This is a genomic window from Bacillus sp. FJAT-29814, from assembly GCF_001510715.1.
Lineage (GTDB): Bacteria > Bacillota > Bacilli > Bacillales > Cytobacillaceae > Neobacillus.
In genome coordinates, this window is sequence record NZ_LMTJ01000008.1 from 255,566 (window position 1) to 313,236 (window position 57,671).

Genomic DNA, 57,671 nt, shown 5'->3' on the forward strand with positions numbered 1-57,671 from the left:
GTCATTAATTATCAAGGGGCAAAGAACGTCCTAACCGGCGCATCAAGCCATAATGCCGCAGTTGAGAAGCAATTCCGATATCCCACGGAGTACGGCAGCCAAAAACCCCCGACGGCACAATGGACGGTAACCGGGGCCGGCGTCGCCCTCGTCCAGCCTAACGAACCTGGAGCGAATCATCCAGTAACCACGTCCGCGACAATCGGCAAGGTCATCGATATGGGGTTAAGTGACCCTTTTAATATGGGAGGGGCGATGGCACCAGCGGCGGCAGATACGATTATTGCCCATTTTCGCGATTTACAGCTCGACCCTTCACATTACGATCTGATTGTCACTGGCGATTTGGGAAGAGTAGGTCATGATACAGCGTTTGAACTAATAAATAAAAGCGGACTAGAACTAAAGCGCAAGCAATTCCAGGACTGCGGAATCTTAATTTATAAGGATGATCAGCCAGTTCAATCCGGGGCGAGCGGTGCAGCCTGTTCCGCCACGGTTCTTTATGGACATTTGCTTAATGAGATGAAAAAGGGCACCTACAAAAGGATTTTGCTGGTTGCCACTGGTGCTTTGCTTTCACCGCTTAGCTTTCAGCAAAATGAAACGATTCCGTGTATTGCCCATGCGGTTGCGATTGAAATGAATGTTTAAAATAGGAGTGAGTGCTTATGTTGGCTATGTTTTTTTGGGCATTTGTAATTGGCGGCATAATTTGTGTGATTGGTCAGCTGTTGTTTGATGTTGCCAAGCTTACACCAGGACATACTTTAAGCTTGCTGGTTGTAGCAGGAGCGATTTTGGCGGGGTTTGGGTTATATGAGCCGCTTATCAATTTTGCCGGAGCAGGGGCAACGATTCCGATTACCAGTTTTGGCAATTCCCTCGTCCATGGGGCACTTGACGATGCCAAGAACCATGGATTGATCGGCGTTTTGACGGGGATGTTTCAGGTAACAAGCTCAGGAGTTTCGGCAGCCATCATTTTTGGATTTTTGGGTGCGTTAATTTTTAAACCAAAAGGGTAAATGCTCATTTTTTCTTCAAAAGGACGAATAGCTTATTCATGCCTATACACATTTTTTAGTGATTTCATATGTTATTAGTGAGATTACTAAAGAGAGGTGAACAGTTTATGTGCTTCGGAGGATTCGGAGGGTACGGCTACGGTGGCGGCTTCGGCTACGGCGGCAGCTTTGTGTTAATCGTAGTACTATTCATTCTATTAATCATTGTCGGTGCTAGCTTCTATTAGTCCTTAATGGGAGCTATGGAAGGGGTTGGCCTAAATTTGGCCGGCCCTTTCCTTTTTGCTCACCTTTTTTAGCTTCCTTCATACAATAAAGTAGTTTATGAAGGAGTGTGATTCTTGAACATGGATAATGGGTTCTTTAAAAATATAGAGAAAAAAACGGGCGTAAATATGCAGGATATCTTTGATTTGGCCAATTCTTTGCAGCACGCGAATTTTAAAGATGAAAAAACAGTGCGCGGTGTAATCCGCAAGGTTTCTCAACTGGCAAATAAGCCGGTAAGTAAGGATTTGGAAGATCAAATTGTCAGCACCATTATAAAAGATGGGAAAAGCCTTGACTTCAATACTATTTCCAACATGATGAACAAAAAATAAGCAAAAAGGCCGTTTCCCTAGTGGAAATTGGCCTTTTTGTTTTTGGTCAGCGGTGCTAAAAATCGTGAGCGATGTGCTTTTTTGCCCCGCCTATTTTCCGGAGCGGAGATAAATAACTGCTCCTGTGCCCTGGTCATGGCAACATAAAACAGTCTTCTCTCTTCCTCAAGGAATGAAAAGTCACCACTCCTTGCTGATTCCAGCGCATAGTCATGAGGCAGGCTGCCATCAACAGCACCTAGCAAATAAACGCATTTATATTCCAGCCCTTTGGAACCGTGAATCGTACTCAAGGTGATGGCCTCACGAAAACGCTTGCTTAGTTTTTTCATTTCTTTGGTCATGGCAGACATATGATCCGCATGTTGTAGTAGTTCATTAATTGTATTAAAACGTTTTGCGGCAACTTTTAAGTCCTTTAAATCGTCGGAACCTCTTTCCAATTGGTTCGATTCACTGCCCCGTTTTTTGAGGAAATCAAGGAATCCAATGTCTGTCTCAATTGTTTCAATTGCTTTGACAGGGGACAGGCCCTTTAAGCCGCGGATAAGCGGAACTGCCTTCTTAAGTTTTTTTATTTGAAATGAATGGGTGGTTTTTAGCTGGGTTATCGCTTCTAGCAGGCTGCAATCCTGCAGAATGCTGATTGCCTTGATATCCTTTAAAACGGACTGTTTTAAAAATAGTAAGGGCAGGATGTCCGCAATGCCCTGTGGGTCTTCTTCGTTCATGCTCACTTTTAAAAACGCAAGGGTACTCTTGACAATGTAACGGTCATAAAAGGATTCGGTTGCCATATCGATTTTAAACGGGAGATTTGAGGTGGCTAACCGTTCAAACACGGCACGGGAAGCAGCATTGGTTCGATATAGGATTGCGAAATCAGCGGGATTGGCCCCAGTGGCAATTTGTTCCGCAATATCGGTGATAATGATTGTCGCTTCTTCCTCTTCATCATAAGGGAAAAATAAATAAGGCGGTTGGCCTGTGGAATACTGAGCCATCATCTTCTTAGGTTTACGAATTTTATTTGCAGCAATCATTTGATTGGCTACGGTTACGATTTCGTGGGTAGAACGGTAATTCTGTGCCAATGTGACATGCTTGGAGTTTGGAAAGTCCGTTTCAAATTCAAGCAAAAAGGTCGGGTCACTGCCCCGGAAGGAATAGATAGCCTGATCGTCATCACCTACAGCACAAACATTTTTGTTTTTTGCTGACAGCAGTTTAATGAGCTCGTATTGTACCTTATTAATATCCTGGTATTCATCGATTAAAAAGTAGTGAAAGCGGTCCTGGTAAAAGCTGAGAACTTCCGGACACGATTTAAATAGCCGATAGCAGCCAATCAGCATATCGTCAAAATCAAACAGCGCCGCATTTGTTTTATATTCTTCATATATTTTATATAAACTCGCTGTAGTCTCTTCCCATGGAGATACAGGCTTTACTTCATCCGGCATGATTAAATTGTTTTTCCAAAATCCGATTTGCTGCAACGCCAAATCAAAGGCAAATTCTTTCTCTGGCAAATCTAGCTCTTTACCGGCATCCTTAAGGATTTTATCACGCTGCCAATCCTTTTTTATCAATTTATCTGCTGACCATTTTGTTGATTCGTGGAATAGTAAAATGCGATAAAAAATGCTGTGAAATGTGCCAGTTACAAGTTGATTGATTTGATTCCGCCTGATTTTTGGGTAGGATAGCAGCCGGCTTTTCATTTCAGCTGCCGCTTTTGTCGTAAAAGTGACAAGCATAATGGAACGCGGGTCAATCAGTTTGACCTCAAGCATATAGGCCGTTCTCGCAGTCAGTACCCGAGTTTTTCCGCTTCCTGCCCCGGCCAATACCAATAATGCGCCGTCCGTCTCTACTACTGCTGCGGCTTGACTTTTGTCCAATATGATTCCCTGGTCGGCAAGTTCTTGTAAATATGGCGGCAATTCAGTTGTTCTTAAATTTTTGTTTGATGCGAATGGAACAGTGGTCCTAATCGACTTTACCTGTTTATTCTGAAAAGCAGTTCTCATGATTAATTTAAACCCCTATTAAAAAATCCAACATGTTCTATCATAACAAAACGATTCAAAAGGGGAAAGAGGCAATAAAAAACACTTGCCGGTAATAATCAGCAAGTGCTAACTATGGTTAGAGTGTCTTCATCATCGTTTTATGAGGGATTCCGGCATCCATGAATTCCTCCGAAACAACTTCATAGCCAAGGCCGGCATAGAATGGGATTGCATGGGTTTGGGCGTTGAGTTTGAGCCTTTGAAACCCTTCAATTCGGGCAAAAGACTCGATTTCCTCCATAATTGCTTTTCCAGCACCAAGTTTTCTCGCTTCCTTAAGGACACAAATCCGTTCAACCTTTCCGTAGCCATCTGTTTCACGAAAGCGGCCGGCGCCAATTGCCGTTCCATCATGATACAGGACAAAATGGGTTGATTCATCCTCAAATTGATCAATTTCTTCCTCAATCGGGACGTTTTGCTCCTCGACAAAAACAATTTTTCTAACTGAAAAAGCATTTTCTAGTTCTATAGGGTTTTCCACAATTTTAACATTCACAAGAATTATTCCTTTCCAAGACGAAATGTTTCGTAAACAGTCCAAGATCCATTCTCCAATTGATAGAGAAGGTGAAAACGATCAACCACTTCTTCAAAATCAATTTTTGTCATTCGCAGTGACCCGAATACATCGGAGTGCTCATCATTGGATAGATTTTGACCAATCGTGATATGCGGAACAAATGCATATTCCTGATTTTGTTCACTGTATTCTTTATTAATTTCGGCATGAAGGGCAGTTAGCTCTTCAGAAGGCTCCACTTTAAAATAGATAACATTGTTAACAGGGTAAAAGGAACTAATTTTTGAAGTTTTTAATGTGAATGGTTTTGATTTGCCGGCAATCTGCCGTATTTTATCGGCAAATTCCTTTGCATCCTCCTCAGTTGCTTCGAAAGCATTTTTCAAAGTGAGATGCGGAGTGATTAAAGCATAATGCGGGTCATAGCGTTTCCGGTAGGAATTTGCAGCATCTTGCAGATTTTTGGATGGAAAAATAACGACACCAAATTTCATAGATTAACCTCCAGTAAAGATATTTTTTCTATCAAATGTCAGGAGCACCGACAAGGGGAAATAGAGCTGATAAAAGCTTTCTAAATATTATAGCAAAATTTTGAAATATAAGAAATAATATTCAAGGATTCAGTTAAAACATCATACGAATGGCCCGTCTTAAATCAGGCTGCCAGTATGTCCAGGTATGGCCGCCGACAAATTCTTCATAAAAATAGGTGAAAGGCTTTTCAGTCAGCAATTTTGAGAGCGAACGATTTGGCGTGAGGAAATCACTTAATCTCCCATCCGTTGTCTTCACCTCGGTTTCCTGTTGGCCAATTACGTGATAAACTTCCAGTGGCAGCGGTTCGGTAAAACCGCTGACTTTTTGCAAAACTTGATGATTTACATACGGTGATTGCAGAAGCACTTTACCGAAAGTGTGCGGGTATTCCAGTGCCGCCATTAAAGAAACAGTGCCACCAAGCGAATCGCCAATCAATGCTCTTGTTGCCCCCATATGGTAGGTAGGAAACTCCAGGTCTAAAAACGGAACCAGTTCATGTGCGAGAAAACGTATGTATTGCTTGTTTTGTTCACCGCCAGGATGGTATTTCCTGCGGCGGTCCTCAACATTCTTATAGGGTACCCCAATGATGATTAAATTTTCGATTTCTCTGTTATAAAGATACTCGTCTGCCAGCCGCCCGATTCTGCCCAGTTGAAAATAGTCACGGCCATCTTGGGCGATCAGCAGGGAGTATTTGTAAAGGTGCGAGAAATTCGCAGGCAGGTAGACGAGTAACTCGATATCTTCGTCAAGTTCGTTGCTGTGAATGGATAATTCTTTTATCGTGCCCCTTGGATAGTCCATGTTGAATAGATCCCCCGTGTTCTGTTTTTTAAATGAATTTTACCATATTTAGTGTGGAATTGCCTGCTGGAAATGGTGTGGGGAGAGTGGGGGGAGCAGATTAGTGAAGGTAGCGATGTTTGGTACGGGTTTCAGGCATGATGGAGAGTATATTTTCCCGTTTAAAGGTGCGGATTTGATTCCGCAGCAGGCAGTAGGCCGTAATATACTCTTCAGTCACTTCTTTAATGATCAGGGTCCGCTGTGTTATTTCTTGATTTTCGGCGAGATAAATCATCTCTAAAGGGATATGCTGTTCAATTGATCGGATAAATAAGCCTTCCATAATGAAGCCCTCCTTTCTAATCATATTATAACCGAACATTAGTTCTCTATTCAATGTTTTTTAGGAACGTACGTTTGCCTTTTTGTTAATATGAGTTTTTTTAAAAAAACTATTGACTATTTTAGCTTTTTCACTATAATTATATTTGTAGCTTAAATAAACGATCTGTTAGCTCAGTTGGGAGAGCATCACCTTGACAGGGTGGGGGTCGGGGGTTCAAGTCCCTCACAGGTCATCATTTAACAGGCTCAAATCCTTTTTTTGTAAAGGGTTTGAGCCTGTTTTTGTATATTATTAGAAATTGAGAGTACTCCATTTGTAGTTTTCCACAAATTGCCCTCGTTCGTTTTTATGTTTTGCATAATTACAACAGTGAATATCCAGTCTATAATTTCCTTAAACAATATTGCTTCCTAATATCAGAATTATCAGGAAAATAGAGAGTGTGTTTTAGGTATATCTTTATTTCCAATTATGGAAGAATCATTCTAAAAGAAAAAAATCTTTAGTTCCAGATAAAGTTAAATGGAGGATAGAAAGTGATGGATAAGGTGATCATTTGTAGATGTGAAGAAGTAGACTTGGAAGAAATAAAGGAAACGATTAGTAAATATGAATGTTCAGCGCGGGAAATTAAATTACGAACGAGAGCGGGGATGGGATATTGCGGCGGAAGAACATGCCGGCCTGCTTTGAATGCCATTATGGCAGAAATATCGGGAGAGAAGTTGCCACACGAAATTCCATTGAAAATCCAGCCGCCTATTAGGCCGGTATCACTAGGAAGAATAGGGGGATAGACAAATTATGAATAAACATCGAATTTTGGAACATCCTGTCCTTGGTAAATTAACTAATCAGAAAGAGATGACTTTTACATTTGATGGTAAAAAATATATTGGATACGAAGGAGACACGATTGCATCGGCACTATTGGCCCATGGAATACGGAAACTTCGTGTTCATGAAGAAACCGGTACACCGCGGGGGATTTATTGCAATATCGGTCATTGCTTTGAATGCCGGGTAACTGTCAACGGAAAACCCGGTATTCGGGCATGTTTAACAGAAATAAATTCAAACATGGTCATTGAAAGTGGAAAACAACAATCGACCCCGTTTAAACCAACGGATAATGCGTTTGATTTACCTCGGACCTATTCAGAATTTGAAAATATATATAAAGAGGAAAAAGAGGGGTGAGCCGTATGTATGATGTACTGATCATTGGTGCGGGTCCAGCGGGTTTATCCGCTGCTATTGCCTGTCGTGAATGGAATTTGAGTGTTCTTGTTATCGATGAATTTCCCAAGCCGGGCGGGAGATTGCTCGGTCAACTGCATGAAGAACCAGATGGGAAATGGTGGAATGGAATCGAAGAAGCAAAAATTCTTTTAGAAAAAGCAAAGAAACTGAATACAGACATAAGATGCAGCATTTCAGCTCACCACATTGAAAAAAACGATCATGGTTTTAGTGTATATACAAACGAAGGGCTATTTGAAGCTGATAATCTATTAATTGCAACTGGAGCGGCAGAAACACCAGCTCCTATACCAGGATGGACACTGCCTGGGGTCATGTCCATTGGTGCTGCACAGGTGATGACGAACGTGCATCGCGTTCGTGTCGGGAATAAGGGCATCGTTGTCGGTGTAAACGTCCTGTCTGTCGCCATTGCACGGGAAATGCAGTTGGCAGGAATTGATCTACAATGCATGGCACTCCCAGCCCTTAATCCAGCAACAGCTGATTATGGAAATCCTGTAAATGTAATGGAAGGGTTATTACGAATTGCTCATTTAGCACCATCTGCGGCGATCCGTTTTGGCAGCAGGTTTTTAAAAGGGGATGGGGCGAAGGATCTGGCCGTGAAGTTTTTTCCTAAAAGCGGTGTAAAAATGTGGGGCATGCCTATTCACCTTCGCAAAGCTGTTACACGAATAAATGGGAAGAATCAAGTAGAATCTGTAACTATCTGTGATACTACGGCAAAGGGTGAGATTATTCCAGGAAGTGAGAAAACAGTCGAGGTTGATTTTGTATGTATAGCCGGCGGGCTTTACCCACTGGCTGAGCTTGCAGCTGTTATTGGTTGTCCATTTCAGTATATTGAGGAACTAGGCGGTCATATTCCGGTCCATAATGAACAGATGGAGACACCAGTGGAGGGACTTTTTGTAGCGGGAAATATTACAGGAATTGAAAGCGGAAAAGTTGCTCGGGCTCAAGGTACATTAGCCGGTTTATCTATAGCAAAGAGAGAAGTAGAAACAAAAGGCCAGCTGGAAAATCAAATTCAAAAAGCAAAGATGAATGTTAAATCGAATCGTGAAAACGCAACTATTCAATTTCACCCAGGGATTGAAAAAGGTCGCAATCAAATGGAAGAAACTTTTTATAACATTTTGCACGGATAAAGGAGGGAGCGGAATATGGCCAACAAAAATCATGCAGAAGTTGCCATTATCGGTGGCGGTATCGTAGGTTGTGCTATTGCATATTATGTTTCAAAAGCCGGTATCGATTGCATGTTAATAGAAAAAGGCGATCTAGCAAGCGGTACCTCTTCTCGTTGTGATGGAAATATTTCCATCGTTGATAAAGATCCAGGATTTGATAGTCTGATGTCTTTAGCCAGCCAGGAGTTAACTGCAGAATTGGAGAAAGACCTAGATCTTCCATTTGAGTACCGTAGTCTTGGAAGTATATTGGTCTGCGATAATGAAGCCGAGATGGAAGTAGCCAAACAATGGGTGAACAAACAGAATCAAGCTGGATTGAAATTCAAGCTGCTTGATAGGACAGATATACGTCAGGAGTCGCCTTATTTTGCTGATGACATCCCAGGCGGCTTAGAATGTGAAACGGATTCACTTATTAATCCTTATTTATTTTGCTATTCTTTGATAGATAAAGCAAAACAATATGGGTTGAAACTGCATACACGTGCAGAAGTAAAGCTAGTTTCAAAAAAGGAAGATTTCATCATCGAAACAACAAAGGGCAGCTTTACCGCAAAAAAGATCGTGAATGCAGCTGGAGTTTGGTCACCTTTTATTGGTAAAATGCTAGATATTCAGATTCCAATTAAGCCAAGAAAAGGACATATTATGGTCGGGGGAAGACAAAAGCCCATTATCATGAGAAATGTGATGGAATTCGGATATTTAATGAACAAATTTCAACGAGAACGTATTGCGGATTCCAAAACTCTAAAACATGGGGTGGCTTTGGTTCTTGAACCAACAGAAAGTCAAAATTTCCTAATAGGCAGCAGTCGTCAATTTGTGGGCTTTGATGCAAGTATCGATTATGATGTTGTACAAACCATGGCCAGAAGAGCTTTGCGATTCTTCCCGAAACTAGAGGATTTCAATATGATTCGGACTTATACTGGTTTTAGGCCATGGACAGAAGATCATTTGCCAATCATTTCAGAGGTCGAAGAAGTACCAGGATTTTATATTGCTGCCGGTCATGAAGGTGATGGTATCAGCTTGGCTACGATTACAGGTAAGTTAATTGAGGAAATGATTACAGAGAAAGAGACAACTATATCAATCGAGCCTTTACGATATGATCGTTTTAACAAAAATGCTGTGACTATATGAAGAGATTTCAATTCTTAATTTTGCTAATGAAAATTAAGAATTCAAAAAAGTGAACCACCCTGCTTTCAAACAGCGACGGGTGGTTTTCTTATGTTCACGAAAGTTTTTCCGAAAGATATGGGCACTGCTTTCGCACCCACCGCGAAAAGAGTCCGGTACACGGGAAAACGGGTAGTTGTGCTAGGACAAGTGACCAAGCTTTTTTATTCATAAAGAATATCATAATTTTGTAAGAACAAATTTAAGGAGGAATTTTTAATGGCAAGAAGGCGAAATAATAATACAAATGTTGATGTGGATACAGATATCGACAATAGATTAAGAAATCAATCCGAATCAGAGGCCGAAGCAGATGTACGTAACGTTGACAGAAATACCAATGTAGCTCGTGCAACAATAACTAACTCAGGTAATTCCAGAGTAGATGTTCGTTTAAACAGCAGAAGTAATGCAAGGGTTAGATCAGATCAAGAACAAGAAAACGACCAGGATCAAGATACAAATATTGATATTGATGTTGAAGAGAGACGTAGACGTAGAGAATTTGATGAAAGTTTTTAACTTTTTGGTATAGGATGGAGTTTTTTAACTCCGTCCTTTTATTTATTTCTTGCCTGTCGTCCAATCCTTCTTCAGCTCTCATACGATATCCTAAATCCTCCTCTTTCCTTTCCGGCCCTAATGGGGATTGAATATTGGTAAAAGTGTTCATAAAAAGGGGTAAATGTCCTCGGTTAAATGACCAAGCCATTAATATTTGGAAGAATAATATGGATAGCAAGTATACAATAAGGAGGGGAAGTTTTAGTGAGTTCAAGAGAATTTGATGATTTCGGGAACCAAAATGTCTTCAGTAGTAATAATCGGAGTCGGGAAAACATCAATGTAGATACAGATATTGACAATGAAATCAGAAACAGAAGTGAATCAGAGGCTGAAGCGGATGTTAGAAATACCGATAAAAATTCAAATATCGCACGTGCATCTATCAATAATTCAGGGAATTCACGGGTTAACGTAAGGTCAAATAGTCGAAGTAACTCCCGGGTTAGATCGGATCAAGAGCAAGAGAACGATCAAGATTTAAATGCTGATTTTGATTTGGAGTTTTAGGAGAATAATGAAGGCTTGTAGGTACAAATTCAATGATGATTGAACAAGGAGGAATTTTTAATGAAAAGAAGAAGAAGGAATATTCAACGTACTGGGATGAACCGTCGAAATAATACAAATGTGAATGTTGACGTTAATACTGATCTTGAAAATGAGCTGCGGAACAGATCAAATTCAGAGGCTGAGGCAGATGTAAGGAACGTTGATCGAAATACTAACGTTGCCCGTGCGACAATCGCAAATTCTGGAAATTCAAGAGTAGATGTTACATTAAATAGCCGAAGCAATGCACGTGTCAGAACTGATCAAGAACAAGAGAACGACCAAGACCAAAATACAGATATTGATGTTGAATTCTAATTAATAATGTTAGGGATGGGGTTTTACCAATTCCATCCCTTTAAAGGAATGAGACTATGGAAAAAAATAGACAACGAAGAGAGAATCATGTATCACAGCAAAGGATAAATTTTGAAGAGCGTAATTCCCAAAGACAATTAAGTGAAAACAATAATAGGGCTTTATCTCGTTTGTTTGATCAAGACAAAATTAGCAATGAAATCTTAAATTCAGTTAATAAAAGTGGGAACTCTGATGTAGACGTACAGGTTGATGTACATGTTGATACTACCCCAATAGCTTTTGCTATTTTATGCTCCTTGCTGGCTACAAAACAGATGAACAATGCTGAATTTGAAGAGGCAGTAGAAAGGCTTCAAAACCTAAACTTAACAGAAGACTATACCCTGAATAATGTATATAATCCTATAAAAATGAATAAAAGGACTAGAAAGAAAGTGGATTAAATTGTACCACTTTCTTTTAATTTGTTACGAAGTGTTTCGGATTATTAAAAAAGACAATCCACAAGAGAATTGTCTTTTTTAATGCCTTTTAAATTATTCCCAATTGAGCGCATCGGACCCTCCGACGATAGGCAGGATTACCTTGCTTCGCTCTGGGTCAATCGTTATTTTTGTTCCTGCCTTTGGTCTGATTGTATATTCATAGTCACTGGCAATCAGGACAATTCCTAGGCGGTCTCCCGGATTAAATACGTAATCATCTGGCTGCATATCCCATTTAAAGGTATATTCACGATTTGGCGTTAATGAAGTCGATCTGGTTTGATCATGCAGGTTCTGCGGGTCCATCCAGCCGCGTGTTACGATTTCTGTTCCAGTAGGTTTGTAGTTTACCAATAAAGCGGTCAAGTTTGCTACAGGCCGATCGATGCTGCCCCTAATTTCCAGCTCCGGTGTCCCACTTAAACGTACTGATTTTGTTAAAGGAGGTGTCACGTATGCAAGCCGATTTTCATTTGCGGCATCAGGACTTGATACCAGTTGAGCAGCTCTGATGAGCGGGTTATCAATCAAGAACTGATTTTTCTTATTTTTGTTTGGAAGCGGCAGTTTGCTGAATGCCCCCAAGCCATTTTCAGAATCTGGCTTGAGATATAAGGATGTCGGTGTCGCACCTGGAGCAGGCCAGTTAGCTTCGGTTGACCACGTTCTGTCCTCCCGTTGAATCTCTACCATCGGGGTCTCCATGATGTCGTTTTTAATATCATACAGCCAGTAATCAAACCATTTGTTCATGATTGTATTCCAGCCAGCGGTGCCTTTGATGGAACCACTGCTTGGGCTGCTGTGCCCGAGTTGGTGCAGCAATAATTTTCTTGGCACATTATTTTTTTCAAGGGCCTTCCACCAATCGGAGAAATGCTGTGTTTTCACGTTCCAGTCATTAAGTCCGTGAACGACAAATACGCTTGCTTTAATGTTTTTGGCATCCTTCGTATAGTCGCGCTTGCTCCAGAAGTCATTGTAATCGCCGGATTGACGGTCCATGCCTTCTTTTATTTCCTCTATGATATTTTTGCAAGCCTCAGGCATCTTTCTTGTTAAAATCGCTTCGGCCATGTTGTCGGCATCTTCCCCTTGGTAACCACCAGGAGCTGTTACAAGCCCGTTTGAACGATAATACTCATACCAGCTGCTGATGGCCGCAATCGGAACAATCGTTTTTAAGCCTTCAACACCTGTTGTTGCCACCGCATTCGGCAATGTTCCATTATAAGAAACACCTGTCATGCCTACGTCTCCAGTGCTCCAATCCGCTTCCACCAGTTCGCCGTCAGCGGTATAGGCTTTCGCACGGCCGTTTAACCAATCGATGATCGCCTTGGTGGCAAGGACTTCATTCTCGTCACCCGTAGTCGGACAGCCATCCGACAAGCCTGTCCCGATGCTTTCACCTAAAACGACTGCATAGCCTCTCGGAACAAAATAATTATCATAAGTGGTCGGAAAATTACCTGGTGTATAGGAAGCATATGGCTTTCCGCTATTGTTTCCCTTATTCCCTTTCTTGGGAATAGCTTGAAATTCTACATCCACATCATAGACAGGGACATCCAGAATACCCGAACGATAAGGGGTCATTTCATAGATAACCGGCACCTTTAAGCCTTGTTCCGTTTCTTTCGGACGGATGATGTCAGTCCGGACCCTGTCGAATTTTCCATCCCGGTCACTATCTACCGTTGTTTCCACATAAATTCTTTCTGTTATTGCATCCGGATGAGAAAAGACCGGCTGCGTCATTCCGTCCACTACCTTAATTTGAGGAATGGACGTGGCTGCTGGTTCATCAGTAGCATATGTACTTGTCCCGCTAAGAAGTAAAGGAATAGTGAAGGCTGTGCTCATTATACCTTTAAAAAATCTTTTTCTCTTTTTCATATTAACCTCCTTATAATACTGCTAATAGATTTTAAACCAACTATAATTATATTTTAATAATTTGGAATTTTTTGTGAAAAGGTGGAGGGAAAATAAAAATAATTTTATACAAAAACTAACAGGATAATAGTTAAAACGAGGATAAATAACAAGTTAATCATGCAGCAGTAATATGTAATATGAAATTATTGATAATATTGTAAAAAAGGAGAAATTCGTGTAAATAGGCGGAGGGTATATATTTCAACATCAAGCGATAACAATAAAAAACTCACAAAGCGGAGACTAAAAACATTTCCCAGCTTTGTGAGTCACCATTCTCATAATTTTGATCTGCCGCAAACGGAATGGTACGTTCGGTCGTGCGAGAGGTCAGGAATAAAATTCCCCTCCTACTCGTTCTTTAACATTATTGCCCGAATAATGAACCCTGCTGCCAAGCCCGGCAGCATAAAAATCATAGGTAGCCAAACGGGGCCAAACATGACGCCAAAGAGACTGAATTTGGAAGAATAAATACAGCCTACGGTGACAAAATAAGCGGCAAATACAAACGGAAGAAAGGAATATTTGTTTCCTCCGCCAGCATCCTTAAACGCATCCCACATGGCAAAAAAGTACAAACATGGATAAAACATGAGCCACTGATAATTAGCCCCTGCAATTGCTTTTTCAATCTCGCCGTGAAAACTTAACATGATAATCGAATTAAAATTAGCTTGAGAATTCACAAGAAATTCCAAAAAAATAAATACGAAGCCTTTAAAGTATTTTCTATTTAGGAATTGCCCAAATCCTGGAAGGGCAATGCTCCAAAGCAATTTTTCAATTGGGTTAGACACATTTTTTTCCCCTTCCAAGGAGGATATAGTGCAAAATACCTATATTTAGTGGTCCTTCACGTTCGTACTATTCATTTTGTCCTAATTTCATGGGAATATGAATTCTTAATTTTTTAAAAAACCTACATTTTACAGATTCCAACAAAATTTTCTCCAGCCATCAGCTATTATAGGAATTGTCAATTAGTAGAAATTACTTGTCATATATGGTATGGAGGGGATTTAAATGAAGGTAGAGATTTCCAATTTTAGAACACCTCATAGTATTTTATTCGGCAGGGGAGCATTTGGAAAGATAGGGGAGGAAGCTAAATCCAGGGGGAAGAACGCACTGATTGTTTCGGACAAGGTAATGGAGCGGCTTGGGTATGTAAATAAATGTGTGGATAGCTTAACTTTTCATGGTGTTCGTTCCAAGGTTTATCTAGGGGTGGACTCTGAACCCACTGATCATCATGTCGCCGAAGCGCTGGAACTCTTTAAGGAAGAAAAGTGCGATTTACTGATTTCACTTGGCGGAGGCAGCTGTATCGATACGGCCAAAGCGGTTTCGATATTGGCGGCAAACGGAGGCCGGATAAACGATTATGCCGGAGCGGTGGGCAAGTTGGCCCTTAAACCTCCAATCCCCCATATTGCTGTTCCTACTACTGCCGGCACGGGTTCGGAAGCAACCGATGTCACTGTCATCACCATTGTGTCGACTGATGTGAAATTAATGGTCAAGCAGCCTGCACTCATGCCAACTGCAGCAATGGTCGACCCGATGTTAACAATCAGTTCCCCAAAGCAAATAACGGCTGCGACAGGCGTAGATGCGCTCAGCCATGCAGTTGAAGCGTACCTGTCAAAAAAGGCCAATCCAATGAGTGATACATTGGCATTATCTGCTATGAAACACATTGCTTCCAACCTGGAACAAGCATACAATGATGGTGAAAACCTCGTGGCGAGGGAAGCGATGTCACTAGGTGCCCTGCAGGCAGGAATGGCGTTTTCCAATGCTTCGGTATGTCTTGTCCATGGGATGTCGCGACCGATTGGCGCGTTATTCCACGTTCCCCATGGATATTCGAATGCCATGCTGTTGCCGGCAGTTTTGGAATTCAGTAAGAATCATTGTGTTGACCGATTGGCTGACCTGGGTAAATTCTTTGCCCCTGATAAAAGAGAGCTTTCAAATGAAGCACTGGCCAATTTTGCGGTAGAGTCTGTCAAGGGACTTTGCGATGAATTGAACATTCCTAATCTAAAGGGATGGGGGATTGACAGCGGGAAATTTGCAGCCTCTATCAGTAAAATGGCCCAAGACGCGCTTGACAGCGGCAGTCCGGCTAATAATCCGATTGAGCCAACGAAGCGCGAAATCGAGGAATTATACCGAATCTGCTATGATTATGACTTCAGTGTCAAAGAGCATGCATAATAAATGGTTGCCCCAACCCAAGGACTATTTCCATTCGGTTGGGTTTTTATTTTTGCATAATGATTTTAAAAATATGCCAGATTTCGATATAATTAAAAAAAAGAAGGAGGAGGCGGTTACATTTGAAATACATACAAATTTCCAATACAGATTTAAAAGTTTCAAATATGATTATGGGCAATATGCGTCTAACTCAGTTGTCGATACCTGCGGCAGAAAAACTGATTCGTACAGCTTTGGAGGAAGGCATTAATTTCTTTGACCATGCCGATATTTACGGCCGAGGCCAGTGTGAGGAAATCTTTTCAGAAGCCATCCAAATGAATCCCGGGATTCGGGATAACATGATCTTGCAAAGCAAATGTGGAATTCGCGTGCCGGAGGGCTATTTTGATTTTTCAAAGGAGCATATTATCAGATCTGTCGATGGGATATTATCCCGATTAAAAACTGATTTTCTCGATATTTTGCTGCTGCATCGCCCTGACCCGTTAATGGAGCCTGAGGAAGTGGCGGAAGCATTTGAACAGCTACACACAAGTGGCAAGGTAAAGTATTTTGGGGTATCGAACCATAATCCGGCGCAAATTGAACTGCTGCAGAAATACATTCCGTATAAATTGGTCATCAACCAATTGCAGTTTAGCATTGCCCATACGCCGATGATTGACGCAGGAATTTCGCTAAATATGAAGATTGACCAAGCGATTAATCGCGATAGCAGCATTTTGGAATATTCTCGTTTAAACGATATGACGATTCAGGCTTGGTCGCCATTCCAGCATGGCTTTTTTGAAGGTGTTTTTCTTGGAGATATGGAGCATTACCCCGAATTGAATAAAACAATCGACAGTATTGCTGAAAAATATGGTGTAACGAACACTGCTGTTGCCGTCGCCTGGATTACCCGCCATCCGGCCAATATCCAAGTCATCCTTGGTACGACAAACCCGCAGCGAATGAAGGATGCCTGCAGCGGCTCAGAGCTTATATTAACTAGGGAAGAATGGTATCAAATTTATAAAGCTGCGGGCAATATTGTTCCTTAAACGAAAACAGGGGGGTGAAATTTATTCACCTCCCTTTGTATAGCATTTATTTAATTTCAAGTGGGATTAGGCATTGCCTAAGGCTTTTGACTGCCTGTTCCGGATTTACGGAGAAGCCCATATCATTCATCGTTTCCCCGATTAGCACAATCGCTTTTTCAAGCATGTCCTCAGTCGTATTCCCCATATGTCCGATTCGAAATGCCTTTCCGGACAAGTGGGCGAGTGCCCCGGCAACAATCACGCCTTTTTCTGCCAGTGCGGCACGGAAGGTGGCATCGTTCAATCCCTCTGGATATAGGATACAGCTTAATGTTGCGGCTGCGGCATTCTCTTCCGCCAATGCTTTCATACCGTATTCGGCAAGGGCAGCCCTTACTGCCTTGCCAAATAGTTTATGGCGAAGGTATCGCTTTTCCATCCCTTCCGCAAGCACCAACCTCATTCCTTCATCATAGGCGTAAATCAAGTTGACCGGCGGTGTGGCAAAATACTTGCCTGGATCGTTCATAATCGGAATCCAATTATAAATATCGCAATAATAAGCGGGTACCCGCTCGATTTGCTCCCTGGCCGCCAAAGCTGTCTGATTAAAAGCTACGATCGCCAAACCAGGCGGTACACCAATGGCTTTTTGGGAACCAGTTAGAACCACATCGATTTTATAATTAGGCTGACCATAAGCTTTGCTCATATCTTCTTCCATTGCGGCAGTAGCACAAACACCGTCAAGAAGGACCAATGCCCCATGTTTTTTAATGATCGGCACCAGGGTATCCAAATCGGCAGCAACACCGGTCGAAGTATCTGCATGAGTAATGGTCACTGCTTTGAAGTTTCCATTGGCAAGTTTTTCCTCAACATCAGAAGGTTCTACCTGTTTGCCCCATTCTGATTGCAATACCTCAACCTCGATACCGAATGCTTTCCCCAAATGAATAAACCTATCCCCAAAATATCCCTGGCTAATGACGAGAAGTTTTTCAGAGGCTGCGACCGTATTTACAAGTGCCATCTCCATCGCCAATGTCCCTGATCCCGAAATAATAAATACCTCTCCATCTGTTTTTAGCATTTCTTTCGTTTGTGTAATGGCATTTTTGTAAATCGTGACAAATCTTGGGTCAGTGTGACCTCTAGTTTCCTGACCCAGCGCATCATAAATGGAATCGACAACAGGTGTCGGCCCAGGTATGAGCAGCATCTCTTCGTTACGCATTTTTTAGTCCTCCTGTATGCTGTTAATTCATTGATAATAAAACCTACTTTAGTATATATTTCGATATTGGTAGAAAATATCCTCTTACTATTTTAAACTCATAGTTTTTAAAAATATTAATAAGAAATATAGAGCGAAAGTAAAGTACAGGAAAAGTGAAACTTTTCTCAAACTTTGTCGTATAATCAGATTGTAAAGTCTTACAGAAATGGAAACAGGGGGTTTATACTATGGAAATGCAAACAGAGATGAAGAAAGAGAATCCCAGTTTATTAGGAATGTTCACCAGTCCGGGAGAACAATTCGCGAGAATCAAGCAAAATCCAAAAATCTGGGCGCCACTGACACTAATCTGCATTATTTTTGGTATTGGGATGGCATTAATGGCGTTATCGATGAATGTGGAAACCTTAATCGATCAGGGCATTCCGGAAGATCAGGCCGAATTATTTTTAGGCATTACTAGGATTACAGTTGCGGTTACCGGCATTGTCTCACCTATTATCGGCATTTTGATCAGCAGTGCCATTTATTTGTTAATTGCCAAGATTGCCGGTTCATCTGTTACATTCAAGCAATTATTTTCATTGAATACATTTATCATGTTCGTCGGGGCCATTGGGTTGATTTTGAATATGGCCATTCGCTATGGTATTGGCGGCAACCCGGAAATCTATGTGACAAGTCTGGCAGGAGTATTGAATCTTGATAAACCGGGTGTCCTCGGTTCGATTGAGGTTTTTGGCATCTGGACAACTATTTTAACTGCGCTGGGTCTCCACAAAACAGCTGGCTTCTCAAAAGGCTTGGCATGGACAGTTGCGATTATCTTCTTCCTTATCACAATCGGTTTTGCTTTAATCGGCACTGCATTACAAGCAGCGCCGCAGCTGTAAGTTGCCAAACTCAAATTTTGCCGCTATAGCCCATATGAGGCAAAACGAAAGGAGCATAGGGTCAGGCGCCACATGCTGTCATTTTGATGGCCTGGTCTCCTGACCGTCCCATATGAAAAAGAAAACGTGGATTATTATAGGTGTTGCCAGCTTACTTGTCCTCATGATTTCTATTAGTGTTTATCGACAGGCCTTTGCCAAAGGACCCGCTGTCAAAACTGCCCAGCTTGTCGAGGAGGAGATTTCTTCACTGTTGATGGTACCGGGAACGGTAAAACTGGAAGCGGAACAGCTCGTCTACGCTTCTCCGGAAAAAGGAGAATTGCAGGAACTGCTTGTCGAGGAAGGGCAGACGATCGAGAAAGATACTGTCATTGCCAAATTGCAAAATCCCCAGCTTGAATTGGAAGTTGAACAGAATAAAATTGCAATTGAAACGGCGAATCTCAAAATTTCCCAGCTTGATAAACAAACCAAACAATTTAAGGACAAGGAAAAAACACTGATTGACCAAGTAGGGAAGGACGAAGCAAAAAAACAGCTGGATCCTGAATTTGAACGAATTGAAATGGAAAAGAAACTGGCCAATCTGGACCTGAAGCAGGCCAATCTGCAAAAGGATATAATATCAAAACGGAAAAGTGATTTGGAGATTAAGAGCACAATCGACGGTGTCGTGTTAACTGCAAAAAAACCGCCAGTATCCATGGCGGCTGGGGCCGGGGCAGAACCTATTATACATATAGGAAAGCTGGATAGTATGACCGCTTCAGGACTTCTATCAGAATATGACACATTAAAGGTTGCGGGCGGACAAAAGGTTATCATTCGTTCCGATGCTGTCCCAAACCAGGAATGGCAAGGTGAAATTACTAAAATTGCCGTTTTGCCGCAAACGAGCCAAGCTGGAATGGCAAATGGCAGCCAAGCTGTCCAATACCCGGTCACTGTTAAAATCACTGGCGACTTAAAAGCATTAAAACCAGGCTTTCAGGTTCTGATGGAAATTGAGACGGAAAAAAAGATGGCCGCAGTTCTGCCAATCGAGGCCATCCACGATGATGGCGATGACCCATATGTGTTCCTGGTTAAGGATGGAAAAGCAAAAAAACAGCAGGTCAAAACCGGGCTCACTTCAGGGGAGAAGCTGGAAATTGTTAAAGGGGTCTCCAAAAAAGACCGGATTATCGTAAAGGGACCCGACAAATTGCGAGACGGGATGGAAGTGACAACCCAATGATCCGCCTTGAATCCATCACTAAATCCTTTTTGGTTGGAAAAGAATCGATCGATATTTTGAAAAATATCAGCTTGATCATTGAGGAGGGGGAGTTTGTCGCCATTATGGGTCCCTCCGGTTCCGGTAAGTCCACTTTAATGAATATCATCGGCTGTCTGGATAAGCCGACTTCTGGGCAATATTTCCTAGGCGGCGAAGATGTATCGAATTATAACGATAAAGAGCTGGCTCGGGTACGAAATCAGTCGATTGGCTTTGTGTTTCAGCAATTCCATCTGCTGCCCCGGCTGACAGCCATGAAAAATGTGGAACTACCGATGATATATGCCGGAATCTCCAAGTCGGAACGGCAGTCCCGGGCTGAAGACGCGTTAAGAAAAATAGGCCTTGAAGACCGGATGGATCATCTTCCGAACGCCTTGTCCGGTGGACAGAAGCAGCGGGTGGCGATTGCCCGCTCAATTGTTAACAGGCCAAAGCTGATTTTGGCGGACGAGCCAACCGGAGCTCTTGATACTAAAACAAGCATGGCAATTATGGAGCAATTTCGCGAACTGAATCAAGAAGGAGTAACGGTGGTCGTTGTTACGCATGAGCCCGAGGTGGCAGAATATGCAAACCGTACGATTCTAGTCAGAGACGGAATGATTCAGGTTTCGGCTGCTGCGGAAAGGGGGCAGCGGACATGAGTTTTATGGAAAATATGCTGATGGCGTTAAGCTCTCTAAAAGCCCATAAACTGCGGAGCATTTTGACTATGCTCGGGATTATTATTGGCGTCGGAGCTGTAATCATTGTCGTGGCGATCGGTCAGGGCGGGGAAGCGATGTTGAAGTCGCAAATTACTGGACCGGGAAACACCATCGAGATGTTTTACCAGCCTTCTGATGAGGAGATTCGTGCAAACCCCAATATATTTCTGCAGGCTCCGTTTAAGCAGGAGGATATTCGTGCATTAGAACAGCTACCGGAAGTAAAACAAGTCGTCGCATCCAGTACGACCTTATCGGCAGTCCGATATCAGCAGGATACAGCCGATGTTTCCTCAACTGGAATTAATCAAGCCTATCTTAAATTGAACCAATTAAAGGTTGAGAAAGGGAGAAATTTATCGACTGCCGATTTTCTTGGCGGGAGACGAGTCGCTCTAATCAGTAACAAGTTGCAGGAAGAGCTTTTCAAGGGGAAAAATCCCATCGGAAAAATTATCACATTGGCTAATCAACCAATTGAAGTAATTGGTGTTCTTGAGAAGCCGACAGGGCTATTGGCTTTCGGGTCAATGGAAGTGTATCTCCCATTTCAAACATGGAAAATCATTTATGGAAGCAGTGATTTTACCCAGGTGACCATACAGGCGGACTCGGCAGAGCAGCTCCAGACGGCTGGGAAAAAGGCAGCTAATTTATTAAACAGGATGCATAATACGGAAAAATCCTATCAAGTTATCAATATGGAAGAAATCGCTCAAGGGGTGGGCCAAGTCACCCAAATTATGACCTTGATTATCGGAAGCATCGCCGGGATTTCCTTGTTTGTTGGTGGAATTGGCGTCATGAATATCATGCTGGTGTCAGTAACGGAACGGACGAGGGAAATCGGCATCCGCATGGCTCTTGGGGCAACAAGGGGGCAGGTATTAACCCAATTCCTGATAGAGTCGATGACATTAACCTTGATTGGCGGCATCCTGGGGATTTTCCTCGGCTGGGGTACATCAGAAATTGTCAGCTTCTTTGCCGGCTGGCCATCGTTAGTGTCCTGGCAGGTTGTATTGGGCGGTGTGTTATTTTCAATGGTTATTGGGGTGGTTTTTGGGATTCTGCCGGCAAATAAGGCATCGAAACTCGACCCAATCGAATCTTTAAGATATGAATAATTTATACTGGAATCGAAAGTGTGCCACTTTCGGTTCTTTTTATAGGGTACATACTGGCACACACCATAAAATGATGTTAAAATAAATCTGATTATTCAGGTAAATAACAAATTCTAAAACTAGTTTAGAAGGAGACGAGAAGAGATGAGCATGGAGAGAGCGAGTGTAGAAAGAAGAGGCTATTTTGGAGAGTTTGGCGGCAGCTTTGTTCCGGAGGAGCTGCAGCAGGTTTTGAATGAATTGGAAGCACAGTTTTTACGGTATAAGGATGATCCGGAATTTATCGAAGAATTTAAATATTACTTAAGGGAATACATTGGCCGAGAGAATCCGCTGACGTTTGCCGAAAATTTAACAAAGAAAATCGGCGGGGCGAAAATCTATTTAAAGCGTGAAGACTTAAACCATACCGGGGCTCATAAAATCAATAATGCCATTGGCCAAATTTTATTGGCAAAACGTATGGGAGCAAAGAGGATTATCGCTGAAACCGGGGCCGGCAAGCACGGGGTCGCGACAGCAACGGCCTGCGCGATGTTCGGCATGGAGTGCGTCATTTATATGGGCAAGCTTGATACCGAACGCCAGGCGTTAAATGTTTTTCGCATGGAATTACTGGGGGCAAAAGTGGTCCCGGTTGCCAAGGGCCAAGGTAGATTAAAAGATGCTGTTGATGAGGCGCTCGGCGACCTTGTGCAAAACTATCAAAATACTTTTTATTTGCTAGGTTCGGCGGTGGGCCCTCATCCATACCCGACAATGGTAAAGCATTTCCAAGCGGTTATCAGTGAGGAATCGAAACGTCAGGTAGTAGAAAAAGAAGGGAAGCTGCCTACGGCGGTGATTGCCTGTGCTGGCGGCGGCAGCAATGCCATCGGTGCATTTGCCCATTATATTGCGGAAAAGGATGTTCGATTAATTGGCGTCGAACCTGCGGAAGCACCTACGTTGACGGAAGGAGTGCCAGCAGTCATCCATGGTTTTAAGTGTATTACACTCCTTGATGAAAATGGTGATCCTAAACCAACCTATTCGATTGCAGCCGGGCTAGATTATCCCGGCATCGGGCCGGAGCATAGCTTCTTAAAAGTGAGTGGAAGAGCGGAATATGCAACTGCAACCGGACAAGAAGCGCTGGAGGCATTCCAAGTGTTGAGCAAAACCGAAGGGATTATTCCCGCTTTGGAAAGCTCCCATGCCGTTGCCCACGCGATCAAACTGGCAAAGGAACTTTCTCCTGAGGATGTCCTGGTTGTAAACCTCTCCGGACGAGGCGACAAGGACGTTGAACAAGTATTTCATATGTTAATAAAATAATCGTTTTTTCAAGGATGATCCGTTTAACGGATTATCCTTTCTTTATTTTAGTAGAATTTGAACATTTTGAGGAAATCTAAATATTTACTTGAAAAGTACCAATAAAGCATGAGATGGTTTAATCAAATATGTGTAAATGGTAGTGATTGCGATGATTAAGAAAAAGGTACGGCAGATTTCGCGTTCTCGTGATATTGTTTATGCCTTTACCAGACATGGATTCGGGTTTCTGGTAAAAGAAATGGGGCTGCTTGACTTGTTGGCTGTTCCCAAAAAGCTTTTTGTCGAAGGCACAAGGAGCAGCGCGGGAAAGTCGACAGGTGAACGGGTCAGGTTATTCCTGGAAGAGCTTGGGCCAACTTTTGTGAAAATCGGCCAAATTGCCAGTACCAGACCTGATATAATTCCTCCTGATATCATTAAAGAGCTTGTAAAGCTTCAGGATCAGGTTCCGCCATTCCCCTTCGAGGAGGTGAAGGCAATCGTTGAACAAGAATTGGCAGACTCCCTGAAAAACACTTTTGCACAGTTCTCGGAAGAGCCTATTGCCGCAGCCTCTATCGGGCAAGTGCATGCCGCCACTTTGCATACAGGTGAAAAGGTAGCGATAAAAGTGCAGCGCCCGCAAGTTAAACAAGTGATGGAAACAGATTTGGAAATCCTGCAGGAACTGGCAAGGGTAGCTGACGCAAGAATTGAATGGGCAAGGCGCTATCAGGTACGCGAGATTATGGAGGAAATCGCTAATTCCTTACGACTGGAGCTGGATTATAAAATTGAAGCACGGAATTCAGAAAAGATTGCTCACCAATTTACTGCCAATCCGAAAGTGTTAATTCCAAAAATCCATTGGGAATATACGACCGAGAAAATGATTACGATGGAATATATTGAAGGAATCAAGCTAAATGAAGAGGAGCGGCTGCATCAAGCGGGCTATAACATTAAAAACCTTGGGGAAACGGTGGTTAATGCGATATTTCAACAAATATTAATCGATGGGTTCTTCCATGGCGATCCCCATCCAGGCAATATCTTGGCTTTACCGGGGGAAGTGATCGCTTTTATGGATTTCGGAATAATCGGGCGGCTTAGCTCCGATATGAGAAATCATCTTGCTTCATTTGTGATCGCGTTGATGAACCGAAATACGGATGAAGTGGTCCGAGGGATTACCAATATGGGCCTGGTACCGGACGATGTCGACCGCAAACAGCTGCGATTGGATGTCGACCGTCTCCGTGAAAAATATAGTGATGTTCCGTTTAGTGAAATGAGCATGGGCAAGACGGTCAATGATTTATTTACTGTTGCCTTTCGGCATCGGATTCAGCTGCCAACTGATTTGACTATTCTCGGGAAAACACTCCTTACAATTGAAGGCGTCATCGAAAAGTTGGACCCGGAGTTAAATATTGTTAAAATTGCCGAGCCATTTGGCCGTCAATTGCTGAAAGAGCGGTATCACCCTAAAAACATGGCTGAAAAAATGTGGAGTCAAGTCAATGAGTATGGCGATATATTAAACGACTTGCCAAAACAGGTAAAAGAGATGGCGGCAATCATGTCAAAGGGTAGGATGAAAATTGACCTTACCTCCCCGGAAATTGATTCATTTGTCAAGAAGTTAAACCGAATCAGTAACCGGATTTCTTTTAGCATGATTCTTCTTTCAATCAGTATTTTGTTGACTGGGGTGATCATCGGTACTTCAATATCTGGACAGACTTCAAAGCTCCTAACGAATTATTCGATTGTTGAATTAGGCTTCGGAATTATCATAACGTTATTTCTTTGGTTATTATTTTCAATTTTTAAGTCAGGAAGATTTTGAAAACAGGTTAATAAAAAACTGCCAAATCCGCTAGGATACGGCAGTTTTTTTGTTGTCAAAAAATGTTCACAAGATAATGTTAAAGTTTTGTGAATATTCAATAGAAAAAAGACAATATTCGACGTTCTTTTTAGGTTGACAAGTTAATATATTGAACGAGAAATGCAGTAATTTAAGAAAACCAAGGATACTTGTGGAATCCTGTCGAGATAAGTGCGTTTACAATTTTTCAATTCATATCAATAATTTAAACTGTATTATGCTTCACTAAGTATTTTTATTATTGAATTCTTATGTGAAGTATTGGTATGAAAACTATCTTTAAGGAGGATTTATGATGGATTATCAGCAAAAGCCTTGGTTAAAGTGGTATGACCCCAGAGTGGATGAGCATGTGAGTGTAAAGTATGAGTCGCTTTATGATTTCTTGGAGAATGCAGTAAACCGGTTCGAAACCAAACCAGCATTTACGTTTTATGGAAAGGTCTTTAGTTTTATTGAAACGAAAATGATTGTAGATCGTCTCGCGGCTGCATTACATAAAGAGGGACTGAAGAAGGGCGATCGGGTCGCAATCATGCTGCCAAATTGCCCGCAATACATGTTTACTTTATTTGCGATTTTTCGCTTGGGCGCGATCGCTGTCCAAGTGAATCCAATGTATGTGGAACGCGAAATCGAATTTGTTCTCGAGGATTCCGGTGCCAAGTTCATGGTTGTCCTCGATGGCTTTTACCCGAAGGTGAAAAAAGCGCAATCCACTACCTCCTTAAAGAAAGTAATCGTTGTTAGTTTTGGCGGGGAAAGAATGGAGCTTGGCGAAGAGGATGTATACTTTGATGCAGCCCTTCAGGTCGAGGTCTCGTTCCCAGAGGTTGAAATCAATCCACATGAAGATGTTGCAGTCTTGCAATATACTGGCGGTACTACCGGTGTTCCAAAGGGTGTCATGCTGACCCATTATAATTTGTTGGCGAACTTTAACCAAGTTTGTGATTTTATTTATAATACATGGGATGAAATTCCCGAATCCTTTAAAATGATCACGGTCCTCCCAATGTTTCATGTGTATGGTCTTTCAAGTGTCGCCCTTTGTGGAATTCGGGAGGGTGCCAATCAGATTATCCTTCCTCGGTTTGATGTAAAGGAAGTCATGGAGACGATAAAGCGGGAGAAGCCATTAATTTTTGCCGGAGTTCCGACAATGTATTTTGCGTTGAACAGCCAGCCTGAAGCATTAAAAGAATGCCATTTTGAAGAAGTCTATTATACAGGCAGCGGTGGGGCGCCGTTACCTGTGGAGCAGGCGAAAATATTTGAAAAGATCACTGGCGCCATTCTAAGAGATGGGTATGGGCTTTCCGAGGCAGCGCCGACAGTTGCTTTTAATCCTCCGTTCTTGCCAAGAAAATATGGAAGTATCGGAATTCCAGTTCCGAGTACGGTGATCAGAATTGTTCGTGAAACGGAAGACGGTGAGTTTATTGATGTTCCGGTTGGCGATCAGGGTCAATTAATTGTCAAAGGCCCTCAAGTAATGAAGGGTTACTGGAATCGTCCGAAGGATACGGAAGAGGTGTTAAAGGATGGCTGGTTGTTTACAGGGGATATTGCGAAGATGGATGAAGATGGCTATTTCTATATCCTCGACCGCCAAAAGGATATGATCATCGCCAGTGGCTACAATGTTTATCCGCGCGAAGTTGAGGAAGTGCTCTATAAACTTGATGGTGTAGAAGAAGCGATTGTCGTTGGCGTGCCTGATTCCTATCGAGGCGAAACAGTAAAAGCGTTTATAAAGCTCAAAGCGGGATTTACGCTTTCTCCTGAGGAAGTTATTCAGTTTGGAAAGGATAACCTTGCCCCGTATAAGGCACCGAAGGAAGTAGAAATTCTTGCGGAGCTGCCAAAATCATCGGTTGGAAAATTGCTCAGACGGGTATTGCGCGATCAGGAACTCTCAAAAGTAAAGGCATAATTATAGATTGAAAGATTAATTGGAGAAAGCTAGGGGTTAACGGTCAAAAAAAGGGGAATCTTATACAAACGGCCCGGTCAAAATTGGCCGGGCCGTTTTCTATCATGTCGATGTCTAGCCATTTTCTTCATTCGTTTTACTAAAGGTTTGATAATAAAATGACAAAAAATAGGGAATTTTGTCGACAAGGTTAGGTTTACAAATCCAATATTACCCATAATAATTGAAATTATATTAATATTCTATTGTTTTATCATAATATAAACATGCGAGCGGGGCCAATAGAATTGGAGAGGTTCTTAATCCGCTTGATGAAGGAGAATTATTTATGGATATACAGGACTTATTTAGTTTAAAAGGAAAGACAGCGATTGTTACCGGCGGTGGTAGGGGTTTGGGCCAGCAAATTGCCACAGCCTATGCCGAAGCGGGGGCTAATATCGTTATATGCTCAAGGAATCTTGATGCATGCCAAGCGTTTGTAGATGCGCTCCGGGAAAGAGGCGTGCGAGCCTTGGCGTTTAAATGCGATGTGTCTAATCCCGAAGATATCCAATATGTTGTTGACGAAACGGCCAAGGAGTTTGGCGCCATTGATATTCTCGTCAATAACAGCGGAACTAGCTGGGGGGCACCTGCCTTGGAAATGCCGGCAGACAAATGGGATAAGGTAATGGATATCAACCTTAAGGCAGTTTTCCTGTTCTCCCAGGCAGTTGGGAAAATCATGAAAGAACAACGTTCAGGCAAAATTATCAACATTGCCTCGATTGCTGGATTAGGTGGACAAGACCCATTAGTTATGGATGCCATCGGCTATACGGCAAGTAAGGGAGCTGTCATTGCTTTTACGAAGGATCTCGCGGTAAAGCTTGCTCCGTATAATGTTCATGTTAATGCGATTGCCCCAGGCTTTTTTCCTACTAAAATGGCAAAAGCGATTTTGGATTATTCCGGAGAAAAAATTCTTGAGCGTACTCCTGCCGGCCGTTTTGGTTCCGATGACGATATGAAAGGCCCGGCACTATTTTTGGCATCAGCGGCCTCTGATTATGTTTACGGGCATGTTTTAGTTGTCGACGGAGGGACAACTGCAGGAGTACAATAGATTATTATGAAAATATTTGCCATTTTTGAAAACTTTCTGAATTCCATGGGTATTCCCTTGAAGGCTACCAGTAATTATGTTTAGATAAACATACGAATGTAAATGTTTACACAAACATACCGACCGGTTAGTTAAGAGGGGTTTAAATGGAAACCAAGCATCAAGATTCAGTTGAATATTATAAATACCTGGAGGCGGAAACGAATAAACAAATCCATTCCCTTACTAATTGCCGCAATTTTACGCTAGCATTTGGCAGGGCATTAGAACTCCATTTAAAAAAGGTTAAAGTTCACAAAAGATTAACAACCAGATGGTTAAAACGGTTGGACCTTCCTAATAAAGATGAAATAGCAGCTATTTCAGTAACATTAGTAGATTGTGAGGATCAACTGGATATGCTGGATGAGACCGTTTATCTTATCAGCAAGGAGCAGCATCATAATCTTCAGCAATTAAAAACGGTCACTCAATCTTCGAAAGAGTTGCTGGCAGTCTTGCAACAGGAAGTTAAAGACATACACAACAATAAATTAATGACGTTGGAAGAGGATTTGCTGGAATTAAAAAAATTATTTGAGACTTAAACAAAGCGGAGGAGGAACAGTGAACATGGCAGATACAACTGAAAGAGAACAAGAAACAACTGCTGAAGGGGTAAAGCAGCTTTCTAGCTTGGAACTTATGTGGAAGCTGGGTTTTGATGAATTGGATGGTTGGGTAGCACGATATAATAAGCGGGATGAATTATTTTTGGAAGCAGTAAAAAGCTACGTTGAGACGATTAAACGCAATCGGGAAAATATTAAAGCAATTACGGAGCAATTTGGTCAAGAGGTAAAAACTTGGGAAAAAGCGGCCCGTGAGGAACTATTAGTAACGACAACGACACTGCAGAATTTTTTTCCTGCAAAATCGTACGAGGAACTTAATGAGGCAGTAGATGACATTCAAAAGAAAACTACCTCGCTGTTATTAACGCCATTCCGTTCGGTGGACAGTGTGCAGGCTTTGGACAAATATTTGGAAATGGTTGAAAAGTACATTGCTGTTAGGAAAGCAGGCAGAGAAAAATATATTGATAGTGTTAAAAAAACAACAAGCATATTTTATGAATATCAAAAAGTGTTTGTCGACTTATTTTCAAACCAAGTTAAATCAGCACTTTTTCCATTCCAAAAATATATGAAAAATGCTGTAGATCCAGCTAATACTTAAACGAGGTGACCAGGAATGTCAGATAATAAAACATATGACCCATATGAATCTTTTCATAAATTAAGTTTATTGTGGGAAAAGCAAATCAATGATTTTATCTTTCTTTGGACGAACAACAAAGAGTTTGTCAAAATGACAAATGCGGGTACGGAATTCCATTCCCGTTATTTAGAGACCTTGAAGAAGAATCAAGAGGCGCTTGCGAGTGTCCTTAATTTGCCGACAAAGAGTGATGTCACCAATGTTGCAAATCTGACAATCCAAACAGAAGAAAAAATAGAAGCTCTTGAGGAACAAATTTGGGAACTGCAAGACTCTGTTAAATCACAAAGCAAAGAAATCCAAAGTGTCGTAGAAGTATCGAAGGAAATTATTAAACTGACGAAACAATTAAAAACGGAATTGGTTAAGACAAAAAAAGAACTGGCAGATACAAAGAGCCTACATGCCGAGCTTCAAGAAATGAAATTTGAATTACTGAAATTACACAATTTCAAGGATGAGTTTGATGAGCTCAAAGGCCTGATTTCTAAAGAAAAGACAGTGGAGCCCGTGTTAACTGGGACAGGTTCGGCAAAGTAATTTGAGGGGTGGTGGCTATGGCCATGGCAACAGATACACCAATTAAAAATCTTATACCTGAATTCGATTATGAAAAAGAAGCCAAACGATGGAATAATGTGTTAAAGGCTTTAACTGAACCGGAGCCGAAGATTGGTCACACACCAAAAGCGGAGGTGTGGCGGAAAAATAAATCAGTATTGTGGCATTATCCGGCCAAACATAGGAAATATGAGATTCCGTTATTTTTTGTATACTCGCTATTCAATAAACCATACATTCTTGACGTAGCCCCTAAAACGAGCGTTATTGAAGGGCTGACGAACATGGGCTATGAGGTGTACCTTCTGGATTGGGGGGCACCAGGCTATGAGGATAAAAAAATCGGTCTGGATACGTACATCGATAAATATCTTCGCACTGCTGTAAAACGGGCTATTCGCCATTCCGGAGTAGACGAGATTACTTTGGTTGGCTATTGCTTAGGTGGTACGATTGCCTCCATCTATGCTTCTATAGCAGACGAACCAATTAAAAATTTAATCGTTGCAACCGTACCAATTGATTTCCAGCCATTTGTCGGACCGGATAAATGGGCCGAAGGTTTAAGACAAGGTGATATTAACATTGACCATTTTATTGATGTATATGGGAATATTCCGCCTAAAATGGTTGAGGGGATGTTCCGGGCCATCGGCGCTCCGGTTTATTTTACCAACTATACGATGTTGCTGGCTAGAGCCCATGACCATCGGTATGTTGATAAATGGAGACGCATGAACAAGTGGACGGTGGATCAGGTTCCTTTTGCCGGTGAGGCCTACCGTCAGTTGACGACTGAATTGTTTAAAGAGAACAAGCTTGTGAAAGGTGAATTGGTTATTGGCAACAAAAAGGCTGATTTGAAAAATATTAATGCAAATCTCTTTGTCATATCAGGCTCGAGAGATAATTTAGTTTTAGAAGAACAAAGCAAGCCGATAATGGATTTGGTTTCAAGTAAAGATAAGACCTATGTCGTCGTGGAAAGCGGGCATGTCGGTTTGGCATTGTCCGGTCTGTTTGCCAAGATTGTCGATCAATGGGCATCTAGCAGGTCCAATCAACTGTAGGCAAATTTAGGGGAATAAAGCAGGGTACAAGGTCATATATAATATATGGGAGTTTAGAGGAGGATAAATCCTCCCTTAACTTGCCGTTTGGTGCTTATCTAAAAAATCTCTAAGCACTTTATTGAAGGCATCCTTGGCCTCAAGCTTGGCAACATGTCCTGTATTTCTGAAGATGACAAACTCGGAATGGCGGATGAGTTTATGCATTAAAAATTGGACCCAAACAGGGGTGACCGAATCATATTGGCCGCCAATAATCAGGGTTGGCACTGTAATCGTAGGAAGAAGTGCCAAATTATTGACTTTCAGGCATGCTTCCATCGATTGAAAATAATATTTCTGATTTGGCCGGTAAAATTGATAAAACTTTTTAAAGTTTTCTTCCGACCAGGAATAAAGGCAAACCTTTGCGGCTGTTTCTTTTATTAACTCCGGAGCCTTATTGGCTGCACGGGCTTTACGATAAGCCAGGAATAGCTTTCCAAGGTGCTTGGGGGCATAATGAAACGTACTTACCAGCAACAAGGAGCGGCACAATTTCGGGGCCTGGCGATAAATTTCCTGAGCGACCATGCCTCCCATGGAAAGTCCGCAAATGTGGGCGCTTTCAATTCCGAGTCCTTTTAACAGGGTAATGACATCATGGGCAAAGTTTTTAATCGTGATTTCGCCGGGTGAATGATAATCACCATGTCCGCGTAAATCAGGGATAATCAGGTCATACTGATCGGCTAATTCAAACTGGTTCGACCAGCCCTCTTTTACTTCTCCAAGTCCATGAATTAACACTAAAGGTTCACCGGCTCCAAGTCGCAAATAAGGAATTTCATAACAGCATTTGAATACCTGATTCAAATTTCATTCCTCCCAGTGATTTTTTAATACCTTTTCTTCCCAACATTTACACTGTATAAACATATAAAAATATTCTGATTATTTTATTATATAATGGAGGTTGACAAATTATTACATATAGGTGTAAATTACATATATAGACTAGCATCGATTAACTACATCATATCTACATGTAATTTTAAGGAGGAATAAAAATGGGTGCATCATCAAAGCAAGATGGACATGCAGAAGTTCGGAAAAACCAATTCGTAGATACGCTTTGGAATCAATACGAGCAATCGGTAGAACGTGCAAGACAGCTTCGTGAACAAAGGGAGGAAGCTTATCTGGATGCCGTTAAAGAAGTGGTGAAATTCAATCAGGAATTCAGATTTTCACTGGGCAACCTTTTTCAAACCTATAGAAAGACAAATAGTGAATTGGTGAAGGGTGTTTCCGGCAGACTCAGTAAAAATGGAGAGGCAAAACAGGTTGTCAGCCCAGAAGTTAAGGAGCAGTTGGGTGAGGTTTCTGAGCGTATTGAGCAGTTGGCTGCAGCTCCAATTGCCGCAGGACTAGATTTAATTGCCCGTTTGGAAAACAATTTTATCGAGGGCAGCGAGAATTATATTAAAGTTTCTAGAGAGCGTCGCCAAGGATGGCAGCAGGTTACTGACGAATATGTAAAGCTGGCAAGAGAAAACAACCAAAAGTTGGTAAATCGTGTTGAAGACAGCTTTAAAGTTTTAGTAAAATAATTTATGAAAAAACTCCATTGTCCATCAGGGCTTTGGGGTTTTTCTTTTAGGTGAATTTTAGATATGATATAGGGTAAGGATTAAAGTGAAAAAAGAGGTCCCAAACATGATTAAAAGATATTTGACATTCCAAAAAAATAATGGGATTGCCCCCTACATTTGGACAATTCTTTGTATCTTGCCGTTTTATTTTATCTTTCAGGCTCCGAGTACCGCTCAGATTGTGGTGGGAATTTTACTTACGCTAACGTTTTTTATCCTTTATCGAATTGCCTTTATTTCAAAAGGCTGGCTTGTATACTTCTGGACTCTGATCTTGATCGGGATATCGATTACGGCGACAAGCCTGTTCAGCTATGTTTATTTTGCGTTTTTCCTTGCTTACTTTCTCGGTAATATAAAAGACCGGATTGCCTTTTTCACCCTGTATTTTATTCATTTATTAAGTACCACCATTTCGATTAACTATAGCATTGTCATGCATGAGAGATTATTTCTGCAGCAATTGCCGTTTGTTGTGATTACTTGGGTCAGTGTTATTTTGCTCCCATTTAGCATTCATAATCGGAAAGAACGGGGCCAGCTTGAGGAGAAACTGGAAGATGCCAACAAACGGATTGCCGAACTGGTGAAAATTGAGGAGCGGCAGCGGATTGCCCGTGACCTTCATGATACACTAGGGCAGAAGCTTTCCCTCATCGGCTTAAAATCCGATTTAGCCAGAAGGTTAATTACTAAAGACCCCGAGCAGGCCCGGAGTGAGCTTAAGGATGTCCAGCAAACTGCGCGCACGGCTTTAAGCGAGGTAAGAAAAATGGTCTCCTCAATGCGGGGAATCCGCTTGAAGGATGAAATCGAGCGGGTAAAAGAAATGCTTAGAGCGGCCCAAATTAGCTTGGTGTGCGAGGGAGAATTTTCAACGGCAACGGCAAATGTCTCGCCGTTTACTGAAAATATTTTAAGCATGTGTCTAAAGGAAGCGGTCAATAATGTAGTTAAACATAGCGGTGCGAAATCATGTCTTATATCCATTGGGCAAACAAACGGGGAGATTCTTCTGGCAATAAAGGATGATGGTGTTTTTAAGGGAACGCCCGGGCGCCTGGCAGGGGGCCATGGATTAGTCGGTATTAAAGAACGGCTTGAATTTATAAATGGAAGTTTGGACTTGGATACCAAGAATGGAACGAAATTAATCATTAAAGTGCCGAACGTATTAACACCTCGACAGGAAAGAGGGATTGGAAATGATTAAGATTGTTATTGCCGAGGATCAAAAAATGCTCCTAGGTGCATTTGGTTCCTTGCTAAATTTGGAAGATGATATGGAAGTGGTCGGCAAGGCAGCGAATGGGGAAGAAGCTGTTGCCCTTGTAAGAAGCCTGAAACCTGATGTCTGCATTATGGACATCGAGATGCCAGGAAAAAGCGGACTCGAGGCAGCTGAAGAGCTAAAGGGCTCAGACTGCAAGGTGATTATTTTAACCACATTTGCCCGTTCCGGTTACTTTCAACGGGCCTTAAAGGCAGGCGTGAGCGGTTATTTGTTAAAGGACAGTCCAAGTGAGGAACTGGCAGGCTCAATCAGGAGTGTTATGGCAGGCAGGCGCATCTATGCACCGGAACTGATGGATGATGTATATGCGGAGGAGAATCCGCTGACAGACAGGGAACGGGAAGTGCTTGAGCTGGTGGCAGACGGTAAAAACACGAAGGAAATCGCCGAGGAGCTCCGCATTAAAACGGGCACGGTTCGGAACTATATATCCATCATCCTCGATAAACTGGAGGTTAAAAACCGCATTGAAGCAATTACCCAGTCAAAAGAAAAAGGCTGGTTTAAATAGGATGCTCCCCGCCGGATACATTAGGATGCTCAAGATTTTAGAGCATCCTTTTTTTGTTCCCAAAATAGGCAGTTATTTTCATTCCTTAACTTTTTATTGGTGGGAACATTATGAATGAACCAAATTCAAAGGGAGGGAAATGAATGGGTTTAAAGAAAGCATCGGGGCTTTTATTAATATCTGCCATGCTTCTCGTCAATGTCCCATTGGCGTTCGCAGCCCCGCCGGAGCAGGAACTGACCCAATACCTGCGGGAAATAGGCTGGACTAAGCAGGAACTGCAGGAATATCTTGATTTTTATGAATTTCCCTTGGATGAATTTGCTTCAATCGATGAACTGAGAGAGTTTTTGGGGACGCCGATCACCGCAGAAAATTTACAGGAGCTGCTAACGAAATACAATATGACTCAACAGGATGTAAAAAACCTGTTGGATCATTTTGGCGATTCCCTTGCCGAATATAAATTCATCGAAGATTTGGAAACGGCTTTGGATTTTTATGTAAACCACGATGAATACATGGCAGATATTGAAAAGGAATTGAACGAAATCGGGATTACGGAGGATGAATCTGAACGTTTTTTTGAATACCTAGCCCAGGTCGAAGAAAAGAACAAATTTCAGTTGGATCAAATGGGCTTATTCGATTCCAGAATTGAAAAATTTCTGGAAATTGACGATACTTCCGAATTAAGCGAGGAAGATCGAGATGAGCTAGAAGAGATTTTAACAGAAACGATTGATCTTTATGAAATCCAGGTTAAGTTCAAAGTAAACAACCAAGATATTTCATTAAGAGACCTAATGAAGTTGAAAGAGGCGCCAAATAACCTAAATGTAGAGGTTACTAGCAAGGCAGGAGCACCGTTGATCGATTTTATCGTTCCAAAATGGTTTTTCAAATCTGGAGATCTGGTAGACCAAGGTGAGAATATGATCCATCTTGGAGAAATTTCAAACGAGTATATCGACCATTTGCATGATGAAAAGGAAAAGAAAGCTGATTTTAGGTATAAGTAATTTTAAACCACCAAGGAAGCTTGGTGGTTTTTCAACGAGAAAAGAGGTTGGGGATAATTAATTCGTCACCGTTTGAAATTTCCCCAAGAAACCTTTTATATATTGGAAGACCTCATTCGGCCGCTCTTCGGGAAGGGCATGGCCAGTTTCTTTTAAAATAACAAGTTCAGAGTTGACCAAGTCATTTTTCAATTTTTCACCAATCTGGAGCGGAACTGATTTATCATGATCCCCCCAAATCAACAGGCACGGTGTTTCAATTTTTTTAAGAACATCAGCTGGCAGATCACCCTCGCGGTCACGAATCATCCTGGTAAGCGCGACAAAGATTTCATCCTGCAAGAACGGCTGAAGGTAGCCGCGGATCATTTCATCATTAATAATCGAGTGATTATATAATGCTGCTTGGAGATTTTTTTCCACACCTGTTCTGGCAAAGTAGTATTTTACAAACCGGTGAAAATAGGGAAGATAGCTTGTCAAAATCAACGGCAGCGTAGCACGCTTCAGATAAGCCGAACTACAGAGCAGAATTGCCTTATCCGCGAGCTCTTGACGCAGGTTAAGAATATTTAAGACAATTTGCCCTCCCATCGAATGCCCGACAAAAATAATGTTGCTTAACCCAAGGGTCTCGATTAGTTCAATGACGGTTTGGGCCAAGTTCTTATAGGAATACACATAACGGCTGCATTTTGCACTTTTCCCAAATGGGGGCAGGTCAACAGACAAAACCTGGTATTCCTTTTTTAGCAATGAGATTAAATGACGAAAAGTAAAGGTGGATGAAAGAAATCCATGCAGCAGGACGAAGGTTTTGTCTGCTGTTTGATTAGGATAAAATTCATAATAAACATCAATGTTATTTACCGCCTTATATTCAGCGAGTACATCAGCCATTAATCCTTCCTCCTAATAAGCAAGTAAATAGATGAAATTATTGTTCCCCAAAACTTGGACAATACAACCGCAAATAATAGGTTACGAAATGACCTTTTCTTGATGCAATTAAAAATTTTTTGAAAAATTATGCTGAATTTCCAAGAAATCTGATAATATTAAACTAAAATGGGGAATATTGGCGAAAATCTGCCTAAAGAGATAAAGTTGGGGGGAATAATGGTGGGGTTGGATATTGTAGAGGCGTTAGGTGTAGAAAAGGAGTTCGCCGGACGGCAAATTTTACGGGATGTGTCATTTACAATTCGCGAGGGGAGCATAAATGGTCTGCTCGGTCCGAATGGGGCAGGCAAGACAACCATGATAAGGCTCCTTAACGGGGTGATTGACGCCACAAGCGGCAAGATGAAGGTCATGGATTATGATCCAAAAACCCATGGCGATGAAATTAGAAAAAGGGCGGGAATTGTGACGGAAAGTGCCGCACTCTACCATGATATGAGTGCATGGGACAACCTCGTGTTTTTTTCCAGGGTTTATAATGCATATGACCCAAAGCGAATTCGGCAGTTGCTCCAACAATTTGAAATGCTTGATAAAAAGGACCAATTGGTCGGGACGTTTTCTACCGGGATGAAAAAGCGGATTACTTTAGCTAAGGCATTGCTGCATAAGCCGCGGCTTCTATTTCTGGATGAACCAACGAACGGCTTAGACCCTGAGGGTATCAATGATGTAATCCATTATTTAAAACAGGTGAATGAAGAAGAAAAGGTAACCATTGTCATTTGTTCTCATGTGCTTCACCAGCTTGAAACGATTTGCGATTCGTTCCTGTTTTTGAATGGAGGACACATTATCGAAAAGGGGACCAGGAGTGAGCTGGAGGACAAATATTTGTCTGAAATTAAGCTGATGGTTGAAACAGGCCTGCAGCCTGCTGATTCGAGGAATTTTCTGGGGTATCCATACATAAGGGTAAGTCCCACACAGCTTGAGTTCACATTGGCTGCAAAAGAGGAGATTACTAGGCTGCTTCAGGGGATTTTAAATGAATCGTGGGTTCATTCCTGCGAAATCACCAACAGAAGTCTGGAAGCCCTTTACTTTAAAATACGAGGTGAGAGCCATGAATAAGCAGATTATCTCCGCCATAGCCAGGAAGGACTTAAAAGCGACGTTCTCATCCAAAAGGGTGTGGGTGCCCATGATTATTTTGCCATTATTACTGTGCATTATATTCCCCGCCGTCTTTTCATACTTCGGTCTTCATACCGGAATCATGATTGCGGATGGGGCGAAGGATTTGGAGAAACCAATAAATGCTTTTATCGAAAGCTTTCCTAACTCTGATATGAGGGATACACTGGTGGCATTGCCGACGCTCAGTTTGAAATCTGTTTATTATTTTTTGAACTTTATGATGATCCCGTTTTTCTTGATAGTGGCAATCATCAATTCGATGGTCACTTCGTCTAACAGCTTTGCCGGAGAAAAAGAAAGGAACACATTGGAAACATTGTTGTTTGCGCCAATTTCGGTTGCGGAATTATTTGTCGGCAAGGTGATTGCTTCACTCGTCCCATCTGTAGTGATTACCTTTGCTGCCTTTGTGCTTAATGCGGTGATTGTGAATATCATTGCCTACCCATATTTTAAAGAAGTACTATTTATCAATGCCAACTGGCTGATATTAATGTTTTGGGTAATTCCGACTCTTGTATTGTTCAACATAGTCCTGAATGTATTGGTTTCGGCAAGAGTGAAATCCTTTCAGGAAGCCCAGCAGTTCGGCGGTCTGATGGTATTGCCAGTTGTCGGCATCATCGTCAGCCAGGCAAGCGGATTTTTCTTCTTAAGCCCATTAGTTTTGCTGCTGATTGGCGCCGGATTCTTAATCGGTAACGCGATCCTGTTAAAACTCATCACTAAATTCAATCAACGAAACGCCTTATTTGAAAGCCAGATTCACTGATGTAAGAAATGGGTGTCCACCACATAAGGACAAATGTCCACGAGTGGTGCCTGACACCCTTTTTTTATTCGCAAAATTTTTTTAATATTTCCAGAATAAAGTGTTTGAATTTTTAGAAAACTAATCGTATAATAATAAAAAGCTTAAGGAGTTGATTTCCATGGAGAGAAAATTACTAAATTCACCACAACATTCGGATGAAAACACTGATTCTGTTATTGCTGAGATGTTCTTGAACAATGCCCTTCTTGAATTTAAAAGGGAGAAAATCCGCGAGGAAATCGACCAAACATTACTAGATAGGAACAAGGAACTGTTCCTCAAATTAACAGAGCAGCTCAAGAAGATCAGCTAATTCATTATCAACTGACGGTCATTGGTATTAGAAGCCCTATCCATAACGGATGGGGCTTCTTGGCCTTCAGGAAACCTTTTGCTGTTAATGCTCTTGGTGTTCTTCAATAATTTCCATTATTATTGATTAAATATTGTTACGTTTTATTAGGAGTGATTAAATGAGAGAAAAAATTTTGGAAGAGCTAAAACGAATAGAGACGGAGTATGAGGTGAAAATTTGCTTAGCGGTCGAGTCCGGGAGCAGGGCGTGGGGATTTCACTCGAAGGACAGCGACTATGATGTCCGCTTTATTTATGTACATAGGCCGGAGTGGTATTTATCAATTGAGCAAAAACGGGATGTTATTGAGCTACCGATTAACGATTTGCTAGATATAAACGGCTGGGAATTGCGGAAGGCGCTCAGGTTGTTTAAAAAGTCTAATCCGCCGTTGATGGAATGGCTGCAATCCGGTATTGTGTATTACCAAGCCTATTCATTGACCGACAAAATGTCGACAATCCAAAATAAAGTATTTTTGCCCCAATCCGCATTGTATCATTATTTAAATATGGCAAAAGGGAACTATCGTGATTACCTGCAGGCCCAATATGTAAAAATTAAAAAATACTTTTATGTCTTGCGTCCGATTCTCGCGTGTAACTGGATCGAAAAACATAACTCGTTTCCGCCTATTGAGTTTCGTGAATTAGTGGAGGATCTCTTTGAGGAAGGGCAGCTAAAGCAGGAAATTCTTACCTTGTTGGAACGGAAAATGAAAGGAGACGAACTAAATCTCGAGCCCAAAATCACGGTGATCAATGACTTCTTGGAACAGGAAATCACCCGCATTGAAAACTATACCAAGACCCTCTCGGTTGAAAGACAGGACCTCACTCCACTCTTGGATGAACTATTCCGAGATACGTTAACCGAAATATGGGGGATAAAAATTTATTGAAAAGGCAATTCGCGAGTCACTATTTAATATAGTGGCTTTTTATATAAAAAGGAAAATGGCAGTTTGACAGCGAAATTAATATACTACATTACATTAGATATACAACTGATTGATATATCAGACTTGAGACTTAGAGTAATTTCGTTCCCGGGATTGTTTGATAGTGGCAGGAAAAAATATAAGCTTTACTTAAAGGAAGATGGAAATAGGGGGAGCCGTCGTGACTAGGAAGGTATATATACTACTTACCGATACTCGATCGATTTTAACAAGATTAATAAAATTATATACAAAAAAGCCACTAAATCATGCATCAATTGTCCTGGACGATCATTTCAGCCAAGTCTATAGCTTTGGCAGAAAAAAACCGCGTAATCCGTTTTTTGGAGGGTTTGTCCAGGAAAATATTCGAAGCGGTTTATTTCGCGATGCAGATTGTGCCATCTTTTGTTGCACGTTAACGGAACAACAATTCCTTCAGCTCAAAGATAAAATTCAAAAGATGGAAGAAAATAAACATGCTTACAAATATAACTTTATCGGTTTGTTCGCAGTCATGCTGAACAGGGAGTACAATCGAAAGAACGCCTTCTTTTGCTCGCATTTTGTCGCGGCATTATTACAGGAATCGGGGGTCCCTATTTCGGAACAAAAGCCGCTATCGCTAATTACACCATATGATATTAAGGAATCACCCTCACTGGAATTGCTCTACGAAGGAAAATTATCATCCTATGTATGTGGGAAGCAAACAATTCAGGAAAAGCCGCAGTCTATGCCGAGAAGAATTTACACGAAAGTTATACTAGAAAGAATGAAAGCTATATAACTAAGAAACTCGCCTAGATGGCGAGTTTCTTAGTTATAAATAAATTCCTTCCCTTGTTTGAGTATGTTTTTTCTCCAAAGTTTCCACCAAATTTTTAATTATTGTTAAAGAACGCTGGAAAACAGGACTTTGGATAAATGTGTACACAAAAGTGGCGATAAACACTGGCCCTCCTAATAAAAATCCAACAACAAGCACCAAGCTTTCAACGATCATCCGAGCTTGGCTGACGGACAATCTCGTTCGGTCTGAAATCGAAAGCATGAAGCCATCGCGTGGCCCTGCACCAATTCCTGCAGCTACATACATTCCGCCGCCAATCCCCGTAACTACAATACCGGAAAGGAGAATGATGTAATCCACCCATGTGTTGGTCGCTTTAGGCAGGATGTCGAGCCACAGGAAAAAGTCCATGATTGGCCCAATGCTGATCGCATTTAAAAAAGTACCGATATTGATATATTTCCGGGCAGTAAAAAAGGAAATGATAATTAATACAAGTCCGCAAACTACACCCCAGGTTCCGATGGTTAGACCAAAATGCTGAAATAGGGCAACATTCAGCACTTCCCACGGATGGAGCCCGAGGAATTTCACGTTTACCGCAATGGCATTGCCCAAGCCAAACAACGTTAATCCGGCAAAAAATAAACAGTAGCGAAATATTTTCAAACTAGTTACCCCCAAGAGACTGCTGAACTTTCAGAGTATTGAATCCATTCTCCTATCTTAAAATACGAATATGGAAAAAACAATGGTTAAATATATGTATCATTCCTCCATCAAAAGTCTGAGGTAAAAATTTACAAGAGGGAATCAAAATCGATTCTTCTACAAACTTGCTTTTCATCATATACCTTTTACAAAAGACCTTCACAGCCTTGAGGGTCTTTTACTATGAAAAGGAAAGAGGGAAGCTATGCCAAGCGGAATACACCAAGTAGAGCTGGACGTACCCATTGATGTGATCTGGGGGTTTGTGAAGGATATGGACAATTGGGCGCCGCTCGTGCCGAACTATATCCAACATGAAAAGTTATCCGAGAGCCAATCCTCATGGGAGTTTAAGACCGACATCGGCATCTTAAAAAAGAAAATTAGTTTATTTATTGATATAGTCGAGTGGAGCGAGCCCACTAAAGTTTGTTTTACTCTAACGGGAAAAAGCGAAAGATATTCCGGAGAAGGCTTTTTTGAGGCAAAGCCCTTAAATACAAACAAAACAAGATTGACTGGTTTCCTTAACGTCAATGTTCATGGGAAAATGGCAGCGCCACTGAATTCTAAACTAGAAACACAGCTTCCCGAATCAGTAAAAGAAATGGCCAACGCGATTTCTTTGAAGCTAGAGGAGCTTGTGGGAAACAAATGACAAAAGGTCAACATAGCTGCGCCCCTGTGCGGGGGCGCAGCTATAATTTTTTAACAAAGAAATGAAATAAATGATTAAACAACTTCGTGAGATATGTTATAGTAGTACTTAAAAAATCAAGGGAAGGTGAGAGCATGGCAGCCGATTTGAGAACCAATAACAGCAGTCTTCCATTGCGTCGCGATGTAAAATTACTCGGAAATATGTTAGGTGAAATTCTTAAAAACCATGGCGGGGACGAACTTTTTGATACAGTGGAAAAAATCCGTCATATGACCAAATCGCTTCGGACCCATTTTGATCATGAAATCTATTCCGAATTAAAGCAGGAAATAGCCAGCCTGAGCGTCCCGATGCGAAAACAAGTAATCAGGGCATTTTCAATGTATTTCCATTTAATCAATGCCGCAGAGCAAAATCACCGAATCCGCAGACGGAGGGAATACCTTCTTCAGGATGACTCGATTGTTCAGCCAGGTTCAATCGATAGTGCGGTTTTATCGCTAAAAGAAAACGATATCTATGAAGATACCATCCAAAATGTTTTAAATTCCATGTCTCTTGAACTGGTGATTACTGCCCATCCCACTGAGGCGACAAAACGATCGATTCTTGAAATCCAACAGCGAATTGCCGGGATTTTGAAGAGTCTTGACCAGCCATTGCTCTCACAAAGGGAACGAGGAAAACTGGAGGAGAGCCTGTTCAATGAGGTGGCGATTCTCTGGCAGACAGATGAATTGCGCTACCATAAGCCAACGGTGATGGATGAAGTGCGGAACGGACTTTATTATTTTGACCAAACGCTTTTTGAGGTATTGCCAGATATTCATCAGGAGTTGGCTGACTGCCTGGAAAAAAATTATCATAATCGTTCATGGGAGGTTCCCAATTTCCTAAGGTTTGGGTCTTGGATCGGGGGGGACCGTGATGGCAACCCAAATGTAACCCATGATTTAACATGGGATACACTTAAGCGCCAGCGACGACTTGTCTTGAAAAAATATACTAATGTATTAGTCGATTTGATGAAACGTTACAGCCATTCAACAACACGAGTGAAGGTCAGTGAGGAACTGCTTGCCTTTCTTGATGAATATGAAGCCCTGATTTTAACGGAAGACAAAAGATGGCCGAACCGAAATGAGGTATACCGCCGGGCATTTGCTATCATGATTGAACGGGTAAAACAGGTTGGAAAATCAGATTCGGGATATCGGACCGCAGAAGAATTATTGGGTGACCTTGAAATGATCACCAGAAGTCTTAAAAAACATCATCCAGTTAAACATGAATTGAAAATTATTCAAAAGCTGATCCGCCAGGTTCAATTATTCGGCTTTCACTTGGCAACACTCGATATTCGCAATCATAGCGGGGAGCACGAGGCGGCAATGACCGAAATCCTGAAAAAGGTCGGAATCACGGAGAATTACGCCGAACTGACTGAAACCGAGAGGGTAAATATCCTGCAAAATATTCTTCGTGACCCTCGGCCGCTGTTATTGCTGCATGAAGATTATTCAGCGGAAACACAGGAAATGATCAAAGTGTTTCAAATGATTAAAAAAGCCCATGAAGAGTTCGGCAAACGGTCAATTAGTGTGTATCTCGTCAGTATGACAAAATCCCCGAGCGATTTGCTGGAGGTGCTTGTTTTTGCAAAAGAGGCCGGTCTATACCGTCTCCACGCCGATGGGAAATTGGAGAGCTATTTAAATGTGGCTCCGCTTCTTGAAACGATTGATGATTTAACATCCGGCCCGAAAATTATGGAAACACTTTTCAATATGCCGGTATACCGCCAGCATCTAAGGGCACTTGACGATCAGCAAGAAATTATGCTGGGCTATTCGGATGGCAGTAAAGACGGCGGGACATTAACGGCAAACTGGAAGCTGTACAAAGCCCAGATTGAGATACATGACATGGCTAAGCGCTTTTCTATTCGCTTGAAATTCTTCCATGGCCGCGGAGGTTCTTTAGGTCGAGGGGGCGGCCCGTTGAATAAAAGCATACTGTCCCAGCCGGCAGAAACGATTGGCGATGGAGTGAAAATTACTGAGCAGGGGGAAGTGCTATCCTCACGCTATCTCCTGGAGGATATTGCCTATCGGAGCTTGGAACAAGCAACATCCACACTTCTGCTAGCTTCGACAAGGGTGTCGAAGGTGTCGGAACAGGGTCAAATCCGGGACAAGGAATGGGAAACGGCGATTGAGGAAATTTCTGATGCCGCCCTTGCCAAATACCAGTCCCTTGTCTTTGAAGACCCAGACTTTCTCAGCTACTTTCATCAGGCTACCCCTTTGAGGGAACTGGGCGAACTAAACATTGGCTCCAGACCGATGAGCCGCAAAAATAAAGGGCGATTTGAGGATTTAAGAGCCATTCCCTGGGTATTCGCCTGGACACAGAGCCGTCAGCTGCTTCCTGGATGGTATGCTTCTGGAACCGGTCTCGAAACATTTGCAGCCAAAGGGGAAAAGAATTTGCCTCTACTTCGCGAAATGTATGACAAGTGGCCATTTTTCCAGTCGACCATTGATAATTTGCAGATGGCATTAATGAAAGCCGATATTGCAACTGCAAAGGAGTATCTATCCCTCGTAGACGACCAAGGTATGGCTGAAAGAATTTTTACAAAAATTGTCGAGGAATATGAGCGAACAAAAGCCATCCTCCTGAAAATAACCGAGGATAACGAACTGCTTGACCATACGCCAAATATTAAGGAATCTGTATTTAGGCGGAACCCTTATGTGGATCCACTGAATTTCCTACAGGTCGAGCTGATTAGACAGCTGCGAAATCAGGACGAGCCAAGCGACGAATTATTAACGGAAGTATTATTAACCATCAGTGGGATCTCTGCGGGTCTTAGAAATACAGGCTGATAAGTCCAAAAGCCATAAACACTATAACATGTGTTTATGGCTTTTTTTCGTGCAGACTAAATTTCGAATTTTTTGTGAACATTTGGAAAATGAATGGGTATTCATTCATTTTTACGCACGATTCGACAAAGTTCGAAAATCGCCCGTGATATATTTTTCCCAGAAGCGGGAGAACGAAGGCAAAACTTAAGCATTACTTGCAAATTCTAAAAAACCTGGAAGGATGATTTAAATGGCTGTGAAAGAAAAAGTGATGCAAGAGAAGCATCAAGTAGTGGAAATGGTTGATGTTTTGGCCAATAACGGAGCAAAAGCGCTAAACGAATTCCGCTGCTATACCCAAGAAATGGTAGACGAGATTGTCAAACAGATGGCGCTTGCAGCTCTTGAAAATCACCGGTACCTCGCCAAGCTGGCCGTAAAAGAGACCCAGCGGGGTGTTTATGAGGATAAGGTATTTAAAAATATGTTTGCTACAGAGATGATTTATAACAACATCAGGGATATGAAATCGGTTGGGGTTATTAATGAAAACGATCATGAGGGCATGGTTGAGATGGCAGAGCCTGTTGGCGTAATTGCTGGTGTCATCCCGATCACCAATCCGACATCTACGGTTATTTTTAAATCTCTAATTTCATTAAAAACCCGTAATCCGATTATCTTTGCCTTTCCCCGCTACGCGCAGAAATGCTGCAGTATTGCAGCCCAAATAATGCGGGAGGCGGCTGTTAAGGCCGGTGCTCCTGAGAACTGCATCCAGTGGATTGAAACACCTTCCCACGAGGCGTTTCAAGCATTAATGAAACATCCGAAGGTTGCTCTTATTCTGGCAACGGGCGGGCCAAACCTTGTTAAAGCCGCATATAGCTCCGGCAAGCCCGCTCTCGGTGTCGGTGCTGGCAACGTGCCATCTTATATTGAAAAAACAGCAAACATTAAACGAGCTGTCAATGATATCATCCTGTCGAAAACATTCGATAACGGGATGATTTGCGCCTCCGAACAAGCCCTTGTCATCGATCAAGAGATATATGACGAGGTAAGAAAGGAATTCATAGAAAATAATTGTTATTTCTTGAATGAAGAAGAACGGGTATTGGTGGAACAAGTTGTCATTGATCCTAAACAAGCCGCTCTGAATCCAATGATAGTCGGCCTGCCGGCGTATATGATTGCAAAAATGGCCGGTGTCAATGTTCCTATCAATACAAAAATCCTAATAGCTGAAATTGAAGGAGTGGGGCCGAAGTACCCTCTGTCGTGTGAAAAATTAAGCCCGATTCTTGCTTGTTACAAGGTTAATAGTTTCGCAGAAGGTCTACTAATTTGTGAACAGACGCTTGAATATGGAGGGCTGGGCCATTCGGCTGCCATCCATACGATAGACCAGGATGCGATTGATGCATTTTCGCTAAGAATGAAAGCAGGAAGAATTCTTGTCAATTCGCCGACAACACACGGGGCAATGGGCGATGTCTATAATACTTCTTTACCGTCTCTTACCATCGGATGCGGAACATATGGAGGGAACTCAGTGTCACAGAATGTTGGGGCAGCAAACCTATTGAATATCAAAAGGGTGCCGAAAAGAAGAACAATGACTCAATGGTTTAAGGTACCATCGCAAATATTTTTTGAGAAAAATTCGATTCAAATGCTTGCAGCCATTCCGGGCATTTCTAGAGCGTTTATTGTTACCAGCGGCAGCTCTCTTACAAATGGCTATGTCGAAAAGGTGCAGTATTACTTAAGAAAGAATCCAAACCAAGTTCTTTGTGATGTGTTTTGGGAAATTGATCAAGAACCAAGTATCGATACAGTCATGGCCGGGGCAGAAAGAATGAGGAAATTCAAGCCAGACTTCATTATTGCTCTTGGGGGCGGTTCGGTCATGGACGCGGCTAAAGCAATGTGGTTGTTCTACGAACATCCTGATGCAGATTTCAAGAGCCTGACCCAGAAATTCTTTGACCCGGGCAAAAGAGTAGTAAAGTTTCCGACACTTCGCACGAAAGCAAATTTCATTGCGATACCGACTACTTCTGGTACGGGTTCAGAGGTCACATCTGCGTCTGTCATATCGGATAAAAAGGCTAATATTAAATATCCGTTGGTTGATGCACAGTTGACACCTGACGTGGCAATCATCGATCCCCAGTTTGTCATGACTGTGCCAAAACATGTAACAGCTGATACTGGAATGGATGTTTTAACACATGCGATTGAAGCCTATGTTTCAGTTTTGGCAAATGATTATACCGATGGATTGGCGATAAAGGCAATCCAGCTTGTATTTGAGTATTTGCCAAGGGCATACCGGGATGGCGGCGATGAGATTGCCCGAGAAAAAATGCATAATGCTGCTACAATCGCCGGAATGGCTTTTGGAAATGCCTTTCTTGGTATTAACCACAGCCTTGCCCACGTGCTTGGAGCACAGTTTCATATCCCTCATGGACGGGCTAACGCCATTATGCTCCCATATGTCATCCGCTTTAACGCGATGAAGCCGAATAAATTAATGACGTTCCCTAAATATGAGCACTTTATTGCCGATGAGCGGTACGCAGAAATTGCCAGAGCTCTTGGATTGCCGGCAAGTACTGTAGAAGAGGGGATAGAAAGTTTAATCGGAGCGGTAATTAAACTAGTAAAGGAATTGGAGATGCCGCTGTCCATTAAAGACTACGGAATTAACAAAGAAGATTTTGAAACTAAACTAAATGAACTTGCTGAGCGAGCCTTTGATGATCAGGATACAATTGCCAATCCAAAAATGCCGCTGGTAAGTGACCTTGCGGAAATCTATCGTCAAGCATATAAGGGATTATAAGATATGCCTAAAGTTAAATATCGAAAATTCTGTGAACAGTCAATAAAGTAGTGTCAAAATTTGGCTAAAGTTTCATCGGAGATTTTTAAAATTTGATATAATTTAGAAAACTCTTCAAAAGGAGAGATAATCATGGCCGAGAAAAAAGAACATGGAGAACAGACAAATAGAAATGAACAGGATTTATTTGAGCAGGCACCGGAACAAGAACTGACAGTAACAGCGGATGCAGGGAAATCGGAAGAAGCACCCGAAGTCCGGGCAAATGAGGAAAACGTGGATGAGCATGAAAAGCAGGTTGAAGAGATCAATCAAGAACAGCTTTCAAGCCTTGATCTGCTATGGCGTCTTGCTTTTGGGGAATTGGACGAATGGGCGAAACGGGCGAATTTCCGTGACGAAGTATTTTTAACCGAGGCGAAGCTTTTTACGGAAAGCATGGAACGGAATCGGGAAAATATCAAAGCAGCAGCCGAGAAGTTCAGTAAGGAATTTGCCGAATGGGAACGGACTGCTCGGGAAGAATTTCTAATGTCGACTACTAGTCTGGGCCATTTTTTCCCGATTAAATCATACGAAGAAATTAATCAGCAAATTGACCAAATTCAAAAGAGAACATTGTCTATTCTGAAAACTCCTTGCGCGGCTATAACGAATCACCAGGCAGCGGAGAAATATTATGAGATGATTGGACAATACATCGCCATTAGGAAAAAATTCAGACAACAATATATAAAAACGGTGAAACAGGCAGGAAATCTGATCTATGAAAATCAGAAAGGATTAGTCAATCTGGTTTCCAGACAAATTAAAACGTTGGTGTTCCCACTTAATAAATATTTGGAAAAATCAGAGGAGCTTACAAAATCATAACTGGGGGTGTTCAATATGAGTAATGAGAAACCATTTGACCCGCTAATGGGGTATAAACTGATAGGGGAAATATGGGAAAAGCAAATAATGGGCCTGTTATTTAAGATGACCGATAACAAAGAATTTGTCCGCACAGCCAACATGGGACTTGACCTGCATTCAAGATATGTCGAGCGATTAAGAAGAAACCAGGAGCTTATCGCGGCCGTTATGAATATTCCCACAAAGAAGGATGTCGCTAATGCAGCAAAGCGGTCAATCCAGGCTGAAGAAAAAATTGATAGTTTAGAAGAGTTGATATGGGGTTTACAGGACGGTTTAGCGGAATGGAGCAAAGAAAATTTATATTTTCTGCAACAGGTGGCCGATACTGTCAATCAGATGAAGTCTGAATTACATCAAACCAGGGCCGAATTGGAAGAAACCAAAAAAATAGGTGCTGATTTCCATGAATTGCGCCAAGGTATGCTTGAACTGAAAATTATGCAAGTGAATCTTCAAGATATGAGGAAAGAGCTAGCCCAATTGGAGGGCATCAAACAAGAATTAGCCGATTTTAAGGAAATGCTGGGCAAAGAGAAAGATAATGAGAAAGAGAAAGTGAAGAAAACAAAAAAGGAAAAAGAGTTAGTTCTGCCTGGCGCTTCTAATTAATGATGAGAGGGGGATATGACATTGAGCACAAGAGTGTCAGCCAAAAACTTATTACAGCCATTTAATTTAGAAAAAGAAACGACAAGATGGAATCAGCTTTATAAGGTTATGACAGAGCCCAAGCCGGATATTATCCCTACCCCGAGGGAATGTGTGTGGAAAAAAAATAAAGCGGTATTATGGTATCATCCTGCAAAGGAAAAAAAATATGCTATCCCGGTCTTTATGGTTTATTCATTATTGAACAAAACTTACATTTTGGATGTTGGTGAGGGGAGCAGTGTTGTCGGAGGCCTGGTTGAACGAGGCTATGACGTTTATCTGCTTGATTTTGGTACACCAGGCCTTGAGGATGCCGATATAACCCTCGATAATTATATTGTCGGTTATTTGGAAACAGCTATTAGACGGGCAATTAGACATTCAAGTGCAAAAGAAATTTCTTTGATGGGATATTGTTATGGAGGAGCAATGGCTGCTATCGTTGCCTCCATTACAGACCTCCCGATAAAAAATTTGGTACTTGCCGCCGTCCCTATCGATTTTAGCATTTCGACTGTCCCACAAAAATGGCTCGAAGGGATTCAGCGGGGCGAGCTGAGCTTTGACCGCTTTGCCAATGCCTATGAAACCCTTCCGTCGGAGTTCCTTTATCTAATGTTTAAGCTGATTACACCGTTGGAAGGAACCAAGTTTGTCAACTTGTATACCCGCGCACATGACGAGAAATATGTTGAAAAATGGCGACGTATGGATAAATGGACAAAGGATTCACAGTCATTTGCGGGTGCTGCGTTCAAACAGTTATTTAACGATCTGTACAAAGAAAACAAACTGTTAAAAGGCGAGCTGGTGATTGGCAACAGGAAAGTAGATTTAAAAAATATCAAATGCCCACTGTTTGTGTTCTCTTGTTCACGTGATACATTGGTTGCCGAGAAGCAAAGCCTGCCCATAATGGACCTTGTTTCAAGTGAGGATAGGACCTATGAGGTATATGAAGGCGGCCATGTTTCTTTGGTCGTTACAGGGGCCTTTGCGGAAATTATGGACCCGTGGCTGGCAAAACGCTCAAATCAAGTTACAGAAACCCTCGTATAAACAAGCGGGGTACTGAATAAATTATTAACGGGAAGTCAGGGTGGGGGCCCTTTCTTCCCGTTGATATCATATTATCCGGCATTTTTTTGCTGATCGAGGAATTTCCGCAGCAGACGGTTGAACCGGTCTTTTGCCTCCAATTTGGCAAGATGGCCGGTATTCCTCAAAATAATAAATTCTGAATGCGGGATCAGCTTGTGCATACAGGCTTGAATCCACACTGGCAAAACGGTATCATATTGCCCGCCGACAATTAGGGTCGGAACATGGATCGTCGGAAGCAGCGCCCGATTATTGACCTCTAGACAGGTTTTTAATGACTTAATAAAAGTTTCGCGTTTTGGCCTGAATAGCTGATTAAATTTCTCCACTGTATCATGGTTCCAGGAATACAGAGCCATACGTGCCAGATATTCAGCTTCTTTTCCAGAAGCAGTGACCGATTCAAACTTTGCCTTGCGATTTTCAAATAACAAACTTTTGAGTTTCTCCGGGAAAAAGTGAAATGTACTGACTAAAATGAGAGAACGACAGAGAGAGGGTGACTGGCGGTAAATTTCCTGTGCAACGGCTCCACCCATTGACAAACCAAGAATGTGAGCGTTTTCAATTTTTAGTTCGTGCAATAATGAAATGACATCAGCAGCAAAGTTTGGAATGGAAATTCCATCGGATCTAGTACACTCTCCGTGACCGCGCAAATCAGGCATTATTAATTCATATCGATCAGCAAGTTCATACTGATGCTGCCACCCCTCCTTAACTTCACCTAACCCATGGATCAGCACCAATGGCTCACCCCTGCCAAAATGCAAATAAGGGATTCCCGATTTACTTTTTTTTGCTTTTTCCATTTCACACCACCTTTTTCATTTTTATTAGTGTATAACCAAGTTGACAAGATTGTAAACATTTTACTGCAACTTTTAGTAATATTTATTTACAATATTGACAAAATATTACTTATAGGTGTAAAATACATATAGGTGAGGTGATAAAGATATGGTAAACCAAGATAATCAATCAGTCAATCCTTCAAAAAATTTTGTGCTGCCATTTATTTTATTGCTTCTTAGCAAAGTTTCTCTTCATGGATATGAACTTAGCCAGAGGCTTGAATCATTCGGCTTTAAGACGCTAGATCAGGGGAATTTATACAGAATGCTAAGGCAGTTGGAAAAAGAAGAACTTGTTTCTTCTGAATGGGATACAACCGGGGCGGGTCCGGCAAAAAGGAAATACTCCATTACTAAAGCGGGTATTACATACTTAAAGGGCTACGCCAATCAACTGGAAACATACCAATCCCTTCTTGATCAATTTTTTAAAATGTATACCAGTGTCCTGGAGCTCTATTTTCCTTCATTTCAAAAGAAGGATCCGATAGAGAAAGTCAATACTAGTAAGGAGAGGAAGAACGATGGCACAGAAGAAGATGGAAACGGTACCTGAAGTTGAAGAAACAGTTATGCCGGGAGCTAAAGGATCGTTTGTCACTACTTTTTGGGATCAATATGAGCTATCACGCGAACGTTCGGAAAAACTTCGCGAAGGCCGGGAGGATGCTTACCTAAATGCCATTAGGGAAGTGATCAAATTTAATAAGCAATACAGAAACTCTTTGGCCAAATTATATGACCAGACGAAAAAGACGAACAAGGAAATGGTTTCAGAGGTTGCTCATCAGTTTAACGCCCGTAAAGAGGAAAATAAGGAAGACGTTGTCCCTATTGTTCCGGAAAATGACGGTGAGGAATTGAAGAAACAGCTGAAAGAGGTTTCAGGCCAATTGGAGAAATTGGCATTGACACCAATCAGGTCATTTGTCCAGATTGTGGATCAACTGGAGGATAATTTTGAAAAAAATGCCGAATCGAATATTGCCTTTGCACGAGAGCGCCGGAAAGCCTGGCTTGAAGTCAGAAAGGAATATGTGAAATTGGCAAGAGACACACACTTAAATCTGGTCGAGCGCAGCAAAAACAGCTTGAAGGAGCTTGTTAAAACCCGCTAAGCGTGAATAAAGGAGTCTAGACATCATTGATGGTCAACAATCATTACATTAGATAAAGCCATAATTCCTCATTATAAGGGAGTTGTGGCTTTTTGTTTTTAGCTAATAGGAAATTATAAAATTATTTGCCCAAATTTTATAATTTCCTATGTCGCATAAATTCAACTACGCCTCTGTCTTCGTCCTAACGGACTCGCCAATCGGCGAGTTTTCATTTATCTTGCCAACCTGATAAGATAATGAGAAAATGGGAAAGTTGGATACTACTATTTACGGGTAAGGGGAATTTACAACGTGGAATTACTAATGATTATAAAAGCAATTATATTGGGTTTGGTGGAAGGATTAACGGAATTTGCCCCCGTATCATCCACAGGACATATGATTATTGTTGATGATATGTGGTTGAGGTCTGAGGAGTTTTTGACAAAACATGGTGCCAATACCTTTAAGGTTGTCATACAGTTGGGTTCAATTTTGGCTGTGGTTGTTACCTTTAAAGATCGATTTATCAATCTATTAAGCTTTGGACGTTTCAGTAAAACTGAAATCCAGGGTAATGGCCGCCTCAAGTTATCACAGGTAATCGTCGGACTCATTCCGGCTGGTGTGTTGGGCGTACTTTTTAACGACTATATTGACGATCATTTATTTTCAACAGCAACTGTATTAATTGGTTTGGTTATTGGGGCACTATTGATGATAGCGGCTGATTATTTCGGTCCGATCAGGCCCAAAACGCAGTCAATCGATGAAATAACGTATAAACAAGCGTTGATTGTCGGTTTGTTCCAATGCTTATCGCTATGGCCAGGCTTTTCAAGATCAGGTTCAACGATTTCCGGAGGGGTATTGACCGGAATGAGCCATCGGGTAGCCGCTGACTTTACGTTTATTATGGCCGTGCCGATTATGGCGGGTGCGAGCTTTCTTTCCTTATTAAAAAACTGGGAATATATGACGATGGATGCCCTGCCAGTTTTCGTGGCCGGGTTTATCAGTGCCTTTATCTTTGCGCTTGTTTCAATCCGCTTTTTCTTAAAGCTGATTAATAAAGTTAGGTTGGTACCATTTGCCATCTATCGAATTGTGTTGGCAGGAGTCATTTATTTTGTTTTCTTTTAGGAGAAATGGCTAAGATATAAGGTGAAAAACAGCTTTCCAACTGGAAGGCTGTTTTTTTTGCCTGAAAAATATTATAAAAAAGATGGGCTTATCCCTTTTTTTCAAAATTGGGTAATAGGGATATGTGTCTATTGCACATTATTATCTAGGTGAATAGGATATATAGAATTCAGAAAAGGAGGTAATGTTAAATGTCAGGTGCAGTTGGCGGCTACGGTGCAGGATTCGCCCTGATCGTTGTTCTGTTCATCTTGTTAGTCATTATAGGTGCTGCTTGGATTTGGTAATATTATAAAAAGGAGGTAATAAATATGGCATTTGGATATGGCGGATTTGGTGGCTTTGGCGGCGGCTTCGGCGGCTGCGGTTACGGCGGCTTCGGCTTTGGCTATGGTGGCAGCTTCGTATTAATCGTTGTATTATTCATCCTGTTGATTATTGTTGGGGCTGCTTGCTACTATTAATAAATGAAAAATAAACCCGTCTGGATCGCCAGGCGGGTTTTTATATTTTTTATATTGCTTCATCCACTTTTCCCCAAACTATTTCTTCTACCTCAAATCCCTCCAATGTTTCTTTTTTCAATAAAGCATCGACCAATTGCTGATACTGATATTGATGGTCATCAATAATCTTTTCTGCTTTTTTGATGCTTTTCGAGAATAGCTCCTGCATTTTTGCTTCTTTGTCCTGCTTGTTGAATGTTAGGGTGAATCCGTCTTGGAGCATGCCAATTTCGACCATTTGCTCAATAATATGTTTGGCTTGCTGGACGTCGCCGCTGACGCCGATGCTGTGCTCGCCAAGCTGCTTTCGTTCTGCAACACCGCCTGCCAATACCATAGCAACACGGTCCAGCAAATCGCTGGTTGTCGATAAATGAAGCTCTTTAGGAATCGGGGCCACATAACCAAGCGCCTCGCCACGTGGAATAATGGTTGCTTTTCTCACCGACCCGGGTTTCGTTAAGGAAGCGACAAGGGCATGGCCAGCCTCATGGATGGCAACACGGCGTTTCGTATCAGGGTCCTGAAGCGAACGGGATGTGCTTCCCAAAATGGTTCGGTCGAGAGCATAGTCAAGGTCTTGTTTCATAATCATTTCGTGACGGTTGCGAATCGCACGACGACTTGCCGTTTCGAACAGCGAAAATAGCTCAGCCCCTGAGAAGCCGGAAGTGCTTTCCGCCAATTCATCCAATGATGCAAGTACATCCGGGGCAAGTGATTTGCCTCTTCCATGGATTTCAATAATCTCTCTACGCCCTTTTGTATCCGGGAGTGGAACATGGAAGGAGAAGTCGATTCTCCCCGGGCGGACGAAAGCTTCGTCGAGCATATCTTTCCGGTTAGTTGCAGCAATAAATAATATGCCATCATTGGAGTGCCCACCATCAAGCTGTACCAGTAGCTCGGTCAATGTTTTCTCCGCTTCCTCGTTGCCATGCGCTTTTCTTCTGCCGGCAAGGGCGTCCACCTCATCGATAAATATGACGGCAGGGCGCTGTTTTCTAGCCTCCTTAAACAAGGAGCGCACACGGCTTGCGCCAATACCGACAAACATCTCATTAAAGGCTGAGCCGCTTGCGGTAAAGAATGAAGCATTTAGTTCTCGGGCAATGGCTTGTGCAAGCAGGGTTTTCCCCGTCCCAGGAGGTCCGTATAATAGGATTCCTTTCGGTGGCTTGATTCCTAATTTGCCTGCCCTTTCGGTATCTTTTAGAGTTGTTAATGTTTGCTGGATTTCTTCAATCATTTCATCACCTAGTCCGCCAACGTCATTTAGGGTTATGTCCGGCAACGGACGGGCTTTTGAGACACTATTTTTCATCGAATTGCCTGGGCCAAAGCCGCCCTTTGTCTTGTAAACAGCAAAAACAGCTCCGGCAAGCAAGAGGAGAACACCGCCCAACACCCATTTCCCGTAACGGCTGCTAGAGGAAAAGGAATAGGCGATATTATATCGTTCCACCAGTTTTTCGATCATCTGGCTATTTGGCGGGACGTGGGAGACATATTCTTTTTCTCCTGCCTTCAGATAAAGGCTGCCATCGGTTCGTTGTATGAGAGTAACAGACTTTCCATTTTGACTCTGAACAATATTCTCAACTGAAGAAAATGGGATTTCAATTTTTTTATTTGTCGATTGAATTGACCATATGATTCCGGTGCAAATTATAAGTAAAGCCGCAAATAGCGGTATAAATTTCGTTGCGGTTTTATTGCTTTGATTCATCAGCTCATAACCTCCCTATACAAGAGTCTTAATCTATTATAATGCAATTTCCAATAAAATGGATGTGGGAATGAGTGGAAGCTTGAGCAATAGAAAAACACACCAATTAGGATACTGGTGTGTTTATGGTATTAGGATAATAACCGAAGGTGAGGAATAATCGGCATCAATACACTTTGGGCAAGAACTCCGACACTGACCCCGATGCAGGAAGCTTTTTTCCATTTAAAGACATGAACTTTTTGATCTTTGCCTTCATATAAAAATAGCAGCTGCTCGCCTTCTTCCGCAATGCCGATTTTTTTATATTTTATTTTATTTTGATCAAGAACAATCTCAAAGGCTCTCTGGATTAATTCCAGGGTTGGCTGGTCAATCTTTGTAATATCCATGGTTCCTCCTAGTATTCGCGATTTCAATATATCTATATTATAGTCCTTTCTCCAAATGGATAAAAGAAATTATCATTCCCATTCACTGAAATATTGCAAACTGGCCGTTTGCGAGATAATATTGAAATATTGGACAAAATTTTAAAGTTGTCAAAAGAGAGGAAGACAAGATGGGTAACGATTTGAAAAAAGAAGTGTTATCGCGCCGGACGTTTGCGATTATTTCTCACCCGGATGCCGGTAAAACGACATTAACCGAAAAATTATTATTATTTGGCGGAGCCATCCGTGATGCCGGAACGGTCAAGGCAAAGAAAACGGGGAAATTTGCCACAAGTGACTGGATGGAAATTGAAAAGCAGCGGGGAATCTCCGTTACTTCCAGTGTCATGCAATTTGATTATGATGGATATCGTGTAAATATTTTGGATACCCCAGGCCACCAGGATTTTAGTGAAGATACGTATCGGACGCTAATGGCTGTCGATAGCGCCGTAATGATTATCGATTCAGCCAAGGGAATTGAGGAGCAAACCCTGAAATTATTTAAAGTTTGCCGGATGCGGGGAATTCCGATTTTTACCTTTATGAACAAGCTGGACCGGCAAGGCAAGCCGCCGCTTGAACTTCTGGCCGAATTGGAAGAGGTTCTTGGCATTGAATCCTATCCTATGAATTGGCCAATCGGGATGGGAAAAGAGTTTCTTGGAATTTATGACCGGTATTACAATCGTGTCGAACAATTCCGGGTGGACGAGGATGAACGCTTTATTCCGTTAAATGACGATGGTGAAATTGAGGGCAGTCATAAACTGAAAGATTCAGGACTGTATGACCAAACATTGGAAGAAATCATGCTGCTAAATGAGGCCGGGAACGAATTTTCAGCCGAAAGGGTGGCTGCGGGAAATCTGACACCTGTTTTCTTCGGCAGTGCACTGACCAATTTCGGGGTCCAAACCTTTTTGGAGACGTATTTGCAATTTGCACCGCCGCCGAAGCCACGTAATTCATCAATTGGTGAAATAGATCCGCTTTCAGAAGAATTTTCTGGTTTCGTATTCAAAATCCAAGCCAATATGAACCCGGCCCACCGTGACCGGATTGCTTTTGTCCGCATTTGTTCTGGAAAATTTGAGCGGGGAATGTCTATCAATGTCCCACGTTTAGGGAAACAATTAAAGCTTTCCCAATCCACTTCCTTTATGGCGGAAGAGCGCAATACAGTTGAACAGGCAGTCAGCGGTGATATTATCGGTTTATATGACACGGGAACTTATCAAATTGGCGATACGTTGACTACTGGAAAGAATGATTTCCAATTTGAAAAATTACCTCAGTTTACCCCGGAACTATTTGTCAGGGTTTCGGCGAAAAACGTTATGAAGCAAAAATCGTTTTATAAGGGAATACAGCAACTTGTTCAAGAAGGAGCGATTCAGCTTTATAAAACAATAAGAATGGAGGATTATATTCTGGGGGCTGTTGGGCAGCTTCAGTTTGAAGTATTCGAGCATCGAATGAAGAATGAATATAATTCCGAGGTCCTAATGGAGCGGCTTGGCTCCAAAATTGCCCGCTGGGTAGAAGATGACAAAGTAGATGAGAATCTGTCGAGCTCCAGAAGCCTTTTGGTAAAAGATCGTTACGATC

At 41.9% G+C, this 57,671-nt stretch carries 60 protein-coding genes, 1 tRNA gene and 1 pseudogene (2 of these 62 running past the window's edge); 48 read left to right on the top strand and 14 right to left on the bottom strand.

Going from position 1 to position 57,671, the window contains the following annotated elements; genetic code table 11:
- The 4 genes from spoVAD to AR334_RS21475 form a co-directional block, all read left to right on the top strand.
- Positions 1-654, top strand: the 3' portion of a protein-coding gene (gene spoVAD / locus AR334_RS21465; RefSeq protein WP_066317461.1) for a stage V sporulation protein AD. 363 nt of this gene lie to the left of the window's left edge; only the last 654 of its 1,017 coding nucleotides appear in the window; its start codon lies off the left edge, out of view; its stop codon occupies positions 652-654.
- Positions 655-671: 17 nt separating this feature from the next.
- Positions 672-1,028 (top strand): stage V sporulation protein AE, encoded by a 357-nt coding sequence (spoVAE, locus tag AR334_RS21470; RefSeq protein WP_066317464.1) that lies wholly within the window; start codon positions 672-674, stop codon positions 1,026-1,028.
- A gap of 107 nt (positions 1,029-1,135) precedes the next feature.
- A complete protein-coding gene (locus AR334_RS29095) occupies positions 1,136-1,255 on the top strand; it encodes a YjcZ family sporulation protein (RefSeq protein ID WP_082693056.1) in 120 nt (39 codons plus the stop codon).
- 120 nt (positions 1,256-1,375) lie between these two features.
- Positions 1,376-1,630 (top strand): stage VI sporulation protein F, encoded by a 255-nt coding sequence (locus AR334_RS21475; RefSeq protein ID WP_066318589.1) that lies wholly within the window; start codon positions 1,376-1,378, stop codon positions 1,628-1,630.
- A gap of 17 nt (positions 1,631-1,647) precedes the next feature.
- On the opposite strand, the gene AR334_RS21480 is transcribed toward AR334_RS21475, so the two are convergent.
- The 5 genes from AR334_RS21480 to AR334_RS21500 all read right to left on the bottom strand — a co-directional run bounded on the left by AR334_RS21480 (position 1,648) and on the right by AR334_RS21500 (position 5,903).
- Positions 1,648-3,663, bottom strand: a complete 2,016-nt coding sequence (locus AR334_RS21480) for an ATP-dependent helicase (RefSeq protein WP_082693057.1) — start codon at positions 3,661-3,663, stop codon at positions 1,648-1,650.
- Positions 3,664-3,781: 118 nt separating this feature from the next.
- Entirely contained in the window at positions 3,782-4,204 is a 423-nt protein-coding gene (locus tag AR334_RS21485; protein ID WP_066317467.1) for a GNAT family N-acetyltransferase, read from the bottom strand.
- A 5-nt stretch (positions 4,205-4,209) separates the two neighbouring features.
- Positions 4,210-4,722: a YjcG family protein gene (locus AR334_RS21490; protein ID WP_066317470.1), complete on the bottom strand. Its 513-nt coding sequence runs from the start codon at positions 4,720-4,722 to the stop codon at positions 4,210-4,212.
- A gap of 133 nt (positions 4,723-4,855) precedes the next feature.
- The gene (locus AR334_RS21495; protein ID WP_066317478.1) at positions 4,856-5,578 is read right to left on the bottom strand and encodes an esterase family protein; all 723 of its coding nucleotides are present in this window, start codon (positions 5,576-5,578) and stop codon (positions 4,856-4,858) included.
- Between the two features lie 100 nt (positions 5,579-5,678).
- Positions 5,679-5,903, bottom strand: a complete 225-nt coding sequence (locus AR334_RS21500; protein WP_066317481.1) for a hypothetical protein — start codon at positions 5,901-5,903, stop codon at positions 5,679-5,681.
- Between the two features lie 162 nt (positions 5,904-6,065).
- On the opposite strand from AR334_RS21500, the gene AR334_RS21505 reads away from it, so the two are divergent.
- The 9 genes from AR334_RS21505 to AR334_RS29650 all read left to right on the top strand — a co-directional run bounded on the left by AR334_RS21505 (position 6,066) and on the right by AR334_RS29650 (position 11,436).
- A tRNA-Val gene (locus AR334_RS21505) sits at positions 6,066-6,138 on the top strand.
- Between the two features lie 307 nt (positions 6,139-6,445).
- Positions 6,446-6,703 (top strand): (2Fe-2S)-binding protein, encoded by a 258-nt coding sequence (locus AR334_RS21510; protein WP_066317485.1) that lies wholly within the window; start codon positions 6,446-6,448, stop codon positions 6,701-6,703.
- Positions 6,704-6,710: 7 nt separating this feature from the next.
- Positions 6,711-7,106 (top strand): (2Fe-2S)-binding protein, encoded by a 396-nt coding sequence (locus AR334_RS21515; RefSeq protein ID WP_082693058.1) that lies wholly within the window; start codon positions 6,711-6,713, stop codon positions 7,104-7,106.
- Between the two features lie 5 nt (positions 7,107-7,111).
- Positions 7,112-8,323, top strand: a complete 1,212-nt coding sequence (locus tag AR334_RS21520) for an NAD(P)/FAD-dependent oxidoreductase (RefSeq protein ID WP_066317494.1) — start codon at positions 7,112-7,114, stop codon at positions 8,321-8,323.
- A gap of 15 nt (positions 8,324-8,338) precedes the next feature.
- Positions 8,339-9,517 (top strand): FAD-binding oxidoreductase, encoded by a 1,179-nt coding sequence (locus AR334_RS21525; protein ID WP_066317497.1) that lies wholly within the window; start codon positions 8,339-8,341, stop codon positions 9,515-9,517.
- 258 nt (positions 9,518-9,775) lie between these two features.
- A complete protein-coding gene (locus AR334_RS21530; protein WP_066317498.1) occupies positions 9,776-10,078 on the top strand; it encodes a hypothetical protein in 303 nt (100 codons plus the stop codon).
- A 246-nt stretch (positions 10,079-10,324) separates the two neighbouring features.
- Positions 10,325-10,630 carry a hypothetical protein gene (locus AR334_RS21535; protein ID WP_066317501.1) on the top strand — a complete coding sequence of 102 codons (306 nt, stop codon included), beginning with the start codon at positions 10,325-10,327 and terminating at the stop codon, positions 10,628-10,630.
- Positions 10,631-10,690: 60 nt separating this feature from the next.
- Positions 10,691-10,990 carry a hypothetical protein gene (locus AR334_RS21540; RefSeq protein WP_066317511.1) on the top strand — a complete coding sequence of 100 codons (300 nt, stop codon included), beginning with the start codon at positions 10,691-10,693 and terminating at the stop codon, positions 10,988-10,990.
- Positions 10,991-11,046: 56 nt separating this feature from the next.
- Complete coding sequence (locus tag AR334_RS29650) at positions 11,047-11,436, top strand: hypothetical protein (RefSeq protein WP_156431359.1); 390 nt, start codon at positions 11,047-11,049, stop codon at positions 11,434-11,436.
- Positions 11,437-11,529: 93 nt separating this feature from the next.
- Here the strand turns inward: AR334_RS29650 and AR334_RS21550 are convergent, their stop codons facing one another.
- Complete coding sequence (locus AR334_RS21550) at positions 11,530-13,377, bottom strand: Xaa-Pro dipeptidyl-peptidase (protein WP_066317514.1); 1,848 nt, start codon at positions 13,375-13,377, stop codon at positions 11,530-11,532.
- A 392-nt stretch (positions 13,378-13,769) separates the two neighbouring features.
- On the bottom strand, positions 13,770-14,219 hold the full coding sequence (locus AR334_RS21555; protein ID WP_066317516.1) for a hypothetical protein: 450 nt from the start codon (positions 14,217-14,219) through the stop codon (positions 13,770-13,772).
- Between the two features lie 226 nt (positions 14,220-14,445).
- On the opposite strand from AR334_RS21555, the gene AR334_RS21560 reads away from it, so the two are divergent.
- Together AR334_RS21560 and AR334_RS21565 are read left to right on the top strand one after the other, a co-directional pair.
- On the top strand, positions 14,446-15,645 hold the full coding sequence (locus tag AR334_RS21560; RefSeq protein ID WP_066317527.1) for an iron-containing alcohol dehydrogenase: 1,200 nt from the start codon (positions 14,446-14,448) through the stop codon (positions 15,643-15,645).
- Positions 15,646-15,767: 122 nt separating this feature from the next.
- Positions 15,768-16,694: an aldo/keto reductase family oxidoreductase gene (locus tag AR334_RS21565; RefSeq protein WP_066317530.1), complete on the top strand. Its 927-nt coding sequence runs from the start codon at positions 15,768-15,770 to the stop codon at positions 16,692-16,694.
- Positions 16,695-16,740: 46 nt separating this feature from the next.
- Here AR334_RS21565 and AR334_RS21570 read toward each other — a convergent pair whose 3' ends face one another.
- Entirely contained in the window at positions 16,741-17,913 is a 1,173-nt protein-coding gene (locus tag AR334_RS21570) for an alanine--glyoxylate aminotransferase family protein (RefSeq protein WP_066317533.1), read from the bottom strand.
- Between the two features lie 230 nt (positions 17,914-18,143).
- On the opposite strand from AR334_RS21570, the gene AR334_RS21575 reads away from it, so the two are divergent.
- The 12 genes from AR334_RS21575 to AR334_RS21630 all read left to right on the top strand — a co-directional run bounded on the left by AR334_RS21575 (position 18,144) and on the right by AR334_RS21630 (position 31,056).
- A complete protein-coding gene (locus AR334_RS21575) occupies positions 18,144-18,809 on the top strand; it encodes a Yip1 family protein (protein ID WP_066317535.1) in 666 nt (221 codons plus the stop codon).
- Positions 18,810-18,921: 112 nt separating this feature from the next.
- Complete coding sequence (locus AR334_RS21580) at positions 18,922-20,049, top strand: efflux RND transporter periplasmic adaptor subunit (RefSeq protein WP_066317537.1); 1,128 nt, start codon at positions 18,922-18,924, stop codon at positions 20,047-20,049.
- Positions 20,046-20,738: an ABC transporter ATP-binding protein gene (locus AR334_RS21585; protein WP_066317540.1), complete on the top strand. Its 693-nt coding sequence runs from the start codon at positions 20,046-20,048 to the stop codon at positions 20,736-20,738. The genes AR334_RS21580 and AR334_RS21585 overlap by 4 nt, the downstream gene beginning before the upstream one ends.
- A complete protein-coding gene (locus AR334_RS21590; protein ID WP_066317544.1) occupies positions 20,735-21,928 on the top strand; it encodes an ABC transporter permease in 1,194 nt (397 codons plus the stop codon). The genes AR334_RS21585 and AR334_RS21590 overlap by 4 nt, the downstream gene beginning before the upstream one ends.
- A 144-nt stretch (positions 21,929-22,072) precedes the next feature.
- Positions 22,073-23,245 carry a tryptophan synthase subunit beta gene (gene trpB / locus AR334_RS21595; protein ID WP_066317548.1) on the top strand — a complete coding sequence of 391 codons (1,173 nt, stop codon included), beginning with the start codon at positions 22,073-22,075 and terminating at the stop codon, positions 23,243-23,245.
- 151 nt (positions 23,246-23,396) lie between these two features.
- Positions 23,397-25,079: an AarF/ABC1/UbiB kinase family protein gene (locus AR334_RS21600; RefSeq protein WP_066317551.1), complete on the top strand. Its 1,683-nt coding sequence runs from the start codon at positions 23,397-23,399 to the stop codon at positions 25,077-25,079.
- 334 nt (positions 25,080-25,413) lie between these two features.
- A complete protein-coding gene (locus AR334_RS21605) occupies positions 25,414-27,057 on the top strand; it encodes a long-chain fatty acid--CoA ligase (RefSeq protein ID WP_253701336.1) in 1,644 nt (547 codons plus the stop codon).
- A 328-nt stretch (positions 27,058-27,385) separates the two neighbouring features.
- Complete coding sequence (locus AR334_RS21610) at positions 27,386-28,165, top strand: SDR family oxidoreductase (RefSeq protein WP_066317557.1); 780 nt, start codon at positions 27,386-27,388, stop codon at positions 28,163-28,165.
- A gap of 146 nt (positions 28,166-28,311) precedes the next feature.
- A complete protein-coding gene (locus AR334_RS21615; protein ID WP_066317560.1) occupies positions 28,312-28,752 on the top strand; it encodes a hypothetical protein in 441 nt (146 codons plus the stop codon).
- A gap of 25 nt (positions 28,753-28,777) precedes the next feature.
- Positions 28,778-29,383, top strand: coding sequence for a hypothetical protein (locus AR334_RS21620; protein ID WP_066317571.1), 606 nt, complete (start codon positions 28,778-28,780; stop codon positions 29,381-29,383).
- A gap of 15 nt (positions 29,384-29,398) precedes the next feature.
- The gene (locus tag AR334_RS21625; protein ID WP_066317581.1) at positions 29,399-29,965 is read left to right on the top strand and encodes a polyhydroxyalkanoate biosynthesis repressor PhaR; all 567 of its coding nucleotides are present in this window, start codon (positions 29,399-29,401) and stop codon (positions 29,963-29,965) included.
- A gap of 17 nt (positions 29,966-29,982) precedes the next feature.
- The gene (locus AR334_RS21630) at positions 29,983-31,056 is read left to right on the top strand and encodes an alpha/beta fold hydrolase (RefSeq protein ID WP_253701337.1); all 1,074 of its coding nucleotides are present in this window, start codon (positions 29,983-29,985) and stop codon (positions 31,054-31,056) included.
- A 75-nt stretch (positions 31,057-31,131) separates the two neighbouring features.
- Here the strand turns inward: AR334_RS21630 and AR334_RS21635 are convergent, their stop codons facing one another.
- Positions 31,132-31,911 carry an alpha/beta fold hydrolase gene (locus AR334_RS21635; protein ID WP_066317583.1) on the bottom strand — a complete coding sequence of 260 codons (780 nt, stop codon included), beginning with the start codon at positions 31,909-31,911 and terminating at the stop codon, positions 31,132-31,134.
- A gap of 194 nt (positions 31,912-32,105) precedes the next feature.
- Here AR334_RS21635 and AR334_RS21640 point away from each other — a divergent pair, with 194 nt between their 5' ends.
- The 4 genes from AR334_RS21640 (at position 32,106) to AR334_RS21655 (ending at position 35,517) form a co-directional block, all read left to right on the top strand.
- Positions 32,106-32,648, top strand: coding sequence for a hypothetical protein (locus AR334_RS21640; RefSeq protein ID WP_066317586.1), 543 nt, complete (start codon positions 32,106-32,108; stop codon positions 32,646-32,648).
- Between the two features lie 106 nt (positions 32,649-32,754).
- Positions 32,755-33,903, top strand: coding sequence for a sensor histidine kinase (locus AR334_RS21645; RefSeq protein ID WP_066317592.1), 1,149 nt, complete (start codon positions 32,755-32,757; stop codon positions 33,901-33,903).
- Positions 33,896-34,495: a response regulator transcription factor gene (locus AR334_RS21650; protein WP_066317601.1), complete on the top strand. Its 600-nt coding sequence runs from the start codon at positions 33,896-33,898 to the stop codon at positions 34,493-34,495. Before AR334_RS21645 ends, AR334_RS21650 begins: the two co-directional genes overlap by 8 nt.
- A 143-nt stretch (positions 34,496-34,638) precedes the next feature.
- Positions 34,639-35,517: a processed acidic surface protein gene (locus AR334_RS21655; protein ID WP_066317602.1), complete on the top strand. Its 879-nt coding sequence runs from the start codon at positions 34,639-34,641 to the stop codon at positions 35,515-35,517.
- A 57-nt stretch (positions 35,518-35,574) separates the two neighbouring features.
- On the opposite strand, the gene AR334_RS21660 is transcribed toward AR334_RS21655, so the two are convergent.
- Entirely contained in the window at positions 35,575-36,417 is an 843-nt protein-coding gene (locus tag AR334_RS21660; RefSeq protein WP_066317603.1) for an alpha/beta fold hydrolase, read from the bottom strand.
- Positions 36,418-36,636: 219 nt separating this feature from the next.
- Between AR334_RS21660 and AR334_RS21665 the strand changes: the two genes are divergently transcribed.
- The 5 genes from AR334_RS21665 to AR334_RS21685 all read left to right on the top strand — a co-directional run bounded on the left by AR334_RS21665 (position 36,637) and on the right by AR334_RS21685 (position 40,519).
- Positions 36,637-37,554, top strand: coding sequence for an ABC transporter ATP-binding protein (locus AR334_RS21665; RefSeq protein ID WP_066317604.1), 918 nt, complete (start codon positions 36,637-36,639; stop codon positions 37,552-37,554).
- Positions 37,547-38,392, top strand: coding sequence for an ABC transporter permease subunit (locus AR334_RS21670; protein WP_066317606.1), 846 nt, complete (start codon positions 37,547-37,549; stop codon positions 38,390-38,392). Before AR334_RS21665 ends, AR334_RS21670 begins: the two co-directional genes overlap by 8 nt.
- A 160-nt stretch (positions 38,393-38,552) precedes the next feature.
- The gene (locus AR334_RS21675; protein WP_066317609.1) at positions 38,553-38,747 is read left to right on the top strand and encodes an IDEAL domain-containing protein; all 195 of its coding nucleotides are present in this window, start codon (positions 38,553-38,555) and stop codon (positions 38,745-38,747) included.
- A gap of 160 nt (positions 38,748-38,907) precedes the next feature.
- Positions 38,908-39,690: a nucleotidyltransferase domain-containing protein gene (locus AR334_RS21680; protein ID WP_066317612.1), complete on the top strand. Its 783-nt coding sequence runs from the start codon at positions 38,908-38,910 to the stop codon at positions 39,688-39,690.
- A gap of 220 nt (positions 39,691-39,910) precedes the next feature.
- Positions 39,911-40,519 carry a hypothetical protein gene (locus AR334_RS21685; protein WP_216638037.1) on the top strand — a complete coding sequence of 203 codons (609 nt, stop codon included), beginning with the start codon at positions 39,911-39,913 and terminating at the stop codon, positions 40,517-40,519.
- A gap of 33 nt (positions 40,520-40,552) precedes the next feature.
- Here the strand turns inward: AR334_RS21685 and AR334_RS21690 are convergent, their stop codons facing one another.
- Positions 40,553-41,191: a YitT family protein gene (locus tag AR334_RS21690; RefSeq protein WP_066317614.1), complete on the bottom strand. Its 639-nt coding sequence runs from the start codon at positions 41,189-41,191 to the stop codon at positions 40,553-40,555.
- Between the two features lie 247 nt (positions 41,192-41,438).
- Here AR334_RS21690 and AR334_RS21695 point away from each other — a divergent pair, with 247 nt between their 5' ends.
- The 6 genes from AR334_RS21695 to AR334_RS21720 all read left to right on the top strand — a co-directional run bounded on the left by AR334_RS21695 (position 41,439) and on the right by AR334_RS21720 (position 50,252).
- Positions 41,439-41,891 carry a CoxG family protein gene (locus tag AR334_RS21695; RefSeq protein WP_066317625.1) on the top strand — a complete coding sequence of 151 codons (453 nt, stop codon included), beginning with the start codon at positions 41,439-41,441 and terminating at the stop codon, positions 41,889-41,891.
- A gap of 134 nt (positions 41,892-42,025) precedes the next feature.
- Positions 42,026-44,788 (top strand): phosphoenolpyruvate carboxylase, encoded by a 2,763-nt coding sequence (ppc, locus tag AR334_RS21700; protein ID WP_066317628.1) that lies wholly within the window; start codon positions 42,026-42,028, stop codon positions 44,786-44,788.
- 232 nt (positions 44,789-45,020) lie between these two features.
- Positions 45,021-47,624 carry a bifunctional acetaldehyde-CoA/alcohol dehydrogenase gene (gene adhE, locus AR334_RS21705; RefSeq protein WP_066317631.1) on the top strand — a complete coding sequence of 868 codons (2,604 nt, stop codon included), beginning with the start codon at positions 45,021-45,023 and terminating at the stop codon, positions 47,622-47,624.
- 132 nt (positions 47,625-47,756) lie between these two features.
- A complete protein-coding gene (locus tag AR334_RS21710) occupies positions 47,757-48,497 on the top strand; it encodes a hypothetical protein (protein ID WP_066317634.1) in 741 nt (246 codons plus the stop codon).
- Positions 48,498-48,512: 15 nt separating this feature from the next.
- A complete protein-coding gene (locus AR334_RS21715) occupies positions 48,513-49,151 on the top strand; it encodes a hypothetical protein (protein ID WP_066317637.1) in 639 nt (212 codons plus the stop codon).
- Between the two features lie 21 nt (positions 49,152-49,172).
- Positions 49,173-50,252 (top strand): alpha/beta fold hydrolase, encoded by a 1,080-nt coding sequence (locus AR334_RS21720; RefSeq protein WP_082693062.1) that lies wholly within the window; start codon positions 49,173-49,175, stop codon positions 50,250-50,252.
- Positions 50,253-50,323: 71 nt separating this feature from the next.
- Here the strand turns inward: AR334_RS21720 and AR334_RS21725 are convergent, their stop codons facing one another.
- Positions 50,324-51,106 (bottom strand): alpha/beta fold hydrolase, encoded by a 783-nt coding sequence (locus AR334_RS21725; protein WP_066317645.1) that lies wholly within the window; start codon positions 51,104-51,106, stop codon positions 50,324-50,326.
- A 148-nt stretch (positions 51,107-51,254) separates the two neighbouring features.
- Between AR334_RS21725 and phaQ the strand changes: the two genes are divergently transcribed.
- The 5 genes and pseudogenes from phaQ to AR334_RS30425 all read left to right on the top strand — a co-directional run.
- Positions 51,255-51,704 (top strand): poly-beta-hydroxybutyrate-responsive repressor, encoded by a 450-nt coding sequence (gene phaQ, locus AR334_RS21730; protein ID WP_066317656.1) that lies wholly within the window; start codon positions 51,255-51,257, stop codon positions 51,702-51,704.
- Entirely contained in the window at positions 51,673-52,266 is a 594-nt protein-coding gene (locus AR334_RS21735; protein WP_066317660.1) for a hypothetical protein, read from the top strand. The genes phaQ and AR334_RS21735 overlap by 32 nt, the downstream gene beginning before the upstream one ends.
- A 294-nt stretch (positions 52,267-52,560) precedes the next feature.
- A complete protein-coding gene (locus AR334_RS21740) occupies positions 52,561-53,391 on the top strand; it encodes an undecaprenyl-diphosphate phosphatase (protein ID WP_066317662.1) in 831 nt (276 codons plus the stop codon).
- A 191-nt stretch (positions 53,392-53,582) separates the two neighbouring features.
- A complete protein-coding gene (locus tag AR334_RS29100) occupies positions 53,583-53,678 on the top strand; it encodes a YjcZ family sporulation protein (RefSeq protein ID WP_082693063.1) in 96 nt (31 codons plus the stop codon).
- An 87-nt stretch (positions 53,679-53,765) separates the two neighbouring features.
- Positions 53,766-53,855, top strand: a pseudogene (locus tag AR334_RS30425) (YjcZ family sporulation protein); the annotation flags it as partial.
- 49 nt (positions 53,856-53,904) lie between these two features.
- Here the strand turns inward: AR334_RS30425 and AR334_RS21750 are convergent.
- Positions 53,905-55,626 (bottom strand): AAA family ATPase, encoded by a 1,722-nt coding sequence (locus tag AR334_RS21750; protein ID WP_066317670.1) that lies wholly within the window; start codon positions 55,624-55,626, stop codon positions 53,905-53,907.
- Positions 55,627-55,757: 131 nt separating this feature from the next.
- Positions 55,758-56,018, bottom strand: a complete 261-nt coding sequence (locus AR334_RS21755; protein ID WP_066317672.1) for a hypothetical protein — start codon at positions 56,016-56,018, stop codon at positions 55,758-55,760.
- A 170-nt stretch (positions 56,019-56,188) separates the two neighbouring features.
- On the opposite strand from AR334_RS21755, the gene AR334_RS21760 reads away from it, so the two are divergent.
- Positions 56,189-57,671, top strand: partial view of a peptide chain release factor 3 gene (locus AR334_RS21760; RefSeq protein ID WP_066317675.1) — the 5' portion only. 98 nt of this gene lie beyond the right edge of the window; the window shows 1,483 of its 1,581 coding nt (coding positions 1-1,483); its start codon is at positions 56,189-56,191; its stop codon lies off the right edge, out of view.

What these genes read in the sequence shown, in the direction of transcription:
- spoVAE (WP_066317464.1), top strand. Translation starts at nt 672, where the DNA reads ATGTTGGCTATGTTTTTTTGGGCATTTGTAATTGGCGGCATAATTTGT.
- AR334_RS29095 (WP_082693056.1), top strand. Translation starts at nt 1,136, where the DNA reads ATGTGCTTCGGAGGATTCGGAGGGTACGGCTACGGTGGCGGCTTCGGC.
- AR334_RS21475 (WP_066318589.1), top strand. Translation starts at nt 1,376, where the DNA reads ATGGATAATGGGTTCTTTAAAAATATAGAGAAAAAAACGGGCGTAAAT.
- AR334_RS21480 (WP_082693057.1), bottom strand. Translation starts at nt 3,663, where the DNA reads ATGAGAACTGCTTTTCAGAATAAACAGGTAAAGTCGATTAGGACCACT.
- AR334_RS21490 (WP_066317470.1), bottom strand. Translation starts at nt 4,722, where the DNA reads ATGAAATTTGGTGTCGTTATTTTTCCATCCAAAAATCTGCAAGATGCT.
- AR334_RS21495 (WP_066317478.1), bottom strand. Translation starts at nt 5,578, where the DNA reads ATGGACTATCCAAGGGGCACGATAAAAGAATTATCCATTCACAGCAAC.
- AR334_RS21500 (WP_066317481.1), bottom strand. Translation starts at nt 5,903, where the DNA reads ATGGAAGGCTTATTTATCCGATCAATTGAACAGCATATCCCTTTAGAG.
- AR334_RS21510 (WP_066317485.1), top strand. Translation starts at nt 6,446, where the DNA reads ATGGATAAGGTGATCATTTGTAGATGTGAAGAAGTAGACTTGGAAGAA.
- AR334_RS21515 (WP_082693058.1), top strand. Translation starts at nt 6,711, where the DNA reads ATGAATAAACATCGAATTTTGGAACATCCTGTCCTTGGTAAATTAACT.
- AR334_RS21520 (WP_066317494.1), top strand. Translation starts at nt 7,112, where the DNA reads ATGTATGATGTACTGATCATTGGTGCGGGTCCAGCGGGTTTATCCGCT.
- AR334_RS21525 (WP_066317497.1), top strand. Translation starts at nt 8,339, where the DNA reads ATGGCCAACAAAAATCATGCAGAAGTTGCCATTATCGGTGGCGGTATC.
- AR334_RS21530 (WP_066317498.1), top strand. Translation starts at nt 9,776, where the DNA reads ATGGCAAGAAGGCGAAATAATAATACAAATGTTGATGTGGATACAGAT.
- AR334_RS21540 (WP_066317511.1), top strand. Translation starts at nt 10,691, where the DNA reads ATGAAAAGAAGAAGAAGGAATATTCAACGTACTGGGATGAACCGTCGA.
- AR334_RS29650 (WP_156431359.1), top strand. Translation starts at nt 11,047, where the DNA reads ATGGAAAAAAATAGACAACGAAGAGAGAATCATGTATCACAGCAAAGG.
- AR334_RS21550 (WP_066317514.1), bottom strand. Translation starts at nt 13,377, where the DNA reads ATGAAAAAGAGAAAAAGATTTTTTAAAGGTATAATGAGCACAGCCTTC.
- AR334_RS21560 (WP_066317527.1), top strand. Translation starts at nt 14,446, where the DNA reads ATGAAGGTAGAGATTTCCAATTTTAGAACACCTCATAGTATTTTATTC.
- AR334_RS21570 (WP_066317533.1), bottom strand. Translation starts at nt 17,913, where the DNA reads ATGCGTAACGAAGAGATGCTGCTCATACCTGGGCCGACACCTGTTGTC.
- AR334_RS21575 (WP_066317535.1), top strand. Translation starts at nt 18,144, where the DNA reads ATGGAAATGCAAACAGAGATGAAGAAAGAGAATCCCAGTTTATTAGGA.
- AR334_RS21580 (WP_066317537.1), top strand. Translation starts at nt 18,922, where the DNA reads ATGAAAAAGAAAACGTGGATTATTATAGGTGTTGCCAGCTTACTTGTC.
- AR334_RS21585 (WP_066317540.1), top strand. Translation starts at nt 20,046, where the DNA reads ATGATCCGCCTTGAATCCATCACTAAATCCTTTTTGGTTGGAAAAGAA.
- AR334_RS21590 (WP_066317544.1), top strand. Translation starts at nt 20,735, where the DNA reads ATGAGTTTTATGGAAAATATGCTGATGGCGTTAAGCTCTCTAAAAGCC.
- trpB (WP_066317548.1), top strand. Translation starts at nt 22,073, where the DNA reads ATGAGCATGGAGAGAGCGAGTGTAGAAAGAAGAGGCTATTTTGGAGAG.
- AR334_RS21600 (WP_066317551.1), top strand. Translation starts at nt 23,397, where the DNA reads ATGATTAAGAAAAAGGTACGGCAGATTTCGCGTTCTCGTGATATTGTT.
- AR334_RS21605 (WP_253701336.1), top strand. Translation starts at nt 25,414, where the DNA reads ATGATGGATTATCAGCAAAAGCCTTGGTTAAAGTGGTATGACCCCAGA.
- AR334_RS21610 (WP_066317557.1), top strand. Translation starts at nt 27,386, where the DNA reads ATGGATATACAGGACTTATTTAGTTTAAAAGGAAAGACAGCGATTGTT.
- AR334_RS21615 (WP_066317560.1), top strand. Translation starts at nt 28,312, where the DNA reads ATGGAAACCAAGCATCAAGATTCAGTTGAATATTATAAATACCTGGAG.
- AR334_RS21620 (WP_066317571.1), top strand. Translation starts at nt 28,778, where the DNA reads ATGGCAGATACAACTGAAAGAGAACAAGAAACAACTGCTGAAGGGGTA.
- AR334_RS21625 (WP_066317581.1), top strand. Translation starts at nt 29,399, where the DNA reads ATGTCAGATAATAAAACATATGACCCATATGAATCTTTTCATAAATTA.
- AR334_RS21630 (WP_253701337.1), top strand. Translation starts at nt 29,983, where the DNA reads ATGGCCATGGCAACAGATACACCAATTAAAAATCTTATACCTGAATTC.
- AR334_RS21640 (WP_066317586.1), top strand. Translation starts at nt 32,106, where the DNA reads ATGGGTGCATCATCAAAGCAAGATGGACATGCAGAAGTTCGGAAAAAC.
- AR334_RS21645 (WP_066317592.1), top strand. Translation starts at nt 32,755, where the DNA reads ATGATTAAAAGATATTTGACATTCCAAAAAAATAATGGGATTGCCCCC.
- AR334_RS21650 (WP_066317601.1), top strand. Translation starts at nt 33,896, where the DNA reads ATGATTAAGATTGTTATTGCCGAGGATCAAAAAATGCTCCTAGGTGCA.
- AR334_RS21655 (WP_066317602.1), top strand. Translation starts at nt 34,639, where the DNA reads ATGGGTTTAAAGAAAGCATCGGGGCTTTTATTAATATCTGCCATGCTT.
- AR334_RS21660 (WP_066317603.1), bottom strand. Translation starts at nt 36,417, where the DNA reads ATGGCTGATGTACTCGCTGAATATAAGGCGGTAAATAACATTGATGTT.
- AR334_RS21665 (WP_066317604.1), top strand. Translation starts at nt 36,637, where the DNA reads ATGGTGGGGTTGGATATTGTAGAGGCGTTAGGTGTAGAAAAGGAGTTC.
- AR334_RS21670 (WP_066317606.1), top strand. Translation starts at nt 37,547, where the DNA reads ATGAATAAGCAGATTATCTCCGCCATAGCCAGGAAGGACTTAAAAGCG.
- AR334_RS21675 (WP_066317609.1), top strand. Translation starts at nt 38,553, where the DNA reads ATGGAGAGAAAATTACTAAATTCACCACAACATTCGGATGAAAACACT.
- AR334_RS21680 (WP_066317612.1), top strand. Translation starts at nt 38,908, where the DNA reads ATGAGAGAAAAAATTTTGGAAGAGCTAAAACGAATAGAGACGGAGTAT.
- AR334_RS21695 (WP_066317625.1), top strand. Translation starts at nt 41,439, where the DNA reads ATGCCAAGCGGAATACACCAAGTAGAGCTGGACGTACCCATTGATGTG.
- ppc (WP_066317628.1), top strand. Translation starts at nt 42,026, where the DNA reads ATGGCAGCCGATTTGAGAACCAATAACAGCAGTCTTCCATTGCGTCGC.
- adhE (WP_066317631.1), top strand. Translation starts at nt 45,021, where the DNA reads ATGGCTGTGAAAGAAAAAGTGATGCAAGAGAAGCATCAAGTAGTGGAA.
- AR334_RS21710 (WP_066317634.1), top strand. Translation starts at nt 47,757, where the DNA reads ATGGCCGAGAAAAAAGAACATGGAGAACAGACAAATAGAAATGAACAG.
- AR334_RS21715 (WP_066317637.1), top strand. Translation starts at nt 48,513, where the DNA reads ATGAGTAATGAGAAACCATTTGACCCGCTAATGGGGTATAAACTGATA.
- AR334_RS21725 (WP_066317645.1), bottom strand. Translation starts at nt 51,106, where the DNA reads ATGGAAAAAGCAAAAAAAAGTAAATCGGGAATCCCTTATTTGCATTTT.
- phaQ (WP_066317656.1), top strand. Translation starts at nt 51,255, where the DNA reads ATGGTAAACCAAGATAATCAATCAGTCAATCCTTCAAAAAATTTTGTG.
- AR334_RS21735 (WP_066317660.1), top strand. Translation starts at nt 51,673, where the DNA reads ATGGCACAGAAGAAGATGGAAACGGTACCTGAAGTTGAAGAAACAGTT.
- AR334_RS29100 (WP_082693063.1), top strand. Translation starts at nt 53,583, where the DNA reads ATGTCAGGTGCAGTTGGCGGCTACGGTGCAGGATTCGCCCTGATCGTT.
- AR334_RS21750 (WP_066317670.1), bottom strand. Translation starts at nt 55,626, where the DNA reads ATGAATCAAAGCAATAAAACCGCAACGAAATTTATACCGCTATTTGCG.
- AR334_RS21755 (WP_066317672.1), bottom strand. Translation starts at nt 56,018, where the DNA reads ATGGATATTACAAAGATTGACCAGCCAACCCTGGAATTAATCCAGAGA.